Source organism: Nitrospira sp. SG-bin1 (genome assembly GCA_002083365.1).
In the GTDB taxonomy this organism is placed as follows: Bacteria; Nitrospirota; Nitrospiria; order Nitrospirales; family Nitrospiraceae; genus Nitrospira_D.
This window is the reverse complement of record LVWS01000047.1, coordinates 57,672-109,223: the sequence shown is the minus strand read 5'-3', so window position 1 is coordinate 109,223 and position 51,552 is coordinate 57,672. Positions and strand designations below refer to the sequence as shown.

Below are 51,552 nucleotides of genomic sequence, written 5' to 3'. Positions count from 1 at the left end.
TTTGAAGTGTCCACGAAAGTGGGGGCATCACAGGAACAGTTTCCAGCATGCTAATAATTGGGGTCAGATCTTGCTTCTTGTATGACGTAACAATCAAGCACTGGTCTGAGTTCAATGCTTTGAGCCAATGCAGGATAGGTCTTGTTCTCCAGCAGCCGCCACACCCTCCGCCCCCTCCCCGCGCTGCAGCACCTGATTGCCTCTGGCCCCGCCCATTCATTATTCTCTCCAATGTGCGGAGCATTTGCTCAATCCGCACTATGCCCCACCATCGGAGGCTGGGATGGGACCACCTGGGCGGGGGAAATAGGGCCAGGCTACTTTTCTGATGACTTCGCGGGCCGACTCGCCTCAAGATAATAGTGGGGTCGTTGCTTGACTTTGCCCCCCAGCAGCCGTCACGCTCTCCCTGTCCTAAGTTAGCCGAGCGGCGGCCGTCTCTCCCCTCGCGCACTCTTGCAGAGGATTACCTACCCCGCAATAGACCCGCCAAATCATTACCAGTAGAATGTCCTCCCTTATATCCAAGGACGGATCGATGATTGGAACTGAGGGACGCTTGTTAATATTTAAGGGATTCTGGATGCTGGGAATCCTTCTTGGTATTTATGCCTGGATCAAGAAGAGCTGGTGGATTCTTGTATTTGCGATTGCGTTCCTTACAGGAGTCTTCTACTACCTTTCCACACTCAAATGCTTACGTTGCGGATATCCCGTTTGGCGGGTCATGATATTTCGAAACATGCTGCCTGCCAAATGCCCAGAATGCCGAGCCGCTTACGAATGAGCGATGTCAGTCTACAAAGCGGCCTCAAGGATCTGAGAGTCTTTCAGGAGATAAAGAACCAAGGGGAATAGTTGTGGAAAACAATGAGGTCGGAAGTCTTTTTGTGACAACCAGCAGCCACCATGCCCTCCGCCCCTCCTCGCGCGGCAGCACCTGATTGCCTCTGGCCCTGCCCATTCATTATTCTCTCCAATGTGTGGATCAGTTGCTCACTCCTCACTGTGCCCCACCATCGGAGGTTGGGATGATACCACCTGAGTACGTCTTTCATCGCGTTGAAGATCAGCGGGAATTGCAACGGCTCCGGACGATCGAACAGGTGTTCGATTCTGCAAGCCGTCGTCGTTTGTCGGCCACCGGATTGCAGGCCGGTTGGTCTTGCCTGGAAGTGGGGCCAGGTGCCGGATCGATCCTCCGTTGGCTCAGCGAGGTAGTGGAGCCGACTGGACGAGTGGACGCGGTGGATCTCTCCACAAAGTTTCTGGGTGGCCATATCCTCTCCAACGTGACGGTACACGAAGGCGATATTCGAACGCTGCCTATCCCCGATTCCACCTTCGACCTCGTGCATGCCCGCTACGTGCTGATCCATGTCCCCGATGTCGACGTCGCTTTATCGCGGATGCTGGCGGTCGTAAAACCTGGTGGATGGCTCGTCCTGGAGGAGCCGGATTTTTCTGGCGCCCGTGGCGTGATCGGCACCACTACGCAACTCGCCGCCGTCCAACGCGTCAATCTGGCGATTACGGTGATGTACGACCAGCTCAAGATGGATTACCAACTGGGTCTGAAACTGCCGGCCCTCTTGCAACAGAAAGGATTGACCTCGTTGACGGTCGAGCATGACGCCCCCCTCTCCCCTGGCCGATCCGGTATGGCGACGATCATGGGCATGTCGGCCCTGCAATTGCGCGAGAAATATCTCGCCACCGGTGTGGTGACTGAGCAGGATCTCGATCTCTACGGCCGTTTCGCCGACGATCCGGAGTCCTGGGCCATCTATTATGCGACGGTGGCGGTGACCGCGCAGAAACCTCGATGAGCAGAAGACAAGGGACACGCTATTCTTCTGACGGCTTCACGGGTTGCCCTCGCCGCACGCCACCAGCTGCCACCGTGCCTTCCGGCCTCGCCTCTTTCCGCACGACTGCGAACTCCCTCGCGGTTCTCTCCCATGGACCCGCCAGACTTGAACACGTAGAATAGGCAGGCGACTACCCCCTGACGAAGCAGACCCATCATGTTAGAACTTCGGCCAACCTGTGAGCATTGCAACAAGCCGTTACCTCCCGCGTCACCGGAGGCACGCATCTGCTCCTATGAGTGCACCTTTTGCGCCGCATGCGTTGCAGACGTGCTGCACAATGTCTGTCCTAACTGTGGCGGCGGGTTTGTGCCTAGACCAATCAGACCGTCAAAGAATTGGAAAGGCAATAACTACCTCGGCAACGACCCGGCGAGTACCACCGTGAAACACAGGCCGGTTGATCCCACCGAACATCTGACATTCGTAGCCACCCTCAAAACAATCCCGCCTGAAAAGCGATAGCCTGTCTCAGCAGGATGGAGCCCAGATCTTGTCATCTAACACCCTGAATAAAAGGGGTCGGGAATCTTTATTTTGGCAGCCTAGACAGGACAGAACTAGCCCTCCGACACCCCCAGCAGATTCCTATGCCCTCCAAGCGCTATTTCTCATTGCCCTGACCTCGCACAAGGGAGGCCATCGAAGGGCGGCCGCAGTTCTCCGCGAACGATACCGCAGCTAGTTCGGCTTGTTGTACGTCGGCGGGACCCACGGATAGAGGCGAGGAATCCACAGGGTCAGGGCTGTGGCCACAGCAAGCGCACCGATCGCGCCGACGATGAATTGAGCCCAGGTACTGGGCCTCATGGCTCCGAGCGACACAATCAGCAGCAGCATAGGAATGTCTAAGAAATGCGTAAAGGTTGGCACGTGTTCTTGCCGGGCGCGGGTGAGCTCCGGTGTGACAGCTCCCTGAGCCAGCGCCTCGTTCGTCAGGCGACGGAGCCGCATGAAGTACAGTCGAGTGACCGTGTTCCCTTCGATGAATTCAAACGCGAAGAGGAAGATCATGCCTGCAAGCCAGGGTTGCTGCATGAATCCCCACCCACCCCAGACCTCTGCGGTCATCCATGCGCCTGACGCAAGAAGGAGTATGGCGCCGGGCACCACGACCCCATCGTAGAAGACGGCGATGTTGCGCACCGCCTCGGCGAACAGCGTGAGGTCGAGCATTTTCCGCGAGCGCAGATCCGAAATCCATACGCCGATCAGTCCTGCTCCAATCAGCATCAAGCCAACCAAATGGGCGAACCGCATGACTGAATAGGTCATAGCCTCCTTCCCTACTGTTCAGATCTGGAGTATGGGCTTGTTCAGATCAGAAGGAAAGCCGGAAGACTGGTCAGCGCCACGCCCTCCGACCGCAGTTCACCACACATCTTCCCCGCAGCGTTTCTCGTTGACTGACGGCCGTAACTTTAGGACCATGGTTGCCTAACATAGAATCCTATTCATTTCCTTCACCCTCGTGGCAACATGAGGAATTGGCCCTACCAAACTTACTCAAGAAAGCAGCACACATTCCTACACCCCTTTACCAAGACTATTCCTCAGATTTCCGGTTCGTCCTGTTGATTTTCCATTGCACTCGGCGTAGGAAGTAGCGCCAAGTGAGTGCAGGCCACTCATTCGGTCTTTCGATCCCAACTCGCCATGATGTTTATGAACGCGAAACCCTGAAGGCAGAGGAGATCCGTATGGCTATTTTGCGCGAGCGTCCCTATGGCCAGTTCAACTTTCTGGTCGACCTTGGCGACGGAAACACCGAAGGGCCGCAGGCCGGCTTCCAAGAGGTGAGCAGCATCGGCATGGAAGCCATGGTGATCGAGTACCGCAACGGCAATTCCAAGGAAAACTCTGTGATGAAGCTGACGGGCTTGAACCGGGTCAGCGATGTCACGCTGAAACGAGGGATCATCGGCTCGCTGAATCTCTATGCCTGGCTTGACCAGATCCGCAACGGCGACCAGAACGCCCTGCGAACCGTGACCATTCAACTTCAGAACGAAGATCACAGTGCCGTGGTCCAAACCTGGAAGCTCTTGAGGGCACGGATTATCAAGCATACCAGCGGTCCGCTCAACGCAAAGGGGACCGACGTCGCCATGGAAGAAATGGTGTTAGCCTACGAGCGCCTGGAAATGGAGTAAGTCCCCGTTTGTTTGGAGCGAAGACATCATCATGGCCGTGATATACGAACGCCCCTACAAGAACTCGAATTTCCTCGTTGATTTCGGACGTGGAGACAGCGGTGCTCCGCTTGCAGGCTTTGCCGAGGTGATCTTCCCGGATTTCGTCGTCGGCCATCCTGAAGAACCTCAGCGCCCTGGAATAGTTCCTCATCCTGCCGAACGAGCTGAAGTCACGTCTGCCAATCGACTTGTCCTCAAGCGAGGCGTCATGGGGTCTCTGGATCTCTATGCCTGGTGGGATGAGGCTCGTAAAGGACAAGCCCCTCGAAAGCGTACCGTGAAGGTTGAACTTCTGGGGGAGGATCAGTCGACTGTAGTGCTGACCTGGCGTTTCGACAATGTTCGTCCGGTGAGTCTTTCCTACTCGCCCTTGCGTGCCATGGACGGTGGCATCCTCATGGAAACCCTTATCTTGGAGTTTGACAGGATGGAGATGTTGTGAAGAATTTGATCGATGAAGATAGTGGGGCGGATCTTGAATCGTGCCTGAATCAGAAGTGAGCGTTCGGTCTTTGCCTCCGACGCCTCCAGTCAACGCCATACCTTCCGCACCCCGCCTTGTCCGTGGCGAGCCTTGTCGAACAGAGCCCGTCGAACGCCTCTCCCCTCACTTTCCGCCTCACGCACTCTTCCCCATGCAACCGGGCAGGCCGTGATCATGAGATTGACATGCCCCGCGGATGTGCCTTAGCTTTCGGGCATGAGTGATCTGAAAGCTGAATCCCTTTCGTTTGATGTGTTCGGCCGCATGATGCAAGCGAAACGAATCGATGGCCGCTGGCAGCTGTTCCTGGTCGGCGCCGAAGGGAAGAAACGGCCCGTGCCGGATGTCTCCGTGCCGCCTCACCTCTCCGCGGAAGAACTCCTCACCTTTCTCGACGACCTGTACCACGAATTCGCATCTCCCTCCCATCCGTCCGTGCGCCGCTGTTGATCTGGGCTCAAGCCACCATGAAAGCAGTTGAGTGATAGATCTTGCCTCCGGCACTCAACAGACGCCACGGTCTCCGGCCCTCATTTTTGATGTAATGGCTCCCTTTGGTGCCTGAGATACCTCATCTGAAGAACTCCGCTATCAACCCACACAATACTAGGTTATCTACTAGTCCTCAGAGATTAAGAAAAGGATTCCAATCCTTCCACTTACATGGGCGGGCAGATTTATAGACATTTTATGCATTCGTCCTTCGGTTGACATCTACTACGGAACAAGGAGGCCGGCATGAACAAACTCTTGATTGTTCAGCCAACCTACTATCGGAGCAAGTCGGATTTCTCCCTCTATAAAACCAAGAATCGCACTCTCACCGGCCTTACCCTTCCCTATCTTGCCGCCCTGACACCCCGCGATTGGACCGTTGAATTGGTCGACGAACAGTTGATGGACATCGACTTTCATGCCTCGGTGGACTTGGTGGCCATTACCGCTTGGACGATCAATTCCTTCCGTGCCTACGATATCGCGCATAAGTTCAGAGACAGGGGTATTCCGGTGATCATGGGCGGTCCCCACACCTTTTTCCATAGCGACGAAGCGGCCGAGCATTGTGATGCCGTCGGGATCGGCGAGGGCGAAGACATTTGGCCGATCATGTTGCGCGACGCCGCGGCAGGAAAACTCCAAAAGGTCTATCGCGCGAGTGCCCCACATGACCTCAAAGGATTGCCTGTGCCACGATATGAGCTGATGAACGAGAACAGTTTTCGGTGGGCGCGAACTTATTCCGTCCAATCCTCCAGAGGATGTCCGTTCAAGTGCGATTTCTGTTCGGAGCGGTTCTATATGGGCACACGCTATCGGTTTCGTCCTGTTCAGGAGATCGTCGACGAGATCCGACACATCAAGGCCAAAAACGTCTTTTTCGCCGATAGTATGTTCGCCGGGAAAAAAGACCACTCGATGGAGCTTATGGAAGCGTTGATTCCCCTGAAGATACGCTGGGTCACCCTCTGGACCGCGTATCTCTGCAAGGATCAGGAATTCATGGACCTGGCCAAAAGGAGCGGGTTGCTTCATGTGAACATGGGCATGGAAAGCATCAGTCGCGAGGTCTTGGCGGCCATGAACAAGAAGTTCAATAAGGTGGACCAGTATGAGGAGATCATCTCCAACCTGCGCAGGCGGGGCATTAGCTACTCCATGAATTTTGTGTTTGGCTATGACGGGGAAACGCTGAAAAACCTTGAGGCCACGCTGGCGTTCGTCGAACGGCACAAAGTCCCGGTCGCCTACTTCTATACGCTCAGTCCGCATAAGGGGACGCCGCTGTATGACCGGCTGCAAGCAGAAGGCCGCCTCATCGACGAGACGCAACTGGATCGATGGCCCGGCAGCCACTGCGAAATCAAGCCGACGTATTGTTCGGCATCGGAACTCGAGGAACGTGTCAGGACGATGTACGATCGCTTTTACAGTCCGTGGTCCATGGTAAGACGGCTTCCGCTCCCCGTGACCAAGGCACACATCGCATCGTGGGTCATGAACTTTTCACAGCGCAGAATGTCTCGGTGGGATCGCCCCGTAAAAAACCACGACTGGATCTAGCTGACCAAGAAGCTACAAGCAAGCAGCTACAAGAAGGTGGGCCTAAGGCCCTCCGATACCTCCACCAGGCAACGCGGATTCACTCCCTATTCCTCTGACGATTCTGTCATGAGCCAATCGAAAATGTATGCCCTACCGCCCCGGTCCTTCTATCTACGAGGCCATAGACGCGCCCGCTTTAAACCCGTAGAATGCCCCGGATTCTTCACCGTCGAGCCTCTATCCCCTTCACCCAGGATGACATAGCCAATGAGAATCACTGAATTTGCTTTTATCATTTATCCATCCACTGATCAGGCACGGTCTCAGGCTTTCTATGAGGGAATTCTCGGCCTCACCCCCACAACATCCCTCGCGATCACGGACGGATTCTGGGTCGAGTACGAGATCGGCCCGCACACGCTGGCCATTGGGAAGGAACCATTCCTGAAGCCGTCAGGCGACGGTCCCCATCTTGCCTTGGAAGTGGACGATTTCGACCAGATGATCGAGCATCTCCGTCGACACCGCGTCTCATTCGCTCACGAGCCGTTCGATTTGCCAGGGTGCCGAGCAGCAATTGTAGTAGACCCCGACGGCAACAAAATCGGCATTCATCAACGAAACCAACGATCAGGTCAATAAAACAGACCGCGCATCAGGCTTCATTTCTGAGCAGAGCCAGGGAAGAGAAACGGTAACAGAGGCGATAAGAAACAAGATACGTTGCGGTAAACCCTTCTGCCTCAACAAACGCCACGTTCTCCGGCCACTGTTTAGGGTTAGCCTACCCTGCGATGCCATGCTCGGAGGAAAAACCAATGGACGTGTGCAGATCCCCTCGATTGTTACTTCTCTCACCTCGCCAAAGCAGCTCGAATCGGACGCCTTGCGTTCGAGTCTATCCGAGTTATACGTTACCATGAGAACAAGCTGAACCCTGACGGAGGAATACATCGATGAAGACAACGATCTTTGTCGCCTCGCTGCTCTGTTGCGCCGCGATCATTTCGGCAAGTCATGCCGAGGAAATCGGGAGTGTCGACACGGAATTCAAATTATTGGGGCCCGATCACAAAATCGTCGTTGAAGCGTTCGACGACCCAAAGATCGAAGGCATCACCTGTTATCTGAGTCGATCCAAAAAAGGGGGCCTGAAAGGGATGGTCGGCTTGGCCGAGGAAACCTCCGATGCCTCACTGGCCTGCCGTCAAGTTGGTCCAATTCGCATTGTGGGTGAGCCAAAAGACGGGGAAAAGGTGTTCAGTGAAAGCCGATCCCTGATTTTCAAGAAGCTTCAAGTAGTCCGATTTTTCGACCAGAAACGCCAGACCTACATTTATCTCGCCTATAGCGATCGATTGATCGAAGGCTCGCCACACAATGCCATTTCCACCGTGCCGATCCAATCCTGGTCAAGTCGATAAGGGCCAGGAGACAACGACACAGGGCTAAAAAAGGAGGTGAAAGTCTACTCCAAACGCTTTACTCGCGTTCATGCGACACGAGCCGCGATAGTCCCTCTTCTATCCTCGTACCATAATCCTCAAATAAATGCTCCTGACTCCCTTTAGGGTTGACAAACTATTGACGGTGCGAACCCGTCCGCTTTGTCAATTTTTTGATGATGGTCTACCACGTGTAACTACGTAATTCCTAAGTCATTGAAATACTGAGCAGCGATAAATTGGTGCAGCTCTTGCTTATGCTCGTTCCCAGCTGTGAACACCATCACCCTAGGAGGAATCGATGGAATGTCCGAAGTGTAAGGGAATGATGCTGTTGGAGCGGTTCTCGGATTTCTTTCTCGTCTTTTATGCCTGGAAATGCCTCAATTGCGGGGCCATTATCGACCGCACGATTTCCAACAACCGCAGAAAGAGCCTGGCGGCCAGAGAATCCCAGACCGTGGCCGCACGCTAAGAATGTGTCTCCCCCAAAGGGGTCGGGAGTCTTTTCTTGACACAACCAGCGCACGCCCGCTACAAGACTTCCTATGCCCCGTCGTCCACGTCTTGCCGCTGGCCACCTTGCCTACCATATTCTGAACCGTCGGGTGGGCCGGCTCCCCTTGTTTGAGACACCCACTGACTACGCCGGTTTTGAAAAGATCCTGACCGAGGCCCACGCCAATGCTCGCATCCGCATCGTTGCCTATTGCCTCATGCCCACTCACTGGCATTTGCTGCTCTGGCCACGCCGGGACGGAGAACTCTCCGAGATCCTCCGGTGGATCACTGTCACCCATACGCAACGTTGGCATGCCCACCATGGGACAGCTGGGACGGGCCCGGTCTATCAGGGCCGCTTCAGATCCTTTCCCGTTCAGACGGATGAGCATTTCCTGACGGTTGCACGGTATGTGGAACGCAATGCCTTGCGAGCAAAGCTGGTCAGACAGGCGGAAAACTGGCGATGGTGCAGCTTGTGGCGACGAACACAGGGCGGCACGAAACTGACCACTTGGCTTAGCGATTGGCCGGTCGATCGACCGCGCAACTGGCTTACATACGTGAATCGTTCGCACAGTTCCTCTGAGATCGAGGCGCTCCGACTCAGCGTGCAACGAGGCCGCCCGTTCGGCGATGACGCGTGGGTGACACGCATGGCCAAGCGGTTCGGGATGGAATCGACGTTGCGCCCTCGGGGACGCCCGAAAGGCTCTTGACTCCCTTCTGTGGTTCATCCACGACGGGGCGTGCGGTCGATTCAACGGAAGAGCACTCTTGGTGTGGGATGGTACCGCTGTAGTCATGATTATCGACTCGGTCTTGTTGAGACCGCGCTCTCCTTGCCGTAAGGCCTTGGTTATGGTGTTCGCGAGAAGTTCTATCCCGCCTCGCCGCTCTTGCCTCTCCCCATGCCTCTTCACTTCAAATCCATAGACCCCGCCGGATCCGACAAAGTAGAATGAATTATTCTCTGTGTTTCTGCCGAGCGCTGATCCAATGCTCTCTTGTTGCGATTGGTCGTGGTGAAAGGATGATGTCGATGTCGCGTTGTGTCTTTGCACTAGTTTTGGTTATGGCCTGCGCGTCGGCTGCGGAACCAGAGTCCGTGGTTGCCGCACAGCCCCTTGAGGAGGCGGAATTCGCGTATGAGCGTGGCGACTATACACAAGCAGCCCGTCTCTTCAGCCCCCTGGCGGAGCAAGGCGTGGCATCGGCCCAGTTCTATCTGGGCTTGATGTATGAAAAGGGACGAGGCGTCCGTCAGGACCACTCCACCGCACTGACGTGGTTTCGCAAGGCGGCGGCACAGGGTTATGCCGGCCCGCAGAATAATCTGGGTCTGATCTATGAAAGGGGACGAGGCACCCGGAAAGATCTCATTCGCGCGCTGATGTGGTATACCATCGCTGCCGCCATGCTGAATGGCGACGACAGGAAGACCGCCATGAAGCGTGCGGACCATCTGACCTCACAAATGGCCCCCTCGCAGATCGAGCAGGCGCAAGAGTTGGTGCGGCGTTGTCAGCAGTCACAGTTTAAAGAGTGCGACTAGGAATGCGCTATGCGCCGGGCAATCGGCATCGGCCTTTTTTTCTCTGTCCTCCTTCTCATTCTCACGTCCTGTGGAGACTCCGGTTATCAAATCCGTCACCCTCAGGGATATGGCGAGATGCCCCCCGGAGGAACGTGGGTAGCGGTCGATAGTGCCTACCAATCCCCATCCAGGGAAATGGTGTACTACGATCCCAAGACAATTCGCCGAGACGGCGATCGCGTGACGCTGTGGCAGTTGACAGACTATAAAGTGATGCAAGGGAATGCGCCGTTTGGGATGTTTATGATGAGCCCGCACCGATTTTTCTCGGCAAAAACGCACAAGGAGTTCGACTGCGCACACAACCGTGTTCGGCTCTTAGCCTCTTCGGAGTATTCCCAGCATATGGGCACCGGAGCTCGCAATGCGGTATTGGTCGAACAAGGCGATGGGCGACCGGTGGAACCAGGTAGCATCAATCAGGCGCTCCGAGACGTGGCCTGTGGAGCAACCACACTTCCCGGTTGAGCCTCTCCCTATTCCTTCCCGGCATACGCGTGCAATTCGTTAGCCCTCAAAAGGCCTCACTTCCGCTCGTATCTTGTTGGGCGCGGCGACGCGCTCCCCAATGAGATAGTTGTACTTAGGCATCCATTCCGGTCTAGCCATTGTCCGTGGCAGCGGCCTACAATTCCCGGGTTCGCACCTAGGAGAGGCGACCACAAGGAGGCCATGCATGAATATGCGTTGGTTCAATTGGGTTGGATTACTGATGTTGATATTCGGTGCCGTGATTTCGGAGGCGGTCTTTTTGGCCGCCTCGATCGAATTCAATTTCCTATGGTACATCGCATTCGCCTACGTGGTTGTGGCAGCCGCGTTATTTTTGTGGGAAGGTTCAGCTCCAGCGAAGCCCGAATGACTTTGCGCTTTCGTTACATGAAGCATGACGATCTTGTGTAGGAGCGAACCCATGTGCACAGGCGTCATCGTGCCGTTTCTCATCAGCAGGTAATCACATGGCTCAAGCGGTCTTGCTCAAAGACTTGCTCTTCAATAAAACCAAAGTTGAACAGATCGCGGCTGAATTACATGGCGCGCATCGGTCTTTTCATGCCGAGACATTCGTTCGCGATGCAATCAAGAAGTTTCCCGAGCTTGAACTCAAAGCTCGCATTGCGTGGATTGCAGAATGTCTAAGGCTCCACCTTCCGAGTAACTATCGTCAGGCGGTTCATATTCTTCTTCGTTCGCTCCCGGCACCCAATGATCCCACTCTCTCCGACAACGATTTCGGCGATTTTATCTACGCGTCATACGCGGAATATGTGGCCAGAAACGGCTGCAGCAAGAGAGACTTGCGCGTGTCACTCCACGCGCTCCGCGAACTCACCATGCGCTTTTCCGTCGAGGACGCCATACGCTGCTTCATCAACGCGTTTCCCGACGAAACATTGCGTGTGCTGTCCAAATGGAGCAGAGACCGGCACTATCATGTCCGCAGGCTCTGCAGCGAAGGTACGCGCCCGAAACTGCCATGGTCAAAGTCCATCGCCATCCCCATCACCGCTCCGATCCCCCTCCTTGACACCCTCTTCTCCGACCGGACACGTTTCGTCACTCGCTCGGTGGCCAATCACATCAACGATATTTCTAAACTTGCTCCTGACCTTGCGCTCCAGACTCTTGAACGTTGGAAACGATCCAGGCGACAAACGCCGGAGGAAATGGACTTTATCATCAGCCATGCCCTACGCACGCTCATCAAGGGCGGCCACCCTCGAGCCATGCGGCTCTTGGGTGTCTCACCTAAGCCCGATGTGCGCGTCTCGGACTTCATCGTACCCGAAACCGTCCACATGAATACCGCCCTCGAGTTTTCATTTACCCTTTGCGCTGGGGAGGCGGCACACCTTATCGCCGACTACGTCTTGTATTTTCAGAACCACGTGGGGCGGCTCAACGGCCGGAAGGTCTTCAAGCTCAAGAAGTTCCTGCTGCCCAAGGCCGAGCGCATGACTCTCACAAAACGTCACCTGCTGCGCGAGCATATGACGACGCGAAAACTCTTTCGCGGGCGCCACGAGGTGGAGATCCAAATCAATGGGTGTTCGTACGGCAGGAAATCGTTTTGGATTGTATAAAAAGTCGCCCTTCGCCGTGTGTACGATTGCGAAAGGGAAAAGCACGGTGTCCGGGACTCCCTGGTTGAGGAACAGCATGCGGCCTTATTGTCCCTCACTACAAGGAGACAGGCATTCATGGAGGCCCGCGGAAAATGATGGTTACCGATATGCCGTATGACCTACGGCAGAGTGGGGTCCACGATGCGCATGACGAGGTTTGGTAGTGCTCCCGGCGAGCTTAACGGAAGAACCGTACAGTAATTGAGCGCGACGAAGGATCAAAGGGCGTTACACCTGATTGCGTTCTCGGTCCATATTCCCGTGTGTGGCATGCTTTAGTCCAAAACCTGGTGTACAATAAGCACGTGCTGAGTCGCCGACCTCGTGGAGGCTCTCATGGCACGGAAGACCGCCCATCCTGACAAGCAGTCCTATCGAGCCCTTGCCCTCAAACTCTTTCCATGGATCTGCGCGCACTGCGGACGCGAGTTTGACGGCAAGAAACTGAATCAGCTCACGGTCCATCATAAGGACCACAACCATGATAACAATCCGCTCGATGGCAGCAACTGGGAATTGCTCTGTCTCTACTGCCACGACAACGAGCATCAGCGGCATCTGCTAGTGGACCAGTCCGATGAGGCGCCACGGAGGCTGGAACAAGAACGGCCCTCAACTTTCACTCCTTTCGCCCAGCTGGCGGATTTGCTCAAACGCAAAGACGTAGCTTAATGAGACCGTTTTGGGCTTCCTGATGCATTGCTTGACCATTGCTTGACCCACGAACACCGATCTATCTTCAGAAAAGGTTTAGGGCCGACCCGGCGTGGCGATTCCTATGGGAACCTGTGGAAGCACTGAGAAGGTAGCTGGGATTGTTGGCGTCAACGCACCCCCCGCTCCGATCCTATAGCCTCGGACTTCATTCATGCCGCTATTCGCCACATACAAAAACTGGCCTGTAGGATCTATGGTAATGCCGATCGGGGTCGTGCCTGCCCCGGTACTTGTATTAGGGTTCAGCAGCGTGAGCTGACCGCCGCTGCCGACAGTGAATGCGGCGACCTCGTTCGTGGCGGTATTCGTGGCATACAAAAAAGATCCATTCGGTGAGATGGCCACCCTCTGCGGACCTTCGCCACCAGTCCCTGTCGGAAAACTCGCTTGCGGAACAGCTGGGGTTAAAGCTCCCCCGCCTCCAATGGCAAAAGCCGCGACGCGGTCCGTTCCCTGATACGCCACAAACAGAAACGCGCCATCGGGAGATATCGCCAATCCCTCGGGAGCGGATCCAGCACCAGTCGAAACTGTGCCTAATGAGGTGAGAGCCCCGCCCGCACCGATTGTAAAGGCGGAAATCGTGTTACTTCCGGAATTCGCCACATAGAGGAATTGCCCGTTCGGTGCAACCACAATCCCTCTCGCCAAGGTCCCACCTGTCCCGATAGTGCCTTGAGCAGTCGCGGTCAAAACACCTCCCGCCCCGATTGAGAATCCCGCGACGGTATTTGTGGCACTGTTCGCCACATAGAGGAACTGCCGATTCGGTGTGACGGTGATCCCGCGCGGAGACGGATTGGTCCCCGGGACAGCCGTTGGCGTTCCGATGGATGTCAACACTCCGGTTGTTCCGTTGACGGTGAAACCCGATATCGTGTGATTACCTTGGTTCGATGCGTAGAGGAGCTGGCCATTTGACGAAACCGTCAGCCACTCCGGGTTATTCGTTCCAAACGTCGCGGGATTGGTCGCACTTAACGCCCCTCCGGCTCCGATTGTGAATCCCGAGATGGTATTGGAACCGTCGTTGGCCGTATACAGGACAGCCGATGTTCCTTGAAAGCCTCCCTCTCCTCCGCCGCCTTCAGGACAACCGGCCGACAACAGCACCAATGGCAACGCGAGCCATGACAACGATCGTGTGTTCATAGGACGTCCTTTTGTTCGTCTCCGATGTGAGTGATCTGTTCCTCCTATAGCACGAGAAAATACGTACACCAATGAAAATGAATTTTTTTGTTGGACTCTGTCGCTTCTCACTGGCACACTGCGTGCCGACCCACACGGAAGTTGATTGCCTTGCATCATTCACTCACCATTCTCGGATCGGGCTACACCGCCAAGTTTCTCCTGCCTCTCGCGCGGCACCGCTACCCTCATGTCTTCGCCAGCAGTCGAGATCCCGACCGACATCTCACACATCTGCGTATGGACCAACGGGTACGATTCGACCTGGCACGGTTTGAGACATGGCAGGCGATTCCGCCGTCAACCGACATCCTATGGTGTTTTCCCGCCGTCCCGATCGAGTTGGTGCGGCAATTCGCCGATGTCGCATCGTTACGAACCCGCCGGCTGGTAGTGCTCGGCAGTACCTCAGCCTATGACATCGGCATCGCTGCCGAATACCCTCCACCATGGGTCGATGAAACCGCGGCGATTGATCTGACAAAACCACGGGTACAAGGCGAAGAACTCTTGCGAAGCACGTATGGAGCCATTGTCTTGCGAGTGGCGGGAATCTACGGACCAGGTCGCGATCCTGCCGAGTGGATCAAAGCAGGCCGCGTGAACCGTTCACCCAAGTATGTCAACTTCATTCATGTTGACGATCTGGCTTCATCCTGCCTTGCGGCGCTGGCACATGCCGGCCCCGGAACGGTCTACAACATCAGCGATGGAAGCCCAAAAACTTGGAGGGAGATCTGTGCGGTGGTTGAGCAACGATGGGGCATTCGATCCTTCGACTCTCAGGAGCCCGCCACTGTCGGAAAGCGGATCAGGAACGAGCGGTTGTGCGAGTTGCTGAAATCGGATGGGACAAGCCTGCGTTACGAGGATCTCTTCGAGGGGCTTGAGCTGATACAGCGGAACACGGTCAACGAAGCAGCGCCATCACCGTGAGGCTCACGAGCAAGTTGTTCACGGCGTGGGCGGCCATACCGGGAATCAAACTCCCCGTCCGTTCGTAGATCCACGCCCAGAGGAATCCGCTCCAAAAGACGCTCAGAAAACCAATCAAGCTATAGCCGTGCGCAAGAGCAAACAGACTGGTGCTGATCGCCGCGGCAGGCAGGAACGCGAAGCGGCGGCGAAGCATCGCGAAGAGCAACCCACGAAACGCCAGTTCCTCGAAAAAGGGGGCAAAGACGACATATTCCAGCATACTCACGGCTGTCGCCGACGGACCTCCCCACACGAGATCTTGATCAAACCATTCCGTCCAATGATTGGTAAGATTCAGGTACTCGGCGGCCCGCCCTATCACCCATTCACCCCACAGACCGGCTGCGACAACCGCGAGGATCGTGCCGGTCAGGCGTCCCACATGCTCTCGTTTGATCTTGAGACCGAAGCCGTTCTGGAACGTCAGACCGGCCGGCTTAAGCAGTTGGACATAGGCGAGGATCAACAGCGGGACATAGGCCAAGGGAATGGTCACTGCGCGCAACGCCCCTTGCCCAAAGGATGGAGTCGACAAAATCCCTACGGTCATGACCACTCCCAAGGCACCGCCCCGGAGGAGAATCGCGGCGGCTGTTTCTCCGGACCATGGAGGGGGAACACCGGGTATGTGGAGACGGAAGATGTCGATCCGCTGACCCTGCAGCCTCAACATGCCCCACAACATCACCGAACCAATCACCAAACTCACCATCTCGAAGGCGATCAATGGGCGAATCCATTGCTGAGTCCGATCAGCGCTGTGTAGACGTTGATCTTCGATCGTCGCCAAGAGATCCTGATGGCCCGCACGCTGTGCCAACCGTCCGGCAAGATGACTATAGAACCATCCCCTAGGCAGCGCCTCCGCCAGTATGGCCTGCAGTTCCGCTTCTCCCGGCCGATCCAGCGGCTGAGGGCCATAAGCCGCTTCGATCAGTTGCCCAAAGAGCAACGCGGACGTACCACCGTTTTGCCACCCCTTGGCTTCGACGAGTGCCGCTGCTTCCTGTCCGGACTCCCCGAGGAGAATGGCCAGCCGAAGCTTGGAGTGGGGATCATCGGTTGTTTCTATCAGTTCCCGGTACCACTGGATGGCTTCCCGCCTGGTTTCCGCATCGCTGCCCAACGTCCAATCAGTCAACCATCGTTGCCATTCCGGCACATGGCGAAGACTGTCTTGCACATCCAACGTGCGGCCGACCATCAGTTCAAGCGCGTGATCCGGGTCCTCAAATCGCTGGAGCTTGGGGAGCGTCGCCGAAAACCACAGCACCGCCCCGAGCGCGGCGATCAGAACGCCGGCGCATACCCCGCTGACAATGAGAGACCATCGAGAGCTATAGGGCGCTATCGATTTGGGGACTGCAGGCTGGTCGCACCGTGGGAGGTCCGGTACTTGTTCGATCACAAGGGTCTGTTCACTCATGAGGGGCTGACTATACCATGGGGCACCACCTCACCAAATCCCCTCAAAGTGGCTAGGAAGCACGCCTACCCGGAGTTTCTCACATAGCCTTACCCATCGGACTTGGCTATACTAACCGCGCGACATTTCAGGAGCCCTGTAGTGATGGAGAATTTTGTCGCCCCACGACGATTGCTCTTGGGGCCAGGTCCTAGCCTCGTGCATCCCCGGGTCCTGCAAGCCCTGGCGACTCCGCTTGTCGGGCATCTGGATCCGATATTCTTGGGAGTGATGACCGATATTCAAACCCTTTTGCGCCGCGTCTTCTCAACAACCAATCAATTGACGATCGCCGTCTCCGGGACCGGATCAGCCGGGTTGGAAGCGGCAGTCGTCAACGTTGTTGAACCAGGGGATGCCGTTGTGGTGGGTGTCAATGGTGTCTTCGGCACTCGAGTCGCCACAGTGGTGGAGCGCTGCGGAGGCAAGGCCATTCGGCTGGAAGTACCATGGGGGCAAGTGATCGAACCGGATATGATTGCCTCGGCACTTCGGCAATCGAGTCCCGTGAAGGCTGTGGTGCTGGTGCATGCTGAAACATCGACCGGGGCGTGGCAACCCCTCGAACCGATCGGCCTCCTGTGCCGTCAGTACAACGCCCTGTTGATCGTCGATGCGGTCACCTCGCTCGGTGGAATCCCAGTTGAAGTCGATCAATGGGGTATCGATGTGTGCTACAGCGCCACGCAAAAATGCCTCAGTTGTCCGCCCGGCTTGGCTCCCTTGACTGTAAGCGCGCGCGCGCTGTCCGTCATCAAAAACCGCCGCACTCCCTGCCAAAGCTGGTATCTTGACCTTTCCCTCATCGCGGATTATTGGGCGGAGCACAACCGTGCCTACCACCATACGGCGCCGATTTCGATGGTCTATGCCCTTCGGGAAGCGCTACGTCTCATCGAGGAAGAGGGGCTTCCGGCACGATTTTCCCGCCATCAACTGAATAGCCGCGCGCTGCTCGCAGGACTGATGGCGCTTGGTCTGGACCCGTTGCCTCCCCCTGATCGACGGCTTCCGACGCTGATCTGCGTCACCATACCAATACACATCGATGAGGCAGCCGTGCGTTCTCAATTGCTGCAGAGGTTCGGTATCGAAATCGGCGGAGGCCTTAGCCTGCTCAAGGGAAAGGTCTGGAGAATCGGGCTGATGGGAGAATCATCGACCGAGGCGAACGTGCTGACTCTGCTGAACGCGATGGAGGAAATCGGCATTCGCAGCGGATGGGTGTCCACTCCCGGGGCCGCGCTGCAAGCGGCGGCGCATATCTATAGCGTGGGGCGGTAGGTTGTGACGATTGCGGTTCATCACGTGCGGCTCATCGATGGGACCGGAGCGGTTCAGGACCGTGCGACGCTCCTCGTGCGCGGCTCAAAGATCGTGGCGGTCGGCCCGAGCGATGAGGTTCGAATTCCCAAAGGGGCAGCCCGTATCGACGGCCGTGGCCTTTCGATGATCCCGGGACTCATCGACTGTCACGTCCATCTGTGCTTGGGCGGAGAGGCGGATGTCGTCAGCACGCTGGAATCAGAACAGCCGTCCTATACGTTGCTGAAGTCGGCCACCCATGCGAAGGCTACGATTGACGCCGGATTTACCACGGTGCGCGACGTGGGTTCGCGGGATCATTCGATCTTCACGCTGAAACAGGCCGTCGAATCGGGTTTGATGCCAGGGCCACGCATTATCGGCGCTGGTCTCGCCATCTGCATGGTCGGCGGGCATGCGAGATTTATCGGCAAGGAAGTGGAAGGCGTTGATCAGGTCAGGCGGGTTGTGGCGGAGCAAGTCTCCGCCGGAGCCGGAGTCATCAAGGTCATAGCCTCAGGCGGAGTGCTGACGCCCGGCACCTCGCCGGATGAGGCCCAAATGACGATGGAGGAGTTGGCGGCCGCGGTCGATGCGGCACAACAAGCCGGGAAACGAGTCGCCGCCCATGCCCATGGCGCTGCCGGCATGAAGAACGCGATCAACGCCGGCGTGCGATCGATCGAACATGCGACCTTGTTGGATGATGAGTCTGGAGCGCTCATGAAGCGCCACGGCGTCTATATGGTGCCGACTCTTTCCGCTCTCGCAACGACCGCGGCTTGCCGACCCGGCTGCGGCATCCCGGAAAGCGCCTTGGCAAAAGCCAAATCCATGACCAAGCGTCATCAGGCCAGCTTCAAAGCCGCCCATCGGAGCGGCATCGCCATCGCCATGGGAACCGATGCCGGAACTCCGTTCAATTACCATGGGGACAATGCGCAAGAGCTTGAGCGGATGGTCGCGTTGGGCATGACGCCGATGGAAGCCATTGTCGCCTCGACCGCCACGGCGGCTCGGCTCATCGGGATTCAGGATTTAGTCGGCACATTGGCCAAAGGGATGGAAGCCGATCTGGTGATTGTGAAAGGAAACCCGCTCAAACGGATCGATGTGCTGCGAGACCGAGACAAGATCATGGGCGTGATGAAGGCCGGCAAGTTCGTGTCGGGACCGCTCGCAAGCTAGCATCACTCCGCCCATCATTTGCGTTCATAGAATAACTCCAGCGCCGAAGCTAGGCCGTGGATCCTACCTTTGTGAAACTGCTCTTCCAAGCGAGAACGAAGTGAGCGGATTCCTCCTTCATCGCTTCGCTTGGCGAGTCCCTGAGACACCAGCATTTCCGTGGCGACCTCAAGAAGTCGCCGTTTCCGCTGCTCCATGTCGTCCGTCACGAACTCGCCCATGATTTCAGACGCCCGCACCGCCACGACTGATTCCAGGAACGAATCGTACCCCTGCTCAGCTACAATCCGCTCTCGGACAATGGCAAGCTCCGCCTTCACTCGTGTTACATCTTTTATTAAGATCGCGAACAATTCTTTCCGGCCTTCATCGAACAGCTTCTGTTCGAGGTCGTTGAGAATGATCCCAGGATCGATCGCCGCGGCTCGCGGCTCATCTCCCCAGGACAACCGATCGTAGCTTCGTCGTTTTTCAGGATCACCGACGATCTCATAGGCGACGTTGATCGCTCGAATTCGCTCTTCGGCCTCCGTCTTATGAGGGTTCCGGTCGGGATGGTGCTCGAATACCAGCTTCCGATAGGCTTTCTTGATGTCCTCATCGGATGCTTCTCGAGAGACGCCTAAAATTCTGTAGTAATCTATCCGCGCCATGAAATTGGACTATAGCATGCAGCGTTGGCCGCTTCACCTTGACAGTGGAGGAGACCCCACCTTAGCCTTGCGCCTTATGTCGCCATTGGTTATTGGTCATTCGACATCAGCGACTCACTCGGTTCTCAGTCCTCATTGCTCAATACAACGCACTGAATTACAGCGGGATCCCGGTAGCGAGGTTTGTCGGTGACGGCACAGTCGTGGTGGAGCGGCGTTACAAAATATCAATGGTTGGTGCTTTTCGTGGCCTGGCTGGGCTGGGTGTTCGATGCTATGGACGCGACGATTTATGCCATCGTCTTGCATCCGGCCTTGCACGATTTGTTGCATACCGTGAGCGGCCCGCCGACCACCGAGCAGATCGGCTGGTACGGCGGCATCATCTTTTCCATCTTTCTGATCGGCTGGGCGATCGGCGGCATTACGTTCGGGATCCTGGCCGATCGATTCGGCAGGACGAAGGTCCTCATTGCCACCATCATCATTTACGCGGTCTTCACCGGCGCCGCGGCCCTAGCAGAGACCTGGTGGCACCTGGCCCTATCCAGATTCCTGACTGCGCTCGGTATCGGCGGTGAATGGGCGGCAGGCGCGGCAATCGTGGCAGAAACGTGGCCCGAAGACAAGCGTGCAAAAGCCGCGGGCATGCTCCAGTCGGCATGGGCCGTGGGATTTTTTCTGGCCGCCACGATGAATCTCACGTTGAGAGATACTTATGGCTGGCGAGGCTTATTTGTAATCGGGATCCTTCCCGCCTTCGTCGCCCTGCTTGTCCGCTGGTGGGTCAAAGAACCGGACCGCTGGACCCATGCGCATGAGCAGCAAGCCGCTCCCCTCACGGCGATCTTCAAGGGCGATTTACGACGAGCCACGGTGGTCGGCTCCGCGCTGGCGTTTGTTGCCGTGTTCGGCCTCTGGGGTTCGACGAATTGGGCTCCGACGCTCATCCGTGAGTTGCCGGACTTGAAAGGGCAAGAGCCCGCCTCCCTCTCCAAGTACGTGAGCTACGCCATCATGGCGCTGAACGCCGGGGCGATCTTCGGCTACCTTGGCTTCGGTCCCCTGGCCGATCGTTTCGGACGGAGGCCGGTCTTCGCCTTCATGTGTCTGGGCAGTTTCATCATGTTGCCGGTCACGTATCTGATCCCTTCGAGCTACGCCGGCGTCTTGATGCTCTTGCCGATCTTAGGATTCTTTAACAACGGCATCTTCAGCGGGTTTCCGATCTATCTGCCCGAACTGTATCCCACGAGCTTACGGGCGACAGGCGCCGGCTTTTGTTTCAACGCGGGACGCGTCCTGGCATCGGCTTCCCCTTTTCTGACCGGCTGGCTGGTGGCGACATTGGGCACGTTTGGGCGTGCCGCCAGCACCGTCGCCCTCATCTATCTCCTCGGACTCATTGTGCTTTTATTTGCTCCGGAGACGAAGGGGCAACGTCTGCCTGACTAGCTCTTGACTTGTGGGAGGCCGGGCTTATCTGATGATCATGGATACGACACGGACTCCACGAATTCTGACACACGATGAGCGAAAAGCCGCCGACGCTGCTTTTTCCGGTCGACCGTTTAACCCCGCATGGTCCGAATCAGCCAAAAGAGTCTATGACGGTCTCGTCCAGGTACTTCCCCTTCAGGTGGATGAACCGGTTGTGATAACAACTCAGAACACGTCTGACAATGCCACGCCGATCGAAACGGCCACGACGTTACCGGTCACGGAAGAACCGAAACTCGAAAATCCAACGTATTCGGACAAGACGCCGGAGGTCCGGGCCGACGCCCCGGCCAACCAGTTGATCACGAATCGCCAACAGGCGATTCAAGCCGGATTCCTGATCGATGTGTCGACGGATGCGCAAAAACTCGGCCTGACCTTTCCCGTCACGGTGACAAAGCCCCTCTGGGAAGTCGGAATCGCACCCGCTGAGTCGATGTCGGAAGAAGAGAAGGCTGAGCGGTTGCGGGATGTGTTGATGGCCTTTCGGTTGCGCATCGCCAGCCAGGCCACGCTTTCGCCGCTGATCGACTTTCCGGCCATGTTGGCTCTGCCCCCCGGTGGCGTGCCGCAACCGGTGCCGTTGTTCGCGTTGATTCAGCCGGACGAACAGAACCGCGCGGTGGCGACCTTGCTACTGCCCAACGAAGTCTCGGCCTCAATCATTCCGATGAACTGAGCGATTTTTCGCTTCTACCTCATCAGATTTTATCGAATCTTGTCGACAACGAAGACTGGATCGAGGCTGTTTGTCTCTGCATGATGGTGTAACACCAGTCTTGCCTTCGTTCGAAACCACGCATTCTTGTCGTTCCAATCATCACAATATCTGCCAGGTCGATATTCCTCTGTGATCCAATCCTCTAACGTGAAAACGGGATACCCCTCTCTGTCCGCGAGCTTCACGCATTCCCTGAGTTGGATGCGCGCCATGGTTGATCTCCTGTCTGACAAAGTACTAGCGGCTGTCCGACAGCGTCAAGCCGGCCATAGGTTCGTCTGCAGGCAGTCGGGGGAGAAAAACATTCTGCTTGCCGGAGAAAGACTTGGGTTGAGAATCACACAAACTTATGATGTGTTGATGGCCTTTCGACTGCGCATCACCAGCCAGACCACGCTCTCGTTGTTGATCGACTGTCCGGCCATGCTCGCCCTACCGCCAGGCGGCGTGCCGCAACCGGTGCCGCTATTCGCGTTGATTCAACCGTGCGAACAGAATCGCGCGGTGGCCACTCTGTTGCTGCTCAACGAAGTGTCGGTGGTGATCATTCCGATGAGCTACCATCCGTTTGCAACCCGGCAAGTTTCAGGACCCTGTCCCGCTCTTCAGATTCCGTCTTGACCGCCCCATTCAATCGCGCATCGAGCAGTTGCTCAAGAATCTGCTTGAACTTCGGTCCCGGCTTGAGCCCCATTGCTTTCAGATCAGCACCGGTTAGAATCGGCTTCACATGCTGATAGGTCGTGAGGAAGGCCGAGACTTGCCGCTTCACTGTTTCTCCTTTGCTCTTTGCCATGAGAAGCAGAAGCGTTTCATCGGATAGACCTGATAAGAGATGGTATACATCGGCCGGCTTGACCGGTCGCTTCGATGCGAGTCGACGAATCACGTTATGGCAGCCGACACGGGCCATTTTGAGCCTGGCTGCTTCCTGTTCGGAAAGGGGAAACCGCTTCAGCACATCCTTCACCGCACGCTCCGGCAAGACTTCGAGGAGTCCCATCATGTAGACCAGCCAGACGTCCATCTTACGGTCAAGGTACAGCAACCGATACCAGTTCACGGCTTCTTCGAGCGCAGCCAACAACCGATCCAGCCGGTCGGACCAACTCAGCCTCGGATGGATGAACTTTAAAAGATGTAGATCCGCCAATCGTTTGATCGCCTGTTTCGGTTCCCGCTCGCCCAATAGCAGTTTCAGTTCTTCCAGCAGACGGTGGCCGGATAAGCGTTGAAACAGGTTCATCTTAACGGCACCGGCGATCAACGCCGCCGTGTCCTTGCCCAGATGAAACCCGAACCGGGATTCAAATCGGATCGCCCGAAACACGCGGGTCGGATCTTCAACGAAACTGAGCCCGTGCAAAACGCGGATCATCTTGTCATTCAGGTCACGTTGTCCGCCGTAGAAGTCCAACACATTGCCAAAGCCCTTCCCGTTCAGCCGAACGGCCAAGGCATTGATCGTAAAGTCACGCCGATACAAGTCCTTCTTGATGGAACCCTGTTCGACCGTCGGTAAGGCGGTGGGATATTCGTAATACTCCGTCCGCGCGGTGGCCACATCGAGCTTGAAACCGTCCGGCAATACCAGGATTGCCGTACCGAATCGTTCATGCACCTTGACTTTTGCGTGCAGCATGTCTCCGAGCTTGCGCGCGAAGGCGATGCCGTCGCCTTCGACCACGAGATCCAAATCCAGATTTTGGATGCCCAGCAACAGGTCCCGCACGCAGCCGCCGACGACGAACAGCGAGACTTCGCAGCGGTCGGCCAACTGCCCCGCATCTTCCAGCAAGGTCACCAGACGATGCGGCAAGCGGCTCCGCAACAGCCCCTTGATGTTGCGGCGCGGCCCTTCGACCTGAGTATCGGCGTCGTTCGTACGCATCGTTCGCATCCGAGCGACCTTCAGCATATCGTCGTGCAAAGTACGCAGGAGATCCGTCCTCGTAATGACGCCCACGATTTTCGAGTCTGTGATGATCGGGACAAACCGCTGGTTGCGCTCCATCATGGCCGTTTCGATCTCATGAAACGGCGTGTCCGGCTGCGCGACATAGGCATCGGTCTGCATGATGTCACGCACGGCCATCTTGCCGAGCCGATGAAACAAGGCTTTCTGAATCGACTCCCGGCTGACGATCCCCATGTACCGGCCTTTTTCATCCAAGATTGGAAAGACATTCAGCCCATAGGCGGTCATCCGCTGTCCTGCTTCGGCCACGCTGGTATCGGTCTCGATTGATTTGACGGGACGGGTCATGACGTCCTGGGCCAACAGAGTCGGACGATATCGTGTGGTCAGCAACCGGACGACTTTCTCTTTGACTTCCGAGAGCGTCTGCCCTTTCACTGTGGCGGCTGCCGCCACGGCGTGCCCCCCTCCCCCGAATTCCCGCGCGATCCAGCCGACGTCGATCTCGGGACGTCGGCTCCGGCCGATCACCTGCACCCGATCCTCCATCAGCACGGCTACAATGACGGCATCGACGCCCTGCAATTCAGCGAGCCTATGCACGACGCCGGCTGCTTCTCCGCGGCAGCGGTCCACCGTGCTCGTGGCCACGAGCACCTTGCGGCCCTCCAGGTAATGCACGTCGCCATGTTCCAAAAAGTCGTTCAGGAGCGCGACGGCATCAGGATCCAGAGGATGGTGCAGGATCTCCGCCACAAGATTGAGATCCGCGCCGGCTGCAACGAGAAAGGCGCCTGCCTCAAAATCCCGACTGGTCGTTGAGGCAAAGACGAACGACCCGGTTTCCTCATAGAGGCCCAGGGCCATCACGGTCGCCTCGAACGGCGTGACGGGAATATGCCGTCGCCGGAGTTGCTCGACGAGAAGCGTGGTCGTGGCTCCGACCGATTCAATCACAGACTGTTTCGAACGGTCGGCGAGGGATGAGTCCGGTTCAGGGTGGTGATCGAACACCACGACTTCAACCGCCGGATTCTCAGTGCACGTCTTGAGCGTTCCGATCCGGCCTGGCTCTTGGGTATCGACCAGGATCAACCTGGTGATCCGCGTGAGATCGAATTCTTTCAGTTTGCTGATGTCGAGATCATGCACGGCGAGAAAATTACGGACGGCCTCCTGGCCCCCGGCCGGCAAGACCAACTTAGCATCGGGAAACAGTTTGCGCGCGGCAACCATGGAGGCCAGGCCGTCAAAATCCGCATTACTGTGCGTGGCAATGACCTCCATAGGGGCATTCTAGCAGGGTCTTCTCATGGGTGAAATGAAAGCTCGCTCGCAGCTCGCAGTTTTTCAGCCTTGGAGCCATCCCGATTATGGCGGAGTTGACGCTTCTGTCGGTGTGCTCGCCAATAGAGAAGCAGGAACAGGGCTGTGCCGCTTAATCTCTTCCATGCCCGGACCGGTCAGGCCGTTCCGGACGTTCGGAGCGATCCACTTTCTCAGGCCGGTCTCCTTTTTCAGGACGATCGATTCGGTCTGATCGATTACGCCCACCAGACCGGTCTTGCCGTTCAGATCGATCTCGTGACGCATCCTCTCGATCTTCCCGTCCTCTCCGCTCTCCACCCGCATCTCGTTCGCTGCGGTCTCCACCACCTGATCCGCTGCGATCCTCGTCCTTGAAAAGCCGGTCGCTCCGTTCCCCTTTACTGACCTTGTCACGAAGCGTTTGAAGGCTGGCACGACCTTCTTCGAAATCCGATCCCCGCCGTTTCACTTCTCGACCGAGATCCAGAAGCTCGGAGGATCGATATCCCTGCTTGATCCCTTCGCCGACCAAAGCTGTTCCGTCTTTGGACGGAATTCTGCCCTCTTTCATCACGGCCAAGCCTTTTGCACCGGCTGCGATCTCTTCCTGAGTCACTTTGTGGCGGCCTTCTTGCGACAATCGACTGAGCTCGCGCACCTCATCGACCGTGGCACCACGCGAAAACGCTTCCGCCAAGGTCTCCAACGCACGCTGCCGATTCCCCTCCGCTATACCTCGGCCTTTCGCCTCCTCCAAGGCGTCATGGGCGGATTCAAGTCGCGACGTCATCTGACGCAACACCGGATCGATACGCTTAGGTTCGACGCCCTTCGCCAGTCCTTCTTTCACCTTGTTTAGCAACGATTCGGTGGGAAGCCCCCGGTCGCCGGCCTTGCTGACTTGATCGAGCAAGGGGGTGATCTCGTTTGCCGGATGGCCTCGCATCGAGCCAAGCCGAGTGATGGTTTCCCGGTCCTGAACCGAAAGCGGTTCGGCCCGGACCGAGGCAGTGGTCAACGCCACCATTACGATCACTGCCATCATTATGTCGCCTCGCGTCTTCATCGTCTCACCGCACAATCACGACTCCGTTGGTGTGCCCGAATCCATCGATGATAAAATCCTCGGCCTGCGGAGGCGTCATCCATCGAGTTCCATCGATCACATACATGAACGTGTATTCCCCTTGTGTCAGCGGTACATCCACCGACCAGAGGGAGGAACCGTCCATGCACTTCATGGGCGTCGTTCCCTTGGTCCAGTCATTGAAGGATCCGACGAGAAACACCTGTTTGGCGCCGGGCACAAACACCGTGAATCGCACAGCTCCAGCCAGTGGCGTGGGCACGCTTGGTTTCGTCGTCGGAGGTGTGACACACGCCAAGGGACCACACAGCAGCAGGACCGCCATGAGACTCCTCCAAGATCGCTGAATGAACAACCCATTCAGTTTCATTCCCATGTGCGGGAGAGTACTGAAGGATTCGAACCGTTGCAAGGGACCTGCCGTGAAAGTTAAGTGTCCACATCGAGCACTGCATTCTGCGCGCCAAATCCATCGGTGGTTTCCTCAGACGCCAGCGGATCGGCCATCCATTGTTTGCCGTCGATCACGAACATGTATTGATAACGACCGGGCTTCAGTGGGATGGTGGCGGTCCACATTCCGCCGTCGGACTTCTGCAATGGCGTTTGCGCGGGATTCCATCCATTGAAGTCTCCTGCGACAGACACCGAATGGGCCCCCGGTTGCAGCAGAACCAATCGGACGAATACCCTCGGCTCCTGCCTCGTATCGGTTGCGATCGTCCGGGCCGGCGTTATCGCGACCGGCGCTTCAACGACTCGATCAGGTGCCACCGTGTACAGTCCCACGACCGCCACAATTGCGACGCAAGCCGCTGCGACTGCACCGGCGAGGTTCCACTCTAAGGTCCGTCGCACGGTTATGGCTGCCCACAAGCGTTCCCACCACCTTGGAGGAGATGGTGCAACTTTTGCCTTCAACTCAGCAAAGAACCTGGCCGATGGAGCGATTCTCGGCAACTGCGCCGATTCCGCCGCCACCAGCTCAAGATTAAGCCATCGTCGACGCAACGCTGGATCGGCATCGACCGCTTGCAGAAAGACCACCCGTTCATCGGGGGTCAAATCACGATCTACAAATCGTTGAATCCACCGCTCTTGTTCAGTCATATGATCACCGTACTGATTCATGCGCTGTTATCGAGAAGGGTTGAGAGACGCCAATTCACGGCTGAGTTGTAGGCGTCCCTTATAGACACGCATTTTTAACGTGTCCCCGTTCACTCCCAGGATTTCCTCCATCTCCTCGTAACTCAATCCTTCGACATGTTTCAGCACGAATGCCTCACGATAGAGAGGGGGTAACCGTTGAATCGCCTGTTCCAACTCCTGAGCAACCTGCTGCTGCGACAGGAGGTGTTCAGGCGTCTGTTCTTGAAACACATGATGATCCAGCGTCTCCTCGATGTCGACATCATGTTGTCCCAGCCCCGGCCGTCTGGCCCGCAACCAGTCTTTGCACTTGTTGGCCGCGATTCGATACAACCACGTTGAAAACTTTGAGTCCGCACGGAACGTCGAAAGCGCCTTAAAGGCCGTGAGAAATGCCTCTTGCGCCAGATCTTCCGCTTCCGCCTGGTTTCCCACCATCCGATAGGCAAGATTGATGATCGTGGACGCATGCCGGTCGATGAGTCGTCCGAATGCCTCATGGTCTTGCTTGAGGCTGCGGGCGACCAGTTGGGCGTCCTCAAGTCCTGCATGTTGATCCGGTGGCATGCTCTGTCCCCCGTTAGCCTAGTCCGATGCCACAGGACCGCCTGCGTTTGCCTACTTGCTTCATTAGACGTATCGTTTAGAGGTGCGTAAACCGCCTCGGGACAGGGTGAAGACCACTAAAACCGGTAGCTGGAGCCGAGCGAAACGACATAGTCCGGTGCACCATTCGACACACCGACCGCCACACCTCCGTTGAATCTCCATGCGGCAGAAGCCTTGTAATTCATCGAAAAGAAGAAATCACGAATATTCACGAGGCCGGGTACCAGAGCGCGATATTCTTCGAAATAGGCGCTTGCCAAGAGGGTCTTCGTGAAGTAGTACCCGGCCCCCACGTCATACCAATACTGATTCTGTAACTCTACGCCATCAAGATTCCCGATGAAGTTGTACCCACCGTCCAGAAATGCCAGCCATTTTTCCCCAATGAGCTTGGACATTTCGATCCCATACCCATGGTCAAAGGCACCGGTTCCTAACCCCTTTCCTTCACTCGCGGTTGGAATCTTGAGCCGTCCGGTAATGGCAATAAGCGGCACATAGTTACGTTCTTCAACCAGATAGTAGCGCCCTCTGAGGATGACATCGCCAAGGCCAGAATTGGTCACCTTCCGTGCTGCTTGTCCGGCAACTCCTTGGCCAGCGCTGAGCAGGGCAAGACATTCCGGTTTGTCGGTATCGATTTCTGTACCACTGTTTTTGAGACATCTTCCAGGCAACGTCTGAATGGGCTGCCCTCCGACCAACGTCGCCGTGCCATCACTGGTGACGGACACGAACGGAATGACCACCGCCACATCGCCGTCTCGAAAGTACCGCCGCAGCGAAAAGGGCACGTACACAAACTCGCTCGTGGTATTGGTGCCAAAGTTTCCACTGCTGTAGCTGGGAGTCAATCCTATCTGCCAATTCCGCTCGGATAAGGGCTGCGGTCTTTTGTCTGCAGGGTCCGCTGCCAATACATATTCTCCCCACCATCCAACGACTACGGCCAACCCCACTGTCATCACGATCACACTCACCCTCTGCATCCCATTCACCACCCCTTCTGCACGAAATCAACCTCAGTCTGATCTGATCAAGACGATCTGGAGAACCACTCGATGTCAAAACAGAACGGCGCCGAGACCACCCCGGCGCCGTTTACACTGTTGCATCGCACTATGAGAGAATTTAGTTCCTGCCGGACCGCTCCGGTCTCTCCGGTCGTTCCGGTCTATCTGGACGTTCCAGGCGTTCGGGTCGCTCGATCCGTTCCATCCGTTCCGGTCGGTGCGGCCTGTCCATCTGCATCATCCGGGCATGATCTCTCCCATCATGACCATGTTCGCCGGCCACATGGTCCGCCCGATCCAATCCACGGAGCTCGCCGCCTGCGTTCGACCTCTGATTGTCCCGACGATTCTCTTGCCTGTCCATCCGCCGATCCTCTCTACGGTCTTCTCGCCTGTCTTGCCTCCGATCTTCCCGACGATCCATCCGGCGATCTTCCCGCCGGTCCTCTCTTCTGTCCACCCGTCGGTCTTGGCGGCGATCTTCCTGACGTACATCATCGGCTTGAGCCACAACCGTATGGTCCCAACCCTGTCTCGTTCCAGGACCTCTGTTATCCCGACCACTGTGCAGGGACCCATGATCACTATTCAGTGAGCCAGGCCCTCGGTTGTCAGCGTGCACTTTCGGTTCTTCAGGGGAGCGTGTCGCCTGGACGACAGTCGGTGAGGCCATGATCGAGAGTCCCGCGAGAGTCCCGACAATGATTTCTTTCCAGCTGAGACGGTTCATCATTACTCTCCTTTTTGCATCAGTTACCACAGTCTAGCTTGCGACCTGATAGGGGCCTAATTAATCTTCCAATTCTGCCTCCTCCCATACGACCGTCGCTCCGCTCAACACGCCCTTGACCTTCACCAGTGAGTTGACGCGCACTTCAGCCAAGAAGCCTGCACGACTCATGGATGTGCCGCTCACGCTCTCAAAATGATTGATGGTACTTATATCGACTGACACGCCCAAGATCACGATGACATTCCCATTGATCGATTGTACCGGCCCCTGAAGATCCACATCTCGATCGGTTGAACGCAGTTGGATGCGCGTCGCAACCACGGTATCAGGACCGGTCACTCGTCCCCGCACACGCACATGGTCATTGACCGCCAAATCACTGAGGTTGTCGGAGGTTCCACTACCACTGGCCTTGAATTCGGTCTGGCGATTCACAGTAACCGTAATACCGGACAGTCCCCTGATGGTCATGGAATTCGTTCCGATCGCTGCGATATCGCCTTCCAACCGCACACTCTCGTGAAACTTGACATGCTTGGCAATGAGAACCCCGTTCTCCCATCGGCCTTCCGCCGACAGCTTCCCACCCACGACGATCTCGTCGCCTGTGCCCCCGCGGAATTCCGTGTTCCCGGTCGTCTGCACCTGCGTATTGCCGATGAAGAAGCTACCGGCCCCACGCACCTGGGTCACGTAGCCCTCGACTTCGAATTCGTCGACCTGATTCCCCAGGCCCCGGTTCTCCGGCTCGACTTTGATCGCGGTCAGCGTCGTCGCGGGAGCGTTAAAGACGGCCCCCTTCGCTTCCACCAACAGATCGTTCCAACCGGTGCTGGACGGATTCGGCATGTCGTTGATCAGGGCCGTCGCATAGTTCACCGTGAGCGCGCCGATCTGAAACGTCTTGGCTGCATCGTTATGATTGGTGACGAACCCGTGCACCTCCGGTGTGACATTGATCAGCTTCTTTTCGATGAACGTCGCTTGTATGACGCCGTTCGGGCGGATGTGGCCGTTGATTTCAACGTGGTCCGTCCCAGCCACAAGATTCAGAACATTCCGCGCAGGAATGTCGTCGTCGATCAGCGTGCTGTTGTCGACCAATACCGTTTGCCCCATCACGATCAGACTGAGACCATCCGCGGCTACCGACTGCACAAGTCCCTCGACCGCGTCTTTCTGGAGAACGGTGTCGGCCGACCGCTGAGTGCCGTTGAACGAGCCGTTGACCGTCACCGTCATCCCGACCTTGAGATCGTTTTGGCTGCCGGCTTGGCCGTCGACGGAGAACGACGCGCTGCTCGTCTCGAACTTCTTGCCGTTGACGATGACGCTCCCAAATCCGGTGATCGTGCCGGACGCCGATGCGGAACCGCTTCCTGATCCGCTTCCCGATCCACTGGCCGATACAGAGGGCGCTCCGTCGCTGCCACAAGCGGCGAGGAATCCTGCGAATCCAATCACGCTCACGAAACTGTAGACGCGTCGCGATGTACTCATGGCGTATTCCTCGTTGAATGGTGATTATTACGATTGCTGGTTTGGTTGCTCCGTCGAGTAAGACTCTCGATGGTCGTGGCTCCTCGGCCAGGACATCCGCCGACCAGGTGACCCGCGCCGGGCACCATTGCCAGGCGCCGAGTGTGATAATGCGCGTGAACAGCAGAGCCGCCGATAGGACAGCCGTGCTCACTTTTGAACTGAATGCGTGCATAAACCTCTCCTTCCAACCTAGTCTGCTTGGTTAGACGGAGAGGACAACAAATAGTAAACGGGGTGTCCAGGAAGCTTTTGCCTGCGAAAGTAGGAGACACAGTCCAGCCTGAGTGACACTCAGGCTGGACCGATCAAGCGATTACGGGATCGGATTGAGATGAGACGGAGCCAGCTGCTTCTTCCAGTTGTCTGGAAGATTCTGAACCCATCCGTTGTAGACGACTGGAATGGTAAGAATCCCCTGGCCGCCCATCCCTCGATGGCCGGTGATCGTATCATCCGTTGCCGTGGCGGCAGTCGCCGTCAGGAGAATGCGGCCAGCGATCGTCGCATCGGACGGATTGCCATCGTTGTCAGGATCCGGGTCGACGATGATGAGGCTATTAGAAAACTTGCTCGACACATAGGCATAGTAGCCACCATTGACCGGATCATTTTTTGCGCCGTACTGCACCCCATGGCAGCCTGGATCGCACGGCAACATGGCAACGACCGTATCCGTGACTGGATCGACAATGGTGATCGTCCCGGTGAGCGTATTCGCCGTAACCATGGATTTTCCATTTGGGCTGACCGGAGTCTGAATCGGCAATGCACCGACCGGACCGCTGATGGCACCGGTGATGGCATTGTAGTTGGCCAGCAAATCGATCGTTCTAATCGGCAATTGTGCCGCAGTATCGATGACGGTAATGGTGCTATCAAGCAGACTGGCCACATAGGCTTTCTTCGAATCCGGCGTCATCCCAGTCGCAATCGGCAGATTGCCGGTCTGACGAATGGCATCGATGCGGTTATTTGCAAAGTTGTACTGAGTGCTGTTCGCCGTAAAGGCATTTGGCGTCAGCATCAACTTCCCATCATGCCCCATCCAGTGTGCATGGGGAGTGCCAGCTCCAATGTTGATGCGGCGTTCGACATTGCGAGCCAATGGGGCCAGCTCTACGACGGAGTCGCTATTCGTCGAACCGTTCAGGGCTACATGCAGTTGATCCGTATCCACGCGCGTCATGACGTGAGAGGGCGACTCACCCACGGAGATATTGTTGATAAAATGCCCTGTTGTGCGGTTGAAAACTGTCAGTTTGCTGTCGAACCACTGCGTCTGGTAGATCAAATTCTGATTCCGGTCCGTCCACATATTGTGGGGATTGTTCATGTTGATTTGAGGCAGCGCCACCTTGCGTGTCGCCTGCCAGGTTTGTCCGCTGATGGCCGTCGCCGTGCCCGGTTTACTTTTTCCCCTGGTCTTCTCGAACTGTGTATCGACCCAGATCTCCCCGACCGCATTCTTGCTAGGCTTGAATAACCCCGCCTTCGGCCCATCATTTTGGATACCCGGTACCATGGTGCTCAGGTACGTATCGAGATTGACCACCACCCCACCGGCAGCCCTGACGTCCACGCTTGGATAGGTGATGTGCCACGGGCCGGGGGTCGTGTAGTCCAGCCAGTTCGAGGGATTTGTCGCAATAAAGAATGTCCGCAACAGTCTGGCCGCTAGATTACTGGTCGTCGGTACGCCTACCCCTGATGGGAAGGTAACCAATGAGATTTGCTCGCCAAGGTCCAATCCCGGCGTGGCCGGATCATCCACGATCACCGCGCCAAACATATACGGGTGAATCTTGCAGGTGAACACGTAGAGCCCGGGAGTATGGAGCATCACTTCGTCTGACCCCTTCCGTGGCGGGGTATCGAACGGCATGTTGATCGCGCCTGTCGGAAAAATCAGGCTTGTGCGGGTGTGCACGGTATTGGACTTCCCCGTAAATCGCACCTCCGTTCCTGGTGTGGCGACAGCCAATGACCGAAAGCCCGCGACCGGTCCCGCAGCATTGTGGAACCAAGCCCCCGGCTCATCCGTCAACTCAAATTCGATGCGTGGGTCGCCTGCCTGGATAGTGCTGGTCATTGAACTCACGGCGGCAAATGCGAGCATCCCAGCGAACCACACAGAAACACTAAAGCGGACAGGTCTTCTCATGCCTACCTCCTGGGGAAGATATAAAATGTGAGAGCACTATGCGCCGAACCTTGCAGCGTCGGAGGTCATGGCCTCCGACTTGACTAAGACCGGCCAGGGTGCAAGTTGGCCACTGCGGTTAGACGAATCAGCGGGCGTAATGTAAACGAACCCAGGAAAATTTCAAGAAGTAATTAGGGTCGACTAGTAGGTTCACTTACCGCACATCTTGAAAAAAACCCCGGGGAAGCACCGGCAGGCGGTATTCGACGTGAAGAATGATGAGCAATACGCGGAGGAAACTCCGCCAAATGCCCATCTTGATGAACTTACGCGCATCGGTGACGACTGGAGGAAAAAGTAAAAGCGGCGTGGTTACCTTGAGCAGCCGTTCACAAAACACCACATCTTCCAGGATCGGCTGATGAGGAAAGCCTCCCAAGTGGTCAAACAGAGCACGGCGAACGAACAACGCTTGATCGCCATAAATAATCCGGCTGCGGGTGCAGCGAAAATTATCCAAGAACGAGATGAAACGAAGCCTCCAGTCCTCACCGGAGAACTGATGCATGAAGCCGCCGGCCTGAATCGCGTGATCGCTCTCCATGTCATTGAGCCGCCGGATGGCACCGATCGGCAACCGCGTATCGGCATGGAGGAAGAGCAGCCACTCGCCGATCGCCTGCTTGGCGCCGGCATTCATCTGTGAGGCACGACCTTTCGGTGCTGTGAGCAGTCGAATACTGGGCGATGCACGAGCTATGTCGCATGTGTGATCGGTGCTGCCGCCGTCGACCAGGATCACCTCGAATTCGCCCGGCTGTGTGAGCAGTGCGTGCAAGGTGGACGGCAATGCCTTTTCCTCATTGTAGGCTGGAATAACGACCGTAATCATGCCGAACACCAGTCCGGCAAGAATGTCCGCACATCGTGCGCCCATGCCGTGGCGTCTTCATCGATGCTGTCAAACAGGTCACAGAGGGTGAGGACCATGGAATCGGTCAACGCAAGATACTGCTGCGCCCGTCGCCCGAGATCCTGCGCATTCGTTTCACCGCGCTCAATGGCCTGTTCGAGCTGGCGTCGGCCAAACCCATGGTGCGCTTCTTCCTGATGAAGCAAAATCCGACGGAGTCGTCCGAACGGTGCCGCCCGCTTCACCAACCCTTGTTCGATCCGCGTCAGAATGGCTTCGCCCAAGCCTTCGAGAACCACTTGCTCGGCAAGGAACGTCTCCGTGAGATCGCGGCGGGCCAGCGCATTGTCCAGAATCTTGCGATAGCCTTCCAAGGCGGGAAGAACCGGCGTATCACGAAGGTGTTTCGGTGCAAGCCAGGCAATGGCTCCCCGAAAGACGCGCGCATGCATCGCTTCTTGTTTGGCTTGGTTCAGTAGAAACCGCCGTGTCCCGGAATCGTCGGACAATGCGGCTTGAGCCTGTGCGCACTCATGGGCCATCCGTTCGCCGTGCTCTAAAAACGTCAGGAGCCTGGCGATGGGCTCTCTCTCATCATGACTGACCAGCATGGGTCGTCTCCCTCGGCGGAATGCCGTTCAAGCTCCAGTCGTAGTCGAGATACTCGATACGATAGTCCGAGTGCATCAAATCCTGGACCAGTTCAGGGTCGCTCACGTAGCGAGCGATGTAGGCCGGTACCGATCCGGCGGCTTTCGCAAAATCGTCTTCAAACCATTTGAAGATCATCGAGAGCGATGCAATTTTTTTCGTACGGTCGAAGCGATTGCGCGTGGCATCGTTGATGAACTCTCTGGCGACCCGATCAAGTTGGCGATCAAGCTGATCCGGTTCGTATGTCCAGGGCTGGAGCTTCGGACAAGAGGTAGACGCACACACAATAGCAAAATGGATCAACGGTTCCTGAAACTGCTTGATCAACACCCGGCGCTCAAGATCATAGAGATTGATGGTGGCGCCTCCGACCCGATAGTCCCGCCCGATGAAATAACGGTAGCGCCCCACATAGGTCACAGGCGAATACCGATCGAGGATGCCCTTGACGGCAAAGGCATTATAGGCATTGATCCAGAAGGCCAACTGCTCGGTGCGGGTAGGCAGGGCATTCGGATCCACTCGATCAAGCATGGCAAGATAGGCCGGAAACCGATCGTCTGCCTGAATACCCGGATAGTCGACGACGCCATCCTTCACATGCGACGCAACGACTTGACCGAGCAATCGGTGCGAGAATTCACCGGGCCCCAGAGGATTTGTCGGCGTAAACGACGTGGGAACGGTTGAGCAGCCTGTGAGAACGAGGACGAACATCGGGATGATCCACCGCATTACAACCCTCTCGTGACCTACCATGTCACCGGTGTTTGCCAGGCTGCGATGGGGTGTCGCAGGAGCGACCCGATGACGCGCCCATCCAGTCTGTTACAGGACGACCGATCGGAACAATGCTGAATCGCTTGTCGATCGAACCGTCCAAGTATTTCACTGAGCGATGAATGGAGAAGATTCCCGGCTTCTGGAAGTGACAAACAGGGTGAGACATTGCCGGAGGCATCGATCGCGATACTGTACCGCCCGGCATCGCAAGGCTTCAGGGATTCTCCACGGAGCCATGCCACATTGTCCTTCGCATATCGCCGCAGATAGCCTGGAGGAAGAGCATCGCTCTCGAGCAATCGTTCGAAGACCAGCCGAGCCTGTTGACGGTCGTACATCAACGCAGGATTCTGCTTTCCATAGAGCCCAACATCCCAATGATACGCGCCCACGACCGGTAGAAACCCGTGCCGCCTAGCGAAGCTCACAACTTCTTCCACCGTATCTCGATTCATCTCGCTGACGATACAGGTCAGGAACTTCGGGTGACGATAGCGCCGGAGGAGATCAAGGCCGGCAAGAACCGCGGGAAGTTGATCGGTACCCCGGATACGTTCGTACGTGTGGCGATCCAGGGTATCGAGGCTGATCGAGAGGGACACCGAGAGATCGTCGAATTGCTGCACAAGGCGTGAGGTCAGCTTCGTTCCGTTCGTAATCAACGTGAGGCGAAATCCTATCTCAACTAAGTCTTGAAGAATCGCAGGCAAATCACGTCGCAACAGCGGTTCTCCTCCCTGCACAAACACAAAACGCAGACCTTCTCTATACAGGCCGGCAAAGACGTTCCGGATCTCTTGCCGTGACATCTCATACCGGCCTACGTTCAGGGGAAGGTTGCAGTACCCACAGGAAGAATTACAACGGAGGTTGGCTTGAAATACTGCTAAAAGCGGTCGCTTCTGAATCAGATTCGTCAACCCTCCACAGAGAGCTCGGAAAAGACTCGGCCGTTGATGTTTTTCTAACGGGACCCCGTCGAGCTGCTTGGTCTCACCGTACTGTGATCGTTCAATCTGTATCAACATAAGCCGGCCAGGCGGTTGTCGTGCAGTTTTGCTCAATCACTTGCCGTTTTTTCCCCTGAACTCCTTATGAGTCCAGGCGCTTCATCGGGCTTGTTTCATAACGTATTGAGAGTCATACGATGGCCCGATTGCTCAACCGGCATATCCTTTGCTGAGTGAACAATGGTTCAACACTTATGGCTTTCTACCAGGAGGTACATAATGCACACCAATCACAGGAATTTCCTCCCAATTATCCTTGGTGGCCTAACGGTTCTATGCGTGTCCGGCCCTCTCACAGCAACCGCAAGCCCCAAGGACGGAAAGAAGTCCGGTACTTATTCGTCAGCCGCAGCTGCGGCTGAGGTGACGGTAGCAACACGGGAAACAACCTCCTCTTACAACGCGAACCTGTCGGACCGGAAACCTGGTCCGGCGTGGAAGACCATCGGGGGGACAATAAAGCACATCAAGGGCGATGTCTACACGGTTGAAGACTACGAAGGCAATCAGGTTCAGCTCTACATCAGCCGAGAAACCAAACAATTGCGCGGCAGCAAGAAGGTCGGGGACCGCGTGCGCGCTGAGATTACCCACAGCGGTTTCGCCAATTCCCTTCAATGATGGCCCTGTAAGAAGCCCTGCCTCGTTCACATCAAGCCCGCCGCCTCAGTGGAGGCGGGCTGCTCTGTCCTGAAATGTTTGTCGAGCACTCGTTCGAGTTCTTACAGCCTACCCTGCGTTTCCAAACAGCTCATAGGGTGGCGTTTACACACGATCTCCAGCCAAAAGGCAACAACCACAACAGCCTTGTTGAAAGGCCTTGACCATCCTGCGGGCGATTCTGATTCAGTCTGTGACCTCAATATGCCGAGAATGATCGGGTGCCAAAATGTTTTTCCACTGCCTGCTAGTGCTCACCGACGGACCAGTGGCGGAATTCGTTAGCGCACTCGTCTGGTTTCTCAAACAGGCACGCGTTCGTTCACGAATTCTTCCCTACTGAAGGAAACCCTCCAAGAGCCATCCACCGACTTTTTCGACTGTCGTCCTGCCGAGAGCACGTTAACGGGCGAGGATCTCCAGAATCTCATCGAGTGGCCGAATAGTTCCCAGCAGGAGCGGATCACCAAACACTCGGTTGTGCCGATTCTCTTTCACTTTGAGCAATCCGGTCACCAAATCGTGGAAATCCTCGAGACGTGACGTTTCAAAATAGGTGATGAAATCCCAATCATCGAGCCCGCTCGAGTGATACAGCTTCCGTTTGACGGTCTTGAGATAGGCCACGGTGGCATCCGTATGTTCTTTCATCATGTTGGTCCGCGTATCCTGCCCGGCAATCCACCACTCGGCATCCTTGCGGATCGGTACGACGATCACATAGGTATTGCCCTGTGGAGGAGGCGTCTTTAATTCCGCTTTTAAATCTCCTGGAAAATCAGGTACGTAGTTGAGAGCTTTCGTGATGCCGTTGAATGTATCTACGTTATTGAAGTACTTTCCGAATTTTGATGCCATCACATCCAAGATAAAATTTTGATTTTGAATCATCGCTTTCGAATGGATCCGGATCAGGATGTCCGCTCGCTCAGACAATCCCCGCAGCAGATACACATCCGCGGCCACTCGATCCGCGTATTTCTCCAGCATCTTCTTGACGTCCGCACTCGCCTCAGCACGAGCCTGAGGCTCCATTTGCCACCATTGCTCCGACGCTTTGAAGACGGCGAACGTGGCATAGACTCCTGCATCCTTTAAAAGGTGCTCTCTATCGGCTTCGGCTCTGACTGGAGCAACCGCGCCCACGACAACAATCACACAAACAATCAGTGAGCTGAGATGACGCATCGAGATCTCCCTTCTGTACCGTGTGAGAACCTATATCATGGCGACAAAATGTCACGAAACGTTCACGCGTTGATCACAACTTGATCACATTTAGAAAATGAATGATCTTCGTCCGAATGTGGTTTCAAGGGCCGCTCTGACCAGCTTGCGGGCCTGATGTAACCGCACATGGAGGTTGGCCTCCGTGGTCACGGAACCATCACAAAATCATGGCATCGTGATCACGAATGTCGGAGAAAAGCAGGAAGCAATGTGGTCTCAGCGAGGATGACGGGAAATCAGGCGGAGCGAGAAGAATCCACTGCTGGGATGGAAGGTTGGATCGTGCGTAGACGAAACGTGAAGGTTGTTCCGCCGTTGAGGATACTGCGAACCTCAATGGTGCTTCCGTGCAGCTCCAGAATCCGCTTGGTGATCGCAAGACCAAGCCCTGCTCCCGTCGAATTCTTTTGCTGATTGTGCTCGACTTGATAGTACCGGTCAAAAATGTGCGGAAGATCTTCCAGTGCAATCCCACAGCCGGTATCGGACACCTGAACCACAAGTTCCTGGCCATCGGGATTCAAGATGACCATGACCGTACCGTTGCGCGGCGTGTGTCGAATGGCGTTCTCGATCAAGTTTTCGAGGACCCGTTCAATCAGTCCGATATCAGCCGATACAAAGGGAAGATTTTCACGTATCTCCGCCTGCAGCGTCACTTCGTGCTTGCCTGCAAGCCACGTCAGCTTTTGAACGACATCGTGAGCCAGTTCACCGAGGGAAAACGATTCCAGATGAAGCGCCATCTCAAGAGAATTCAATTTGGCCAAATCAAACAGCTCGCCAATCAATTTTCCCATCCGCTCGCTATGTGCAATGGCGATTCCAAGATATTTGCGCTGTTCCTCCGGTGACAGAGATCCTTCTTTCAAGCTCAGCGTCTCGAGATATCCCTGAAGGGATGTCAGCGGCGTGCGAAGATCATGCGAGACATTGGCGACCAACTCACGTCGCAACTGATCGGTCTGTTTGAGCTGGTGCACTTGCTGCCGGATCCGATCTGACATATGGGCAAAGGTCGCCCCTAACTCGTCTATTTCATCCCTTCGCTCGGTAATCGTTTGCTGAAGACGAGATTGGTGCGGGAGATCCGACGATTCGGAAAAGTTGCTACGCTTGAAGGTCTCCATGGCAAAGGCGAGCATTCTGAGCCGTCGAGTCAACAGCTTGAACATGAGGAGGGCGGTCAAAAGCGCAAACAGCAGGGTTGCAACGATCGCCCACGTGCTTACGCGCAGAATGTAACTACCTTCCAGCACCTGTGCGACTGAGTCAAACTCCTCTCCACCGAGAATCACGTAGAGATAGCCCTCAATGTCGCCGCCTAAAGTTTGGACGGGGAATGCAGAAAAGATCTTCCTGCGTGTCAGGTCTCGCGGATCGTCTCCCAGGATTGGAAAATCTTCAGCTCCTGACAAAAACCGCTCAATGGGGTCGAGAGAGATACGTTCTCGCTTCACTTTTTCAGGAGGAGCTGAAAAAGTCAGGATGGATCCCCGACCATCAAGCAGATAGACTTCGATACTCGGGTTGATCACCATGAGACTGTGAAAGATTTCCTTGAGCGCCGCCTCGTTTACCCGTCCTTCCTGCATGAGGATCTGTTCAGACACGATGCGTTCAGCCAAGGTCTGGTTGAGCTTCTGATTCACCTCTTGGAAATACAGCCGAGTCGCATAAAGCGTCAGCAGTATGGTTCCAGCGCCGATAAGGCCAAACAGCCCGATAAGGACAGCGGCCAGCTTTCCATACAGGGTTGTGAACATGGCGCTACCCGCTTGTGTGTTCTTCCGAAAAGCTATAGCCAATCCCCCAAACCGTCAAAATGTACCGGGGACGGCTGGTATCACTTTCGATTTTGGCCCTCAACCGATTGATATGAGAATTCACGGTATGCTCGTAACCCGCGTGCGCATATCCCCACACCAGATCGAGCAGTTGTGAACGGGTATACACACGGCCCGGCTGTCGGGCGAATAGCAGTAACAGATCAAACTCTTTCACTGTCAGGTCGATCGTCCTGCCCGATAACGTGACCTTGCGCTTCTCGGTGTCAATCACGAGGTCACCGGCACGAATCAATTTCTGCCGAGCTGACTCCACTGGCGTCCTCAGCACCTCCATACGGCGGAACAAGGCTTTGACCCGTGCCAGGAGCTCTCGAATGCTGAACGGCTTAGTCAGATAATCATCTGCACCGACTTCCAACCCCAGTACGCGGTCCAACTCTGTCGATTTGGCGGTCAACATCAGGACAGGTGTGTAGTTCGGTTTCGCTCGCAGCGCATGACAGATGTCCAACCCATCCATCCCCGGCAGCATCAGATCGAGGATAATCAAGTCGTAGGTATTGGAGAGCGCGTGCGTGCAGCCGGTGACACCATCTCGGACTATGTGGACGGTATACCCCCCGTCCTGCAGATGAAGTTCCAGGAGCCGCGCAATGTCTCGATCGTCTTCAATCACGAGAATGGTCCGAGGCGTTGCGCTTTGCCCATGAGGCCCTTCGCTTCCCATAACCGCCAGAATAACAGGCGATTATCACAAAAGCATCACGGGTGAAACGCAGGAATCATCCGAAAAGGGATTGGAAGGTGGCATGTCTGCCAGGAAGGATCAGAGGAAATAGCTTATTGGGCCTTCTTGAATATGATGTCGCCGTAGTAGGCCACCACCCGTTCTTTGGTGTTGTCGGTATCGCTCATGATCGCCACGCCGTTGATCAGCGGCGGTTCTTCTCCGAAGGCTCTCTTATAATCTTCGTAGATATTGCGCGACTCTTTGACCCATATGCCGAGATTGTGAGGGCCACTTTCTACGACCACCATTTTGACGAAATCCGTATAGGCGTTGTCGATCATCTCGCCGACCGGCGCCTTTCTCTCCCAGACATAGTTGATCGCTCCGATGGGAATGTCTCCGAACAGGACTCGGCCGGCCTTGTACTTGAGTTGTTTCCCCACGCTCACCTTGTCAGGGTCATACTCGAACGTAATATAGAGTCGGGCCGAATAATCGTCGCCGTCTTTGCGCGTGGCATCGCTGTTCTTGAGAAGATTGTCGACTTTCCAACGCCATTGCACGATGGGAAATTCCTTGGGGTCGATCCTCACCTCCTTGGTTAACCCCGAGGCGGAGGCCTCGCTCGTGGCCTTGACGACGACATGCTCCCCATCCCTCACCAGCTCGTATGTCGTGAGCGAGGAGATTTTCTTGAAGGTCAACGGCTTCCAGCCATCCGGCAGACGGCCCCCTGGCTCACTTGCGGAAAACTTCCCCACTTCCAGCGCAGTTTCACCCTGTGCCCAGAGCCATGCTGGAGCAATGAACAGCCACATGACAATCCATGCGCACGTCATGATCAACAGCCTGCTGTTTTCCTCGGGTTCCATCCCTCATCTTCCCTTTCTCATCCAGGCGAACAATTTGGTGAGAAAGTTCTTCGTTCCCTGTGTGAAATGGGCTTTCCGCCAAAGATTGATCACTTTCTTATTCACTTCGGCTTGGGTCGGATAGGGATGGATCGTACCGGCGATCGCTTTGGCTCCCGCACCCGTTTTCATGGCCACCGAAAATTCGCTGATCATGTCCCCGGCATGCGCGGCGACGATCGTTGCGCCCAGGATCTTGTCCGTCCCTTTTTGTATGTGAACCCGTGCAAACCCGTCCGTTTCCCCGTCCAGTATGGCTCGATCAACCTCATCAAGTTGGTAGGTATAGGTCTCGACCTCAAGTCCTTTGTCTTTTGCTTCTTTTTCATACATCCCGACGTGGGCGACTTCCGGTTCGGTGAAGGTACACCAAGGCATCACCAACGCATCGACATTGGCATAGCCCAAACTCAACGGATGTGGGAACAGCGCGTTCTGGATGACGATTTGTGCCATGGCATCAGCGGCATGGGTGAATTTGTAGCGTGAACAGACATCGCCTGCTGCGTAGATGTTAGGATTCGATGTCTGTAATCTGACATTGACCTTGATCCCGTTCTTATCGTACGCGACCCCTGCGGCCTCTAATCCAATCTTCTCCACATTGGGTGTTCGTCCAACGCCGACAAGGATTTCATCGACCGTTACGGCATACTGCTGACCGTGTGAATCGACTGTCAGATGCTTGCCGTCATCTGTCCTGTGTACGTTCAGGTCTTTTCCGCAGCACAGTAGTTTCACCCCGTCTCGAACCATGTGCTGCTCGACAAGGTCCGCTGCATCGCGGTCTTCGTTCGGCATGATACCGTGCGTGGCTTCGATCAGATAGACCTGACTCCCAAATCGGGCAAACGACTGCGCCAGTTCACATCCGATGGGGCCGGCCCCGATCACGCCGAGCCGCTGGGGCAACTTCGTCAGTGAAAAGACGGTTTCGTTCGTCAGATACCCCGCTTCTTGAAGGCCAGGGGTCGCAGGTGACGCCGCTCTGGCGCCGGTACAGACCGCGGCTTTCGCGAAGGTGAGGATCCGATTACCGGCCGGACCTTCCACTTGAATCGTTTCGGCGCCGAGAAACCGCCCGCTGCCGATATAGACGTCCACGCCGAGCTTGGTATATCGCCGGGCGGAGTCATTCTGGCTGATGCGAGCGCGCAGTTTCCTCATGCGCGTCATCACCGCGCTGAAGTCATACTTCACCCCGGCGGGAATCTGAAGGCCGAACTCGTGGGCCTTCCGCAAATCCGCCCAGGCTCTGGCTGCCCGGATCACCCCTTTCGACGGTACGCATCCGACATTGAGGCAGTCTCCACCCATCAGATGTTTTTCGATCAAGGCGACCTTGGCTCCCAGACTCGCGGCGACGACGGCCGTGATCAACCCGGCGGTCCCCGCTCCGATCACGACGATGTTATAGCGACCGGTCGGTTCCGGATTGACCCAATCGGCAGGGTGCACGTTGGCGACGAGTTCTTGATTGTACTCGTCGTCGGGAAGGACTGCAGGCTGATCGTGCTCACCCATTCCTACGTCCCTTGAGAGAGGCTCGGTCATCATAGCGTGACACCCTTCGTTGCGTATCGTCAATCGATGCGGTGTTCATCACACTGGTTTCGCCGCAAATCGCTTATACACGACCGGGACGAGCGCCAGCAGCCCCAGGAGTACGAAGGCACCGATGACATTGGGAGACGCGATTTCTTTCAGCGAGTTGATCGTACCGAGCTGGCGTCCCGCATAGGCATAGACAAACGATCCGGGAACGATTCCAATCGCCGTGGCCGCAATATAGGTGCCGACGCTCACGCGCGTGAGACCGGACACCAGGTTCACCACAAAGAATGGAAAGAGTGGGATAAGTCTCAAGGTCAACAGATAACTGAAGGCGTTCTTGGCGAATCCTTCTTGGAAAGGCCCCAACCACTTGCCGAACTTCTGCTCAACCGTATCCCGTAAGAGATACCGTGCGGTCAGAAATGCCAGGGTTGCCCCGGTGGTCGCCCCGATATTAATGAAGACCGTTGCGAGAATCCCTCCAAACAAAAACCCACCGGCCAACGTCAGGATGACGGCTCCCGGCAGGGACAAACCAGCCACCACCACATAGGCGACGATAAACAATCCTACAGCGAATGCAAAGTGCTCGTCTGCAAACGTTAAAAGACTGTCTCGATTCTCTTTCAGCGCATTTAACGACAGGAACTGTCCGAGATCGAAATAGAAGAAGGCACCAAGCGCTATGGCGAGGATACCCGCGATCAAGATCTTGCCGAGATATGAACTGCTGGCTTCACTCTGAGTGGAGACCGGGGTCGTCATAGTGGCGTCGTGCTGTATCATGGTGGCTCCTTCGGTATCTGTCAATGAGATAAGCTGCTTACACGTACGTCTGAGGACGCTGGAAAACCTTACAGAGCTGAGGGGCGAGCACAACAATCCCACAGTACTTACCAAGACCGCTGCTCGCTGAGATAGTGAGGCGTCAGAGTGCCTGCGAACAACCGACCACGGGTCAGCTCGGTTGCTAGATCAACTTCAATTCCCGTAATCTATATGGAGGGAGGTGGGAATGGATGAATCGAGCAGGCTGACAAGGACGAAAGAGCAGTGGGCCAAAGCACGTCGTGGTGGGGAGGAACGTGAAGTGTTCTATGAGGGAGACGATCGGCTGCCACCCGGCCAACACCTGGTCGAGAATTTTCCCGTTCTGGACCTTGGCTTCAAGCCCGAGATTCCATTACATGAATGGAGACTCAGTATCGGCGGGTTTGTCGCCGCTCCGCTTGTCCTGACATGGGAATCATTCTTGGCCCAACCTCAATTCAAAGACCGGTCGGACTTCCATTGCGTCACGTCATGGAGTCGTTATGACAACGATTGGGAAGGCGTGAGCTTCAAGCACCTCATGTCCCTCGTAAAACCGCTGTCGCTCGCGCAATTTGTGCTGTTCAAATCCTACGATGACTATACAACCAACCTACCGCTTGACGCCTGTCACGACGACGATGTGCTACTCGCGCATAGTTGGAATGGCAACCCCCTGACGCGGGACCACGGTGGGCCGGTGCGTGTGATCGTCCCGAAGCGGTATGCCTGGAAAGGAGCGAAGTGGGTGAAGGAGATTACGTTTTCCGATAAAGATGAGAAAGGATTTTGGGAAGTCCGAGGGTACTCGAACAGCGCGCTCCCCTGGAAGAACGACCGCTATGGATAACGGCTATTTCTTGATCCACCCACCGCCTCCTTCAATAAAGTTTCCCGGTTTGGTGTTCTGAATGGCTTTTTCCCCGGCAAGGGTTTCCACAGCTTGGACACTGGTACCGTTTCGCTTTGCGATCTCTTCATAGGCCTGCCGCCGCTTTTTATTCACATCGTCCATCAACGACCGCGCTTCAGCATTGGAAGGATTCACCACCCCCAGATAACCGCTGGCCTTTTCTCCGACCCACCCCTGCGCTTTCGCTTCATCCAACGACAGTGCCCACGCGGGAGAGTGGATGGCGGCCCATAACAGTGCCGTACACATCGTGATGATCAACCGTCCTATGACCATGATGTCCTCCGACGACTAGAACAATCCGCTGTCATTCGACAGCACTTGATCCAAATCCTTGTCGACTTTCAACCGAATCTCATGATCGATCTTCACATTGAGATTGATCGTAATCGGCTTTTCCGACGCAGCGACCTCGACGCGTGGAGTACAGGCGCTCAGAGCGGCAAGCAGAATGCCCCAGGCCAGTCCTCCACCCCCTATCAGTATGGTTCTGCTCAGCATGGTTCGCCTCATAATGATCCTTGTCGCCTATATTTTCTTTCGATGGTCCCCTCGAGATCATCGACCAAGCGGAGGCTCTTGAGAAGCGTCGGGATATGTTCCTGCAGGGTAAGGTTGAAGTGAATCGGCGGCGTACTCCTCAGGTCTGGATTTCTGCCCTCCAACCGCGCGTTCAGGTCCAACATGCCCGTTTCACCGTATTTCACACCGACGCGCAGCAGTGAATACTGAAAGTTGTTCAGCGCCTGCGCAACGAGCTGGAGTTGACGATCAGAGTCCGACAGGGTCTTCGACGTTTCCGGCGCCGATGCATACCGAATGACTCCTCCGGGAGGCTGTGCCTCGATCAGTCCGTCTTTCACGAGGACCCCACCCGACGTGATGGTCACAGGCAGGGTCCCATTGAGCGTTCCAGTTCCCTGAAGCCCTCGCTGTTGTTCCACGCTGAGAATTTTCCCGAGATCAAGATTCCGGAGCAAAAACGTCGTTGTCACTGGCGGCTTGGCCAAGTCTACCACAGGTCCTGGAGTGCTGACGGTTCCTCCGAAGATTTCGCATTGGAAGTCTCGCACCTCGACCACTGGCAGGCTATCGGCCAGTTTCCATTTTATCTGAACGGAAGCCGCGAGGTTGGTGGCGTCAACACCGCTCTGGATTGCCGCCACAGAGATGGTGGCCGGCTCGTTCATCAGGATTGACTCAAGTCCCTTGGCATGTAACACCATCGTGGTGCTCACGCCCTTTACGACATAATCGTAGTAGTGACCGGACAATCTCTCGACGACCACCTTCGCAGTTGCTGAAGCCCCGTTCATCATCGCGATGCGCTCGTGAGAGTTGCTTGACCACGACCCATCGACGGTGGCGGTGAACATTCCATCGATCACATCGATGGAAGGAGAGAGTCCCATCATCAACTTACCGAGCCGCCGATCAACTCCGTTAAACGTCAGCGGACCGATGACACCGTGCAGAACTCCCTCCGCCGTCTGCAGCGGCTGTTCGATCCTGGCGGTTACGAACCCTTCGTGCGTCGGGATATCGACTCGCAGGTCGGCCTTGACGCCGGCCTGATCAGCCGAGAATTTGATCATCCAATCGCTCGCGGATGGCCACCACGAACCGGACTCCGGACTGACTCCGGCGATTGATAACGTCCCTTGTGCAGCCCAGGCGGCCTTAGTCGTTTCCACATCTCGAATTTTCAAGATACCTTGCCCAATGCGGATTCTCCGACCACCTACTCTCAGGGCCGGAGCTCGAAGGGTCGCGATTATTGCTCCCCCGCGGCAATGGATTGCCGTCAGATCGCATTCGACCGTCAACGGCTCCGATAGATTCAGCGTGACACTGGAAATAAGGGTGGTGCCCTGACCTATCTGTTTCGCCGTCACTGAAGACGGAGGTAACAGCACGCCACGTACATGCGTCCGAGCCAGTTTCACCGTCCCTTGCACTCCTCCCATCGCCTCTTTGGCTGAAAGCCGTTCGGTAATGGCCTTCGGAAGGATACCCTCCAAATGATAGGCCCCTTCGGCCAACACCAATTCATTACCTAGACCCTCAGCTCGGGTGGTTTCGAACTGTGCCACCAATGGTCCTGGCGTCCGACCGTACGTCACGTGCAAGGGCCCCTGTGCCACCGTGCGTATAGGCGTCTCCTTCCAATAGAACGTTCCTTGCACGGGCTTTTTGTTCTCGATCCTCACCGGCTGATCCCCATGGGGAAGTATCAACCGAACCGCTTCTGGAATAATACGCGGTTGAGTATTGATTGTGGCGGTCAGCAACACACCCGGACTCATGGCCCACTCGGCCTGAGTGGCATTCCCTTCGAATCTCCCCTCATAGGCGACGGCGATGTCCTTCGCCACACCTTTTAAAGCCGGCAGCGTAACGTCGACTCGCATATGGCCATCCAGATGAGCCCGTTCGTCTTCCCATAAGGAACTCAATGCGGCATCTGCTGGAGCCATCCCTGCCCAATCGATTGCTACCTCTCCCGTCACTTTCTCAAGCTCCGGACCGATCGGAACAAGGAGTGCGATGAATGGGGCCAATTCTTGTACATTGATCTGGAGACGTCCATTGACCCGAATCTCTGAGCCTTGTGGATGGGCTCGTGACTGCCAAGAAATAATCGGCGTCGCTTGCGGCCGTTGTGGCGCCAACGTGACGGACCAGGTACTTGCGGAATGCCCTACGACAACGAGTCCATACGACGCGGTATCGCGTCCTTGAAAGACAAGGTGCCCATCCACCTCCCTACCGCTATAGATCAAACTCCCGTCAATCGTGACTTTTTGGAGCGGCCCTGTCGCCTGTTCACGAAAAATGGTGAGATGATCCAGCTGTAACTCGTCGAATGGAAGGATGGGCAGACTGCGCAAGAGATCCCCAGCCGTCAACAACCGCCACGGTGATTGTTCATTATCGGGCTGATCCGGCCCCATGTCCCCCTTGATCACCTCATCCGTGCCTTGCACATTCAAGACATGGATCGACGCGTCTCGAAGTATGATTCGACTCACACGACCTTGAAACAGCTGGACCGGGTCATAGTGTATCTCTGCGTCAGTCAGCGAGATCATCAATCGTTCTTCGCCCAAATCCTGCTGAAACGACACCACGGGAATGCGCATGCGTGCCCAGCCCGGATAGCCGAGCTGGAGAATGACGCTGCTGTAACCATAGCCACGGAGCCTATCTGCCAACACATAGGACGCGCTCAGCGGCAACAGCAAATAACAGCCCAAGAGCGCCACCAGTCCAAGCAGAACAGCAATCTGGTATCGTTGGGACAACATGGACCACCTAATCCGACGGATAACGTGGCAAGGTTGTCAAACAAACACTTGAGTCTTGTCAAGATGTCCGAACGGCTCTGCTCTCGACTATGGTCCGATCAGACCGTGTTGAACATCGACGACTATGCTGAATGACTGGATATCCAGGCCCGAAGACACAAGGAGAACATACGCAGTCAAGTAAGGCCATTATTCGCGTGAAGGATGGAACACCTTGTGGGTCCGTAAAATCGCCGGAATCGTCATTCGCGGTGGACGACGCGGAAGCTATCGCGGAGTGAGGCGAGAATCAAGTCCCGGTTCTTCACATTTCTTACAATTGAGATTGGTACCGACATACCGCTCCCGTCCAGCTGGAGTAAGCACCCACGGACGATCTGTAAATGGAGGTTGGTGCCGTACATGCTGTCCATGACCACAGGCCAGATCGGCGACCCAGTCGCCCTGGTCATCTTGATGATATCCGATGATCGGCTGTTGCATGACCAATGATTGTCGTATTACACGACGGACATGAGACCCATGATGATGTCCCGGATGTGGTTCCTGTTAGAGCTTCCCTCCAACCTTCGTTACCGCTTCTCGAACGGCATTTCCGGCCGTTGAGTGGCAGAAATATAGGTCCAGTGCTTGTATTCGTCTTGATCGAAACTTCCAACAAAAATGACCTCTCGATCGAGGTGACGAAACTCTGAGAGGTGCGTTCGGCAGCTCAGTGAATCGATGACACGCGCATCGTACTGTCCGACGACATAGATCTTTGCGTTGGCTGCCTGATAGACGTTACGGCGACCGGCATACCCGGTATCCGGAAATAGTTCGGTGGAAGAAGCACAGCCATTGGCCCCGTTGACGTGCATCGTGAGATTAAATCGTTGAAGGAACGGATCCGTTGCCGTCCTCTCAATCGTCAGCCGAAGTCGTGCCGAGGTGATTTCAACCGTAGCAGGCTCAGGGGTATTACTGTTACACCCGGTACAGAGCAGCACCATACAGCTCAAAACGGTCGCCCATGATGACACGTTCACTTCGGCGCAGGAACCTTCGAAGCTGCACCGATCGCGTCGAGCCCATCTTGGGCACATGCATCATCCAGGTGAGCTCCCGGTGCTCCTCCAACTCCGATTCCCCCCACGATTTCGCCTCCAAGTTCGATGGGCAGCCCCCCGCCCAAAATAAGGATATCGCCGTTGATATCTCGAAGCGTCTGGAGCGTGGGAACTTTTGTGATGAGATCGGCCAATTCGCTGGTCGGACGCCGTGCACTGGCAGCCGTATAGGCTTTTTTCCGGCTACTATCGACCGTATGCGGTCCGGCACCGTCGGCACGCCCCATCGCACGTAAAATGCCTGCACGATCGACCACGGATACGCTCACTCGATACCCGTCTTTCTTGCAAGACTCCACCGCTGCCTGAATCGCTTTGCTGGCCATGCTGAGCGGTAACACGGACTCCTTCAGCAGCTCATCAGCGAACGTTCCGTACGGAGTGACAAGACATAAGACCAGCGTCGCCACCCCGGCAGTGATTCGCCAACCATTTTTTGTCCAGACGAATAAATCCTTCATGATCACTCCTCCCTGAGCGTCCCTTTTATCCAGACTACGGATGAGTACCAACTCTGTCAAGCCGGTGAAAAGGGAACCGTTTCCACTTTAATTTGAGTTTGACTCGATTAGACGAGGCTTATGCACAACGAGTGGAGCCGGCCCTTCCGCCCCTAATTGGCGCTCCGAGGTCTTCAACCAATGCACGGAGAGGCTCCGCGACGGACCAAGCTTGAGCTGGACAGCCTCGCGGAGAGTGCGGCGGGTCCCCGTCAAAAATTTCCGACACCTGCCCGATACAACCTTCGTGTAGGTGGGCTTCTATTCCTTTCAGAAACGATCTTGCCTCAACCTTCGTCTTGGCAGTGGACCCATATGTTTTCACCCATGCCGTGACGAGGGCACCCAAGAGAAACGGCCAGACGGTTCCCTGATGGTAGGCGCTGTCTCGTTCCATCGGGCCACCTTCGTACCGAGGACGATATCGACTATCCTGTGGAGATAACGTTCTCAGCCCCACCGGCGTGAGCAGCTGCTCTTTTACGATATGGAGAACCTGCTCGGCCTGCGGTCTCGTCACCAGACCGTCGCACAGAGCAATCGCGTAAAGCTGATTGGGCCGGATTGATGCATCGTCGCCATCCGGTCCATCGATGGTGTCATACAGATACTGCCCTTCCCGATACCAAAATCTTTTACGGAACGACTCCTCGGCTCGCGTTCGGATCATCCGGCAATTCGCCGCGTAGTCTGCCTCGGCAAACCGAGTCGCCAAACGTTCTCCGATATCCAATGCTTTGATCCACAAGGCCTGAACCTCAACCGGCTTCCCATGCCGCGGTGTCACGACCCACTCCCCGATTTTCACATCCATCCAGGTAAGTTGACTACCGGGCGTTCCACCCGTGATAAGGCCATCGACATCCATATGAATGTCGTATCGCGTGCCGTGGCGGTACCCGTCGAGAATCTGCTTGATCACCGGCCAAGCAATCGATCGGACACGTTTCGTGTCGTGGCTGTACGCGAGGTACCGCTCGATGGCATAGACGAACCACAGCGACGCATCAATCGTGTTGTATTCTGGCTCTTCACCACTATCGGAAAAACGATTGGGTACCATCCCGTCCGACACATGAGCGCAGAAGGCTTCAATGATTTGCCAAGCCACGGCCCGTTTACCCGTCACGAGACACAGCCCGGGAAGCGAGATGAAGGTGTCCCGTCCCCAATCCGTGAACCAGGGGTAGCC

50 protein-coding genes and 1 pseudogene (1 of these 51 cut by a window edge) are annotated in these 51,552 nt (G+C 55.9%); 21 read left to right on the top strand and 30 right to left on the bottom strand.

Annotation, left to right across the window (positions count from 1 at the left end):
• Nucleotides 1–538 precede the first annotated feature (538 nt).
• A complete protein-coding gene (locus A4E19_11195; protein ID OQW30112.1) occupies nucleotides 539–787 on the top strand; it encodes a hypothetical protein in 249 nt (82 codons plus the stop codon).
• 244 nt (nucleotides 788–1,031) lie between these two features.
• The gene (locus tag A4E19_11190) at nucleotides 1,032–1,829 is read left to right on the top strand and encodes a methyltransferase (GenBank protein OQW30111.1); all 798 of its coding nucleotides are present in this window, start codon (nucleotides 1,032–1,034) and stop codon (nucleotides 1,827–1,829) included.
• 723 nt (nucleotides 1,830–2,552) lie between these two features.
• Here the strand turns inward: A4E19_11190 and A4E19_11185 are convergent.
• Nucleotides 2,553–3,146 carry a hypothetical protein gene (locus A4E19_11185; GenBank protein ID OQW30110.1) on the bottom strand — a complete coding sequence of 198 codons (594 nt, stop codon included), beginning with the start codon at nucleotides 3,144–3,146 and terminating at the stop codon, nucleotides 2,553–2,555.
• A gap of 425 nt (nucleotides 3,147–3,571) precedes the next feature.
• On the opposite strand from A4E19_11185, the gene A4E19_11180 reads away from it, so the two are divergent.
• From A4E19_11180 to A4E19_11125, 12 genes and pseudogenes are all read left to right on the top strand, one after another.
• Nucleotides 3,572–4,024, top strand: coding sequence for a phage tail protein (locus A4E19_11180; protein OQW30109.1), 453 nt, complete (start codon nucleotides 3,572–3,574; stop codon nucleotides 4,022–4,024).
• Nucleotides 4,025–4,055: 31 nt separating this feature from the next.
• Nucleotides 4,056–4,508: a hypothetical protein gene (locus tag A4E19_11175; protein OQW30108.1), complete on the top strand. Its 453-nt coding sequence runs from the start codon at nucleotides 4,056–4,058 to the stop codon at nucleotides 4,506–4,508.
• 258 nt (nucleotides 4,509–4,766) lie between these two features.
• Nucleotides 4,767–5,000, top strand: a complete 234-nt coding sequence (locus A4E19_11170; protein ID OQW30107.1) for a hypothetical protein — start codon at nucleotides 4,767–4,769, stop codon at nucleotides 4,998–5,000.
• A gap of 288 nt (nucleotides 5,001–5,288) precedes the next feature.
• Nucleotides 5,289–6,611 (top strand): B12-binding domain-containing radical SAM protein, encoded by a 1,323-nt coding sequence (locus tag A4E19_11165; protein OQW30106.1) that lies wholly within the window; start codon nucleotides 5,289–5,291, stop codon nucleotides 6,609–6,611.
• 249 nt (nucleotides 6,612–6,860) lie between these two features.
• Complete coding sequence (locus A4E19_11160; protein ID OQW30105.1) at nucleotides 6,861–7,235, top strand: hypothetical protein; 375 nt, start codon at nucleotides 6,861–6,863, stop codon at nucleotides 7,233–7,235.
• A gap of 314 nt (nucleotides 7,236–7,549) precedes the next feature.
• Entirely contained in the window at nucleotides 7,550–8,017 is a 468-nt protein-coding gene (locus A4E19_11155; protein ID OQW30104.1) for a hypothetical protein, read from the top strand.
• Between the two features lie 569 nt (nucleotides 8,018–8,586).
• Nucleotides 8,587–9,258 carry a hypothetical protein gene (locus A4E19_11150; GenBank protein OQW30103.1) on the top strand — a complete coding sequence of 224 codons (672 nt, stop codon included), beginning with the start codon at nucleotides 8,587–8,589 and terminating at the stop codon, nucleotides 9,256–9,258.
• 323 nt (nucleotides 9,259–9,581) lie between these two features.
• The gene (locus A4E19_11145; GenBank protein ID OQW30102.1) at nucleotides 9,582–10,094 is read left to right on the top strand and encodes a hypothetical protein; all 513 of its coding nucleotides are present in this window, start codon (nucleotides 9,582–9,584) and stop codon (nucleotides 10,092–10,094) included.
• Between the two features lie 9 nt (nucleotides 10,095–10,103).
• A complete protein-coding gene (locus A4E19_11140) occupies nucleotides 10,104–10,604 on the top strand; it encodes a hypothetical protein (protein OQW30101.1) in 501 nt (166 codons plus the stop codon).
• Between the two features lie 208 nt (nucleotides 10,605–10,812).
• Nucleotides 10,813–10,998 (top strand): hypothetical protein, encoded by a 186-nt coding sequence (locus A4E19_11135; GenBank protein ID OQW30100.1) that lies wholly within the window; start codon nucleotides 10,813–10,815, stop codon nucleotides 10,996–10,998.
• Nucleotides 10,999–11,095: 97 nt separating this feature from the next.
• Nucleotides 11,096–11,887: pseudogene (locus A4E19_11130) on the top strand (hypothetical protein).
• 711 nt (nucleotides 11,888–12,598) lie between these two features.
• Nucleotides 12,599–12,934 (top strand): HNH endonuclease, encoded by a 336-nt coding sequence (locus A4E19_11125; GenBank protein OQW30099.1) that lies wholly within the window; start codon nucleotides 12,599–12,601, stop codon nucleotides 12,932–12,934.
• A 78-nt stretch (nucleotides 12,935–13,012) separates the two neighbouring features.
• Here A4E19_11125 and A4E19_11120 read toward each other — a convergent pair whose 3' ends face one another.
• Complete coding sequence (locus A4E19_11120) at nucleotides 13,013–14,131, bottom strand: hypothetical protein (protein ID OQW30098.1); 1,119 nt, start codon at nucleotides 14,129–14,131, stop codon at nucleotides 13,013–13,015.
• Nucleotides 14,132–14,272: 141 nt separating this feature from the next.
• On the opposite strand from A4E19_11120, the gene A4E19_11115 reads away from it, so the two are divergent.
• Complete coding sequence (locus tag A4E19_11115; GenBank protein OQW30097.1) at nucleotides 14,273–15,106, top strand: hypothetical protein; 834 nt, start codon at nucleotides 14,273–14,275, stop codon at nucleotides 15,104–15,106.
• On the opposite strand, the gene A4E19_11110 is transcribed toward A4E19_11115, so the two are convergent.
• Nucleotides 15,081–16,574 (bottom strand): hypothetical protein, encoded by a 1,494-nt coding sequence (locus A4E19_11110; GenBank protein ID OQW30096.1) that lies wholly within the window; start codon nucleotides 16,572–16,574, stop codon nucleotides 15,081–15,083. The two genes, A4E19_11115 and A4E19_11110, sit on opposite strands and share 26 nt — an antisense overlap.
• 144 nt (nucleotides 16,575–16,718) lie before the next feature.
• On the opposite strand from A4E19_11110, the gene A4E19_11105 reads away from it, so the two are divergent.
• On the top strand, nucleotides 16,719–17,897 hold the full coding sequence (locus tag A4E19_11105; protein ID OQW30095.1) for an alanine--glyoxylate aminotransferase: 1,179 nt from the start codon (nucleotides 16,719–16,721) through the stop codon (nucleotides 17,895–17,897).
• 24 nt (nucleotides 17,898–17,921) lie between these two features.
• Nucleotides 17,922–19,106, top strand: coding sequence for a hypothetical protein (locus tag A4E19_11100; GenBank protein ID OQW30094.1), 1,185 nt, complete (start codon nucleotides 17,922–17,924; stop codon nucleotides 19,104–19,106).
• Nucleotides 19,107–19,120: 14 nt separating this feature from the next.
• On the opposite strand, the gene A4E19_11095 is transcribed toward A4E19_11100, so the two are convergent.
• Nucleotides 19,121–19,759 carry a hypothetical protein gene (locus tag A4E19_11095; GenBank protein OQW30093.1) on the bottom strand — a complete coding sequence of 213 codons (639 nt, stop codon included), beginning with the start codon at nucleotides 19,757–19,759 and terminating at the stop codon, nucleotides 19,121–19,123.
• Between the two features lie 189 nt (nucleotides 19,760–19,948).
• On the opposite strand from A4E19_11095, the gene A4E19_11090 reads away from it, so the two are divergent.
• On the top strand, nucleotides 19,949–21,214 hold the full coding sequence (locus A4E19_11090; protein OQW30092.1) for an MFS transporter: 1,266 nt from the start codon (nucleotides 19,949–19,951) through the stop codon (nucleotides 21,212–21,214).
• A 31-nt stretch (nucleotides 21,215–21,245) separates the two neighbouring features.
• Nucleotides 21,246–21,938 (top strand): hypothetical protein, encoded by a 693-nt coding sequence (locus A4E19_11085; protein OQW30091.1) that lies wholly within the window; start codon nucleotides 21,246–21,248, stop codon nucleotides 21,936–21,938.
• 29 nt (nucleotides 21,939–21,967) lie between these two features.
• Here A4E19_11085 and A4E19_11080 read toward each other — a convergent pair whose 3' ends face one another.
• The 14 genes from A4E19_11080 to A4E19_11015 form a co-directional block, all read right to left on the bottom strand.
• Entirely contained in the window at nucleotides 21,968–22,192 is a 225-nt protein-coding gene (locus A4E19_11080; protein ID OQW30090.1) for a hypothetical protein, read from the bottom strand.
• Between the two features lie 332 nt (nucleotides 22,193–22,524).
• Nucleotides 22,525–25,185, bottom strand: a complete 2,661-nt coding sequence (locus A4E19_11075; protein OQW30089.1) for a hypothetical protein — start codon at nucleotides 25,183–25,185, stop codon at nucleotides 22,525–22,527.
• A gap of 151 nt (nucleotides 25,186–25,336) precedes the next feature.
• Nucleotides 25,337–26,272: a hypothetical protein gene (locus tag A4E19_11070; protein ID OQW30088.1), complete on the bottom strand. Its 936-nt coding sequence runs from the start codon at nucleotides 26,270–26,272 to the stop codon at nucleotides 25,337–25,339.
• Between the two features lie 4 nt (nucleotides 26,273–26,276).
• Complete coding sequence (locus tag A4E19_11065) at nucleotides 26,277–26,618, bottom strand: hypothetical protein (GenBank protein ID OQW30087.1); 342 nt, start codon at nucleotides 26,616–26,618, stop codon at nucleotides 26,277–26,279.
• A 104-nt stretch (nucleotides 26,619–26,722) separates the two neighbouring features.
• On the bottom strand, nucleotides 26,723–27,424 hold the full coding sequence (locus tag A4E19_11060; GenBank protein ID OQW30086.1) for a hypothetical protein: 702 nt from the start codon (nucleotides 27,422–27,424) through the stop codon (nucleotides 26,723–26,725).
• A gap of 6 nt (nucleotides 27,425–27,430) precedes the next feature.
• Nucleotides 27,431–28,012 (bottom strand): hypothetical protein, encoded by a 582-nt coding sequence (locus A4E19_11055; GenBank protein OQW30085.1) that lies wholly within the window; start codon nucleotides 28,010–28,012, stop codon nucleotides 27,431–27,433.
• Between the two features lie 116 nt (nucleotides 28,013–28,128).
• Nucleotides 28,129–29,043, bottom strand: a complete 915-nt coding sequence (locus tag A4E19_11050) for a hypothetical protein (GenBank protein ID OQW30084.1) — start codon at nucleotides 29,041–29,043, stop codon at nucleotides 28,129–28,131.
• A gap of 261 nt (nucleotides 29,044–29,304) precedes the next feature.
• Nucleotides 29,305–29,646 carry a hypothetical protein gene (locus A4E19_11045; GenBank protein OQW30083.1) on the bottom strand — a complete coding sequence of 114 codons (342 nt, stop codon included), beginning with the start codon at nucleotides 29,644–29,646 and terminating at the stop codon, nucleotides 29,305–29,307.
• A 211-nt stretch (nucleotides 29,647–29,857) separates the two neighbouring features.
• Nucleotides 29,858–31,300 carry a hypothetical protein gene (locus A4E19_11040; GenBank protein OQW30082.1) on the bottom strand — a complete coding sequence of 481 codons (1,443 nt, stop codon included), beginning with the start codon at nucleotides 31,298–31,300 and terminating at the stop codon, nucleotides 29,858–29,860.
• Between the two features lie 355 nt (nucleotides 31,301–31,655).
• Nucleotides 31,656–33,503, bottom strand: coding sequence for a copper oxidase (locus tag A4E19_11035; protein ID OQW30081.1), 1,848 nt, complete (start codon nucleotides 33,501–33,503; stop codon nucleotides 31,656–31,658).
• 196 nt (nucleotides 33,504–33,699) lie between these two features.
• Entirely contained in the window at nucleotides 33,700–34,422 is a 723-nt protein-coding gene (locus tag A4E19_11030) for a hypothetical protein (protein OQW30080.1), read from the bottom strand.
• The gene (locus A4E19_11025) at nucleotides 34,374–35,009 is read right to left on the bottom strand and encodes a hypothetical protein (protein OQW30079.1); all 636 of its coding nucleotides are present in this window, start codon (nucleotides 35,007–35,009) and stop codon (nucleotides 34,374–34,376) included. Before A4E19_11025 ends, A4E19_11030 begins: the two co-directional genes overlap by 49 nt.
• On the bottom strand, nucleotides 34,993–35,787 hold the full coding sequence (locus tag A4E19_11020) for a hypothetical protein (GenBank protein ID OQW30078.1): 795 nt from the start codon (nucleotides 35,785–35,787) through the stop codon (nucleotides 34,993–34,995). The genes A4E19_11025 and A4E19_11020 overlap by 17 nt, the downstream gene beginning before the upstream one ends.
• Before the next feature lie 17 nt (nucleotides 35,788–35,804).
• Entirely contained in the window at nucleotides 35,805–36,863 is a 1,059-nt protein-coding gene (locus A4E19_11015; protein OQW30077.1) for a hypothetical protein, read from the bottom strand.
• A 201-nt stretch (nucleotides 36,864–37,064) separates the two neighbouring features.
• On the opposite strand from A4E19_11015, the gene A4E19_11010 reads away from it, so the two are divergent.
• The gene (locus A4E19_11010; protein OQW30076.1) at nucleotides 37,065–37,466 is read left to right on the top strand and encodes a hypothetical protein; all 402 of its coding nucleotides are present in this window, start codon (nucleotides 37,065–37,067) and stop codon (nucleotides 37,464–37,466) included.
• Nucleotides 37,467–37,907: 441 nt separating this feature from the next.
• Here A4E19_11010 and A4E19_11005 read toward each other — a convergent pair whose 3' ends face one another.
• The 6 genes from A4E19_11005 to A4E19_10980 form a co-directional block, all read right to left on the bottom strand.
• Complete coding sequence (locus A4E19_11005) at nucleotides 37,908–38,693, bottom strand: hypothetical protein (protein OQW30075.1); 786 nt, start codon at nucleotides 38,691–38,693, stop codon at nucleotides 37,908–37,910.
• A gap of 278 nt (nucleotides 38,694–38,971) precedes the next feature.
• Entirely contained in the window at nucleotides 38,972–40,501 is a 1,530-nt protein-coding gene (locus A4E19_11000) for a hypothetical protein (GenBank protein OQW30074.1), read from the bottom strand.
• 4 nt (nucleotides 40,502–40,505) lie between these two features.
• Nucleotides 40,506–41,252, bottom strand: a complete 747-nt coding sequence (locus tag A4E19_10995) for a DNA-binding response regulator (GenBank protein OQW30073.1) — start codon at nucleotides 41,250–41,252, stop codon at nucleotides 40,506–40,508.
• A 113-nt stretch (nucleotides 41,253–41,365) separates the two neighbouring features.
• The gene (locus tag A4E19_10990; protein ID OQW30118.1) at nucleotides 41,366–42,094 is read right to left on the bottom strand and encodes a hypothetical protein; all 729 of its coding nucleotides are present in this window, start codon (nucleotides 42,092–42,094) and stop codon (nucleotides 41,366–41,368) included.
• 36 nt (nucleotides 42,095–42,130) lie between these two features.
• Entirely contained in the window at nucleotides 42,131–43,690 is a 1,560-nt protein-coding gene (locus tag A4E19_10985; GenBank protein OQW30072.1) for a mercuric reductase, read from the bottom strand.
• A 78-nt stretch (nucleotides 43,691–43,768) separates the two neighbouring features.
• Entirely contained in the window at nucleotides 43,769–44,506 is a 738-nt protein-coding gene (locus A4E19_10980) for a dihydrolipoamide dehydrogenase (GenBank protein ID OQW30071.1), read from the bottom strand.
• A gap of 229 nt (nucleotides 44,507–44,735) precedes the next feature.
• Here A4E19_10980 and A4E19_10975 point away from each other — a divergent pair, with 229 nt between their 5' ends.
• The gene (locus A4E19_10975; GenBank protein OQW30070.1) at nucleotides 44,736–45,380 is read left to right on the top strand and encodes an oxidoreductase; all 645 of its coding nucleotides are present in this window, start codon (nucleotides 44,736–44,738) and stop codon (nucleotides 45,378–45,380) included.
• Between the two features lie 3 nt (nucleotides 45,381–45,383).
• Here the strand turns inward: A4E19_10975 and A4E19_10970 are convergent, their stop codons facing one another.
• The 6 genes from A4E19_10970 to A4E19_10945 all read right to left on the bottom strand — a co-directional run.
• Complete coding sequence (locus tag A4E19_10970; protein ID OQW30069.1) at nucleotides 45,384–45,719, bottom strand: hypothetical protein; 336 nt, start codon at nucleotides 45,717–45,719, stop codon at nucleotides 45,384–45,386.
• A 15-nt stretch (nucleotides 45,720–45,734) separates the two neighbouring features.
• The gene (locus A4E19_10965; protein ID OQW30117.1) at nucleotides 45,735–45,944 is read right to left on the bottom strand and encodes a hypothetical protein; all 210 of its coding nucleotides are present in this window, start codon (nucleotides 45,942–45,944) and stop codon (nucleotides 45,735–45,737) included.
• An 8-nt stretch (nucleotides 45,945–45,952) separates the two neighbouring features.
• Nucleotides 45,953–48,751 carry a hypothetical protein gene (locus A4E19_10960; protein OQW30068.1) on the bottom strand — a complete coding sequence of 933 codons (2,799 nt, stop codon included), beginning with the start codon at nucleotides 48,749–48,751 and terminating at the stop codon, nucleotides 45,953–45,955.
• 572 nt (nucleotides 48,752–49,323) lie between these two features.
• Entirely contained in the window at nucleotides 49,324–49,743 is a 420-nt protein-coding gene (locus tag A4E19_10955) for a hypothetical protein (GenBank protein ID OQW30067.1), read from the bottom strand.
• A 32-nt stretch (nucleotides 49,744–49,775) separates the two neighbouring features.
• A complete protein-coding gene (locus A4E19_10950) occupies nucleotides 49,776–50,270 on the bottom strand; it encodes a hypothetical protein (GenBank protein ID OQW30116.1) in 495 nt (164 codons plus the stop codon).
• Between the two features lie 169 nt (nucleotides 50,271–50,439).
• A protein-coding gene (locus A4E19_10945; protein OQW30066.1) for a hypothetical protein crosses the window boundary here: on the bottom strand, nucleotides 50,440–51,552 show its 3' portion. It continues 933 nt past the right edge of the window; 1,113 of the gene's 2,046 nt are visible here — the last part of the coding sequence; its start codon lies beyond the right edge, outside the window — the gene reads right to left on this strand; it ends in the stop codon at nucleotides 50,440–50,442.

What these genes read in the sequence shown, in the direction of transcription:
- A4E19_11195 (OQW30112.1), top strand. Translation starts at nt 539, where the DNA reads ATGATTGGAACTGAGGGACGCTTGTTAATATTTAAGGGATTCTGGATG.
- A4E19_11190 (OQW30111.1), top strand. Translation starts at nt 1,032, where the DNA reads ATGATACCACCTGAGTACGTCTTTCATCGCGTTGAAGATCAGCGGGAA.
- A4E19_11185 (OQW30110.1), bottom strand. Translation starts at nt 3,146, where the DNA reads ATGACCTATTCAGTCATGCGGTTCGCCCATTTGGTTGGCTTGATGCTG.
- A4E19_11180 (OQW30109.1), top strand. Translation starts at nt 3,572, where the DNA reads ATGGCTATTTTGCGCGAGCGTCCCTATGGCCAGTTCAACTTTCTGGTC.
- A4E19_11175 (OQW30108.1), top strand. Translation starts at nt 4,056, where the DNA reads ATGGCCGTGATATACGAACGCCCCTACAAGAACTCGAATTTCCTCGTT.
- A4E19_11170 (OQW30107.1), top strand. Translation starts at nt 4,767, where the DNA reads ATGAGTGATCTGAAAGCTGAATCCCTTTCGTTTGATGTGTTCGGCCGC.
- A4E19_11165 (OQW30106.1), top strand. Translation starts at nt 5,289, where the DNA reads ATGAACAAACTCTTGATTGTTCAGCCAACCTACTATCGGAGCAAGTCG.
- A4E19_11160 (OQW30105.1), top strand. Translation starts at nt 6,861, where the DNA reads ATGAGAATCACTGAATTTGCTTTTATCATTTATCCATCCACTGATCAG.
- A4E19_11155 (OQW30104.1), top strand. Translation starts at nt 7,550, where the DNA reads ATGAAGACAACGATCTTTGTCGCCTCGCTGCTCTGTTGCGCCGCGATC.
- A4E19_11150 (OQW30103.1), top strand. Translation starts at nt 8,587, where the DNA reads ATGCCCCGTCGTCCACGTCTTGCCGCTGGCCACCTTGCCTACCATATT.
- A4E19_11145 (OQW30102.1), top strand. Translation starts at nt 9,582, where the DNA reads ATGTCGCGTTGTGTCTTTGCACTAGTTTTGGTTATGGCCTGCGCGTCG.
- A4E19_11140 (OQW30101.1), top strand. Translation starts at nt 10,104, where the DNA reads ATGCGCCGGGCAATCGGCATCGGCCTTTTTTTCTCTGTCCTCCTTCTC.
- A4E19_11135 (OQW30100.1), top strand. Translation starts at nt 10,813, where the DNA reads ATGAATATGCGTTGGTTCAATTGGGTTGGATTACTGATGTTGATATTC.
- A4E19_11125 (OQW30099.1), top strand. Translation starts at nt 12,599, where the DNA reads ATGGCACGGAAGACCGCCCATCCTGACAAGCAGTCCTATCGAGCCCTT.
- A4E19_11120 (OQW30098.1), bottom strand. Translation starts at nt 14,131, where the DNA reads ATGAACACACGATCGTTGTCATGGCTCGCGTTGCCATTGGTGCTGTTG.
- A4E19_11110 (OQW30096.1), bottom strand. Translation starts at nt 16,574, where the DNA reads ATGAGTGAACAGACCCTTGTGATCGAACAAGTACCGGACCTCCCACGG.
- A4E19_11105 (OQW30095.1), top strand. Translation starts at nt 16,719, where the DNA reads ATGGAGAATTTTGTCGCCCCACGACGATTGCTCTTGGGGCCAGGTCCT.
- A4E19_11095 (OQW30093.1), bottom strand. Translation starts at nt 19,759, where the DNA reads ATGGCGCGGATAGATTACTACAGAATTTTAGGCGTCTCTCGAGAAGCA.
- A4E19_11085 (OQW30091.1), top strand. Translation starts at nt 21,246, where the DNA reads ATGATCATGGATACGACACGGACTCCACGAATTCTGACACACGATGAG.
- A4E19_11080 (OQW30090.1), bottom strand. Translation starts at nt 22,192, where the DNA reads ATGGCGCGCATCCAACTCAGGGAATGCGTGAAGCTCGCGGACAGAGAG.
- A4E19_11075 (OQW30089.1), bottom strand. Translation starts at nt 25,185, where the DNA reads ATGGAGGTCATTGCCACGCACAGTAATGCGGATTTTGACGGCCTGGCC.
- A4E19_11070 (OQW30088.1), bottom strand. Translation starts at nt 26,272, where the DNA reads ATGAAGACGCGAGGCGACATAATGATGGCAGTGATCGTAATGGTGGCG.
- A4E19_11065 (OQW30087.1), bottom strand. Translation starts at nt 26,618, where the DNA reads ATGGCGGTCCTGCTGCTGTGTGGTCCCTTGGCGTGTGTCACACCTCCG.
- A4E19_11060 (OQW30086.1), bottom strand. Translation starts at nt 27,424, where the DNA reads ATGAATCAGTACGGTGATCATATGACTGAACAAGAGCGGTGGATTCAA.
- A4E19_11055 (OQW30085.1), bottom strand. Translation starts at nt 28,012, where the DNA reads ATGCCACCGGATCAACATGCAGGACTTGAGGACGCCCAACTGGTCGCC.
- A4E19_11050 (OQW30084.1), bottom strand. Translation starts at nt 29,043, where the DNA reads ATGCAGAGGGTGAGTGTGATCGTGATGACAGTGGGGTTGGCCGTAGTC.
- A4E19_11045 (OQW30083.1), bottom strand. Translation starts at nt 29,646, where the DNA reads ATGGGTCCCTGCACAGTGGTCGGGATAACAGAGGTCCTGGAACGAGAC.
- A4E19_11040 (OQW30082.1), bottom strand. Translation starts at nt 31,300, where the DNA reads ATGAGTACATCGCGACGCGTCTACAGTTTCGTGAGCGTGATTGGATTC.
- A4E19_11035 (OQW30081.1), bottom strand. Translation starts at nt 33,503, where the DNA reads ATGAGAAGACCTGTCCGCTTTAGTGTTTCTGTGTGGTTCGCTGGGATG.
- A4E19_11030 (OQW30080.1), bottom strand. Translation starts at nt 34,422, where the DNA reads ATGGGCGCACGATGTGCGGACATTCTTGCCGGACTGGTGTTCGGCATG.
- A4E19_11025 (OQW30079.1), bottom strand. Translation starts at nt 35,009, where the DNA reads ATGCTGGTCAGTCATGATGAGAGAGAGCCCATCGCCAGGCTCCTGACG.
- A4E19_11020 (OQW30078.1), bottom strand. Translation starts at nt 35,787, where the DNA reads ATGCGGTGGATCATCCCGATGTTCGTCCTCGTTCTCACAGGCTGCTCA.
- A4E19_11015 (OQW30077.1), bottom strand. Translation starts at nt 36,863, where the DNA reads ATGTTGATACAGATTGAACGATCACAGTACGGTGAGACCAAGCAGCTC.
- A4E19_11010 (OQW30076.1), top strand. Translation starts at nt 37,065, where the DNA reads ATGCACACCAATCACAGGAATTTCCTCCCAATTATCCTTGGTGGCCTA.
- A4E19_11005 (OQW30075.1), bottom strand. Translation starts at nt 38,693, where the DNA reads ATGCGTCATCTCAGCTCACTGATTGTTTGTGTGATTGTTGTCGTGGGC.
- A4E19_11000 (OQW30074.1), bottom strand. Translation starts at nt 40,501, where the DNA reads ATGTTCACAACCCTGTATGGAAAGCTGGCCGCTGTCCTTATCGGGCTG.
- A4E19_10995 (OQW30073.1), bottom strand. Translation starts at nt 41,252, where the DNA reads ATGGGAAGCGAAGGGCCTCATGGGCAAAGCGCAACGCCTCGGACCATT.
- A4E19_10990 (OQW30118.1), bottom strand. Translation starts at nt 42,094, where the DNA reads ATGACGTGCGCATGGATTGTCATGTGGCTGTTCATTGCTCCAGCATGG.
- A4E19_10985 (OQW30072.1), bottom strand. Translation starts at nt 43,690, where the DNA reads ATGGGTGAGCACGATCAGCCTGCAGTCCTTCCCGACGACGAGTACAAT.
- A4E19_10980 (OQW30071.1), bottom strand. Translation starts at nt 44,506, where the DNA reads ATGATACAGCACGACGCCACTATGACGACCCCGGTCTCCACTCAGAGT.
- A4E19_10975 (OQW30070.1), top strand. Translation starts at nt 44,736, where the DNA reads ATGGATGAATCGAGCAGGCTGACAAGGACGAAAGAGCAGTGGGCCAAA.
- A4E19_10970 (OQW30069.1), bottom strand. Translation starts at nt 45,719, where the DNA reads ATGGTCATAGGACGGTTGATCATCACGATGTGTACGGCACTGTTATGG.
- A4E19_10965 (OQW30117.1), bottom strand. Translation starts at nt 45,944, where the DNA reads ATGCTGAGCAGAACCATACTGATAGGGGGTGGAGGACTGGCCTGGGGC.
- A4E19_10960 (OQW30068.1), bottom strand. Translation starts at nt 48,751, where the DNA reads ATGTTGTCCCAACGATACCAGATTGCTGTTCTGCTTGGACTGGTGGCG.
- A4E19_10955 (OQW30067.1), bottom strand. Translation starts at nt 49,743, where the DNA reads ATGGTGCTGCTCTGTACCGGGTGTAACAGTAATACCCCTGAGCCTGCT.